This window comes from Neisseria leonii, from assembly GCF_028776105.2.
Classification (GTDB): Bacteria; Pseudomonadota; Gammaproteobacteria; order Burkholderiales; family Neisseriaceae; genus Neisseria; species Neisseria leonii.
Genome location: NZ_CP145606.1, coordinates 1 through 56,699 on the forward strand (window position 1 = coordinate 1; position 56,699 = coordinate 56,699).

General features: G+C 57.2%; 54 protein-coding genes and 1 tRNA gene (1 of these 55 running past the window's edge). 33 read left to right on the forward strand and 22 right to left on the reverse strand.

The window, feature by feature from the left end; translation table 11 throughout:
• Positions 1-31: 31 nt before the first annotated feature.
• Complete coding sequence (gene azu / locus ORY85_RS00005) at positions 32-574, reverse strand: azurin (RefSeq protein ID WP_274570761.1); 543 nt, start codon at positions 572-574, stop codon at positions 32-34.
• A gap of 111 nt (positions 575-685) precedes the next feature.
• The gene (locus ORY85_RS00010; protein WP_274570760.1) at positions 686-1,132 is read right to left on the reverse strand and encodes a DciA family protein; all 447 of its coding nucleotides are present in this window, start codon (positions 1,130-1,132) and stop codon (positions 686-688) included.
• Positions 1,133-1,257: 125 nt separating this feature from the next.
• On the opposite strand from ORY85_RS00010, the gene secA reads away from it, so the two are divergent.
• A complete protein-coding gene (gene secA, locus ORY85_RS00015; protein WP_274570759.1) occupies positions 1,258-4,014 on the forward strand; it encodes a preprotein translocase subunit SecA in 2,757 nt (918 codons plus the stop codon).
• A gap of 205 nt (positions 4,015-4,219) precedes the next feature.
• On the opposite strand, the gene ORY85_RS00020 is transcribed toward secA, so the two are convergent.
• Both ORY85_RS00020 and ORY85_RS00025 read right to left on the reverse strand, forming a co-directional pair.
• Positions 4,220-5,134 (reverse strand): bestrophin family protein, encoded by a 915-nt coding sequence (locus ORY85_RS00020; protein WP_274570758.1) that lies wholly within the window; start codon positions 5,132-5,134, stop codon positions 4,220-4,222.
• Positions 5,135-5,213: 79 nt separating this feature from the next.
• Complete coding sequence (locus ORY85_RS00025) at positions 5,214-6,149, reverse strand: serine hydrolase (RefSeq protein WP_274570757.1); 936 nt, start codon at positions 6,147-6,149, stop codon at positions 5,214-5,216.
• A gap of 246 nt (positions 6,150-6,395) precedes the next feature.
• Between ORY85_RS00025 and clpX the strand changes: the two genes are divergently transcribed.
• From clpX to ORY85_RS00040, 3 genes are all read left to right on the forward strand, one after another.
• A complete protein-coding gene (clpX, locus tag ORY85_RS00030; RefSeq protein ID WP_274570756.1) occupies positions 6,396-7,673 on the forward strand; it encodes an ATP-dependent Clp protease ATP-binding subunit ClpX in 1,278 nt (425 codons plus the stop codon).
• Between the two features lie 120 nt (positions 7,674-7,793).
• The gene (locus tag ORY85_RS00035) at positions 7,794-9,176 is read left to right on the forward strand and encodes a DUF2868 domain-containing protein (RefSeq protein WP_274570755.1); all 1,383 of its coding nucleotides are present in this window, start codon (positions 7,794-7,796) and stop codon (positions 9,174-9,176) included.
• Positions 9,173-10,504 carry a DUF3482 domain-containing protein gene (locus ORY85_RS00040; RefSeq protein WP_274570754.1) on the forward strand — a complete coding sequence of 444 codons (1,332 nt, stop codon included), beginning with the start codon at positions 9,173-9,175 and terminating at the stop codon, positions 10,502-10,504. The genes ORY85_RS00035 and ORY85_RS00040 overlap by 4 nt, the downstream gene beginning before the upstream one ends.
• 116 nt (positions 10,505-10,620) lie before the next feature.
• Here ORY85_RS00040 and ORY85_RS00045 read toward each other — a convergent pair whose 3' ends face one another.
• Complete coding sequence (locus ORY85_RS00045; protein WP_274570993.1) at positions 10,621-10,878, reverse strand: hypothetical protein; 258 nt, start codon at positions 10,876-10,878, stop codon at positions 10,621-10,623.
• 630 nt (positions 10,879-11,508) lie between these two features.
• Between ORY85_RS00045 and alr the strand changes: the two genes are divergently transcribed.
• Entirely contained in the window at positions 11,509-12,570 is a 1,062-nt protein-coding gene (alr, locus tag ORY85_RS00050; protein ID WP_274570753.1) for an alanine racemase, read from the forward strand.
• A 69-nt stretch (positions 12,571-12,639) separates the two neighbouring features.
• Here the strand turns inward: alr and cysG are convergent, their stop codons facing one another.
• On the reverse strand, positions 12,640-14,016 hold the full coding sequence (gene cysG / locus ORY85_RS00055; RefSeq protein ID WP_274570752.1) for a siroheme synthase CysG: 1,377 nt from the start codon (positions 14,014-14,016) through the stop codon (positions 12,640-12,642).
• 194 nt (positions 14,017-14,210) lie between these two features.
• Between cysG and ORY85_RS00060 the strand changes: the two genes are divergently transcribed.
• The gene (locus ORY85_RS00060) at positions 14,211-14,474 is read left to right on the forward strand and encodes an acyl-CoA-binding protein (RefSeq protein ID WP_274570751.1); all 264 of its coding nucleotides are present in this window, start codon (positions 14,211-14,213) and stop codon (positions 14,472-14,474) included.
• 565 nt (positions 14,475-15,039) lie between these two features.
• Here the strand turns inward: ORY85_RS00060 and ftsH are convergent.
• On the reverse strand, positions 15,040-17,103 hold the full coding sequence (ftsH, locus tag ORY85_RS00065) for an ATP-dependent zinc metalloprotease FtsH (protein WP_338578111.1): 2,064 nt from the start codon (positions 17,101-17,103) through the stop codon (positions 15,040-15,042).
• A 65-nt stretch (positions 17,104-17,168) separates the two neighbouring features.
• Entirely contained in the window at positions 17,169-17,789 is a 621-nt protein-coding gene (locus ORY85_RS00070; protein ID WP_274570750.1) for an RlmE family RNA methyltransferase, read from the reverse strand.
• A 141-nt stretch (positions 17,790-17,930) separates the two neighbouring features.
• On the opposite strand from ORY85_RS00070, the gene yhbY reads away from it, so the two are divergent.
• The gene (gene yhbY / locus ORY85_RS00075; protein WP_274570749.1) at positions 17,931-18,212 is read left to right on the forward strand and encodes a ribosome assembly RNA-binding protein YhbY; all 282 of its coding nucleotides are present in this window, start codon (positions 17,931-17,933) and stop codon (positions 18,210-18,212) included.
• 152 nt (positions 18,213-18,364) lie between these two features.
• On the opposite strand, the gene ORY85_RS00080 is transcribed toward yhbY, so the two are convergent.
• Both ORY85_RS00080 and ORY85_RS00085 read right to left on the reverse strand, forming a co-directional pair.
• Complete coding sequence (locus tag ORY85_RS00080; protein ID WP_274570748.1) at positions 18,365-19,663, reverse strand: hemolysin family protein; 1,299 nt, start codon at positions 19,661-19,663, stop codon at positions 18,365-18,367.
• Positions 19,664-19,733: 70 nt separating this feature from the next.
• On the reverse strand, positions 19,734-20,681 hold the full coding sequence (locus ORY85_RS00085; RefSeq protein WP_274570747.1) for a pseudouridine synthase: 948 nt from the start codon (positions 20,679-20,681) through the stop codon (positions 19,734-19,736).
• Positions 20,682-20,736: 55 nt separating this feature from the next.
• Here ORY85_RS00085 and ORY85_RS00090 point away from each other — a divergent pair, with 55 nt between their 5' ends.
• A complete protein-coding gene (locus ORY85_RS00090; RefSeq protein ID WP_274570992.1) occupies positions 20,737-21,714 on the forward strand; it encodes an asparaginase in 978 nt (325 codons plus the stop codon).
• A gap of 144 nt (positions 21,715-21,858) precedes the next feature.
• Here the strand turns inward: ORY85_RS00090 and ORY85_RS00095 are convergent, their stop codons facing one another.
• A complete protein-coding gene (locus ORY85_RS00095) occupies positions 21,859-22,272 on the reverse strand; it encodes a DUF2147 domain-containing protein (RefSeq protein WP_274570746.1) in 414 nt (137 codons plus the stop codon).
• Between the two features lie 261 nt (positions 22,273-22,533).
• Between ORY85_RS00095 and ychF the strand changes: the two genes are divergently transcribed.
• The 4 genes from ychF (at position 22,534) to argG (ending at position 27,016) form a co-directional block, all read left to right on the forward strand.
• Entirely contained in the window at positions 22,534-23,625 is a 1,092-nt protein-coding gene (ychF, locus tag ORY85_RS00100) for a redox-regulated ATPase YchF (RefSeq protein ID WP_274570745.1), read from the forward strand.
• 15 nt (positions 23,626-23,640) lie between these two features.
• Positions 23,641-24,150 carry a hypothetical protein gene (locus ORY85_RS00105; protein WP_274570744.1) on the forward strand — a complete coding sequence of 170 codons (510 nt, stop codon included), beginning with the start codon at positions 23,641-23,643 and terminating at the stop codon, positions 24,148-24,150.
• A gap of 22 nt (positions 24,151-24,172) precedes the next feature.
• Entirely contained in the window at positions 24,173-25,477 is a 1,305-nt protein-coding gene (tyrS, locus tag ORY85_RS00110) for a tyrosine--tRNA ligase (RefSeq protein ID WP_274570991.1), read from the forward strand.
• A gap of 198 nt (positions 25,478-25,675) precedes the next feature.
• On the forward strand, positions 25,676-27,016 hold the full coding sequence (argG, locus tag ORY85_RS00115; RefSeq protein WP_274570743.1) for an argininosuccinate synthase: 1,341 nt from the start codon (positions 25,676-25,678) through the stop codon (positions 27,014-27,016).
• Between the two features lie 380 nt (positions 27,017-27,396).
• Here the strand turns inward: argG and ORY85_RS00120 are convergent, their stop codons facing one another.
• Positions 27,397-27,993: a nucleoside triphosphate pyrophosphatase gene (locus ORY85_RS00120; RefSeq protein WP_274570742.1), complete on the reverse strand. Its 597-nt coding sequence runs from the start codon at positions 27,991-27,993 to the stop codon at positions 27,397-27,399.
• Positions 27,994-28,151: 158 nt separating this feature from the next.
• Between ORY85_RS00120 and ORY85_RS00125 the strand changes: the two genes are divergently transcribed.
• The 4 genes from ORY85_RS00125 (at position 28,152) to ORY85_RS00140 (ending at position 30,738) form a co-directional block, all read left to right on the forward strand.
• Positions 28,152-28,559: a YqaA family protein gene (locus ORY85_RS00125; RefSeq protein WP_274570741.1), complete on the forward strand. Its 408-nt coding sequence runs from the start codon at positions 28,152-28,154 to the stop codon at positions 28,557-28,559.
• A gap of 63 nt (positions 28,560-28,622) precedes the next feature.
• Positions 28,623-29,402 carry a 16S rRNA (adenine(1518)-N(6)/adenine(1519)-N(6))-dimethyltransferase RsmA gene (gene rsmA / locus ORY85_RS00130; protein WP_274570740.1) on the forward strand — a complete coding sequence of 260 codons (780 nt, stop codon included), beginning with the start codon at positions 28,623-28,625 and terminating at the stop codon, positions 29,400-29,402.
• Positions 29,403-29,508: 106 nt separating this feature from the next.
• The gene (locus ORY85_RS00135) at positions 29,509-29,970 is read left to right on the forward strand and encodes a hypothetical protein (RefSeq protein WP_274570739.1); all 462 of its coding nucleotides are present in this window, start codon (positions 29,509-29,511) and stop codon (positions 29,968-29,970) included.
• 36 nt (positions 29,971-30,006) lie between these two features.
• Positions 30,007-30,738 carry an amino acid ABC transporter ATP-binding protein gene (locus ORY85_RS00140; protein WP_274570738.1) on the forward strand — a complete coding sequence of 244 codons (732 nt, stop codon included), beginning with the start codon at positions 30,007-30,009 and terminating at the stop codon, positions 30,736-30,738.
• On the opposite strand, the gene ORY85_RS00145 is transcribed toward ORY85_RS00140, so the two are convergent.
• The 8 genes from ORY85_RS00145 to asd all read right to left on the reverse strand — a co-directional run bounded on the left by ORY85_RS00145 (position 30,705) and on the right by asd (position 38,396).
• The gene (locus ORY85_RS00145; protein WP_274570737.1) at positions 30,705-31,289 is read right to left on the reverse strand and encodes a hypothetical protein; all 585 of its coding nucleotides are present in this window, start codon (positions 31,287-31,289) and stop codon (positions 30,705-30,707) included. The genes ORY85_RS00140 and ORY85_RS00145 overlap by 34 nt on opposite strands.
• A 779-nt stretch (positions 31,290-32,068) precedes the next feature.
• A complete protein-coding gene (locus tag ORY85_RS00150) occupies positions 32,069-32,785 on the reverse strand; it encodes a hemagglutinin repeat-containing protein (RefSeq protein ID WP_274570736.1) in 717 nt (238 codons plus the stop codon).
• On the reverse strand, positions 32,769-33,590 hold the full coding sequence (locus ORY85_RS00155; RefSeq protein ID WP_274570735.1) for a hemagglutinin repeat-containing protein: 822 nt from the start codon (positions 33,588-33,590) through the stop codon (positions 32,769-32,771). The genes ORY85_RS00150 and ORY85_RS00155 overlap by 17 nt, the downstream gene beginning before the upstream one ends.
• A 2-nt stretch (positions 33,591-33,592) precedes the next feature.
• On the reverse strand, positions 33,593-33,802 hold the full coding sequence (locus ORY85_RS00160; RefSeq protein ID WP_274570734.1) for a hypothetical protein: 210 nt from the start codon (positions 33,800-33,802) through the stop codon (positions 33,593-33,595).
• Complete coding sequence (locus tag ORY85_RS00165; RefSeq protein ID WP_274570732.1) at positions 33,799-34,662, reverse strand: hemagglutinin repeat-containing protein; 864 nt, start codon at positions 34,660-34,662, stop codon at positions 33,799-33,801. Before ORY85_RS00165 ends, ORY85_RS00160 begins: the two co-directional genes overlap by 4 nt.
• Positions 34,605-34,832: a hypothetical protein gene (locus ORY85_RS00170; RefSeq protein ID WP_274570731.1), complete on the reverse strand. Its 228-nt coding sequence runs from the start codon at positions 34,830-34,832 to the stop codon at positions 34,605-34,607. The genes ORY85_RS00165 and ORY85_RS00170 overlap by 58 nt, the downstream gene beginning before the upstream one ends.
• Before the next feature lie 430 nt (positions 34,833-35,262).
• Positions 35,263-37,125 carry a dihydroxy-acid dehydratase gene (ilvD, locus tag ORY85_RS00175; protein WP_274570730.1) on the reverse strand — a complete coding sequence of 621 codons (1,863 nt, stop codon included), beginning with the start codon at positions 37,123-37,125 and terminating at the stop codon, positions 35,263-35,265.
• A gap of 149 nt (positions 37,126-37,274) precedes the next feature.
• Positions 37,275-38,396, reverse strand: a complete 1,122-nt coding sequence (gene asd / locus ORY85_RS00180) for an aspartate-semialdehyde dehydrogenase (RefSeq protein WP_274570729.1) — start codon at positions 38,394-38,396, stop codon at positions 37,275-37,277.
• A 376-nt stretch (positions 38,397-38,772) separates the two neighbouring features.
• On the opposite strand from asd, the gene ORY85_RS00185 reads away from it, so the two are divergent.
• The 8 genes from ORY85_RS00185 (at position 38,773) to ORY85_RS00220 (ending at position 44,751) form a co-directional block, all read left to right on the forward strand.
• A tRNA-Phe gene (locus ORY85_RS00185) sits at positions 38,773-38,848 on the forward strand.
• Between the two features lie 295 nt (positions 38,849-39,143).
• Entirely contained in the window at positions 39,144-40,787 is a 1,644-nt protein-coding gene (locus tag ORY85_RS00190; protein ID WP_405030358.1) for a GspE/PulE family protein, read from the forward strand.
• A 21-nt stretch (positions 40,788-40,808) separates the two neighbouring features.
• Entirely contained in the window at positions 40,809-42,002 is a 1,194-nt protein-coding gene (locus ORY85_RS00195; RefSeq protein WP_274570727.1) for a type II secretion system F family protein, read from the forward strand.
• Positions 42,002-42,823 carry an A24 family peptidase gene (locus tag ORY85_RS00200; protein WP_274570726.1) on the forward strand — a complete coding sequence of 274 codons (822 nt, stop codon included), beginning with the start codon at positions 42,002-42,004 and terminating at the stop codon, positions 42,821-42,823. The genes ORY85_RS00195 and ORY85_RS00200 overlap by 1 nt, the downstream gene beginning before the upstream one ends.
• Complete coding sequence (coaE, locus tag ORY85_RS00205; RefSeq protein ID WP_274570725.1) at positions 42,820-43,437, forward strand: dephospho-CoA kinase; 618 nt, start codon at positions 42,820-42,822, stop codon at positions 43,435-43,437. Before ORY85_RS00200 ends, coaE begins: the two co-directional genes overlap by 4 nt.
• A 7-nt stretch (positions 43,438-43,444) precedes the next feature.
• Positions 43,445-44,206, forward strand: coding sequence for a cell division protein ZapD (gene zapD / locus ORY85_RS00210; RefSeq protein ID WP_274570724.1), 762 nt, complete (start codon positions 43,445-43,447; stop codon positions 44,204-44,206).
• Between the two features lie 2 nt (positions 44,207-44,208).
• A complete protein-coding gene (locus ORY85_RS00215) occupies positions 44,209-44,385 on the forward strand; it encodes a DNA gyrase inhibitor YacG (RefSeq protein WP_274570723.1) in 177 nt (58 codons plus the stop codon).
• A 51-nt stretch (positions 44,386-44,436) separates the two neighbouring features.
• A complete protein-coding gene (locus tag ORY85_RS00220) occupies positions 44,437-44,751 on the forward strand; it encodes a hypothetical protein (protein ID WP_274570722.1) in 315 nt (104 codons plus the stop codon).
• 385 nt (positions 44,752-45,136) lie between these two features.
• On the opposite strand, the gene ORY85_RS00225 is transcribed toward ORY85_RS00220, so the two are convergent.
• On the reverse strand, positions 45,137-45,922 hold the full coding sequence (locus ORY85_RS00225) for an inositol monophosphatase family protein (RefSeq protein WP_274570721.1): 786 nt from the start codon (positions 45,920-45,922) through the stop codon (positions 45,137-45,139).
• Between the two features lie 125 nt (positions 45,923-46,047).
• Here ORY85_RS00225 and ORY85_RS00230 point away from each other — a divergent pair, with 125 nt between their 5' ends.
• The 8 genes from ORY85_RS00230 (at position 46,048) to clpP (ending at position 54,937) form a co-directional block, all read left to right on the forward strand.
• The gene (locus ORY85_RS00230; RefSeq protein ID WP_274570720.1) at positions 46,048-46,854 is read left to right on the forward strand and encodes an RNA methyltransferase; all 807 of its coding nucleotides are present in this window, start codon (positions 46,048-46,050) and stop codon (positions 46,852-46,854) included.
• 494 nt (positions 46,855-47,348) lie between these two features.
• Positions 47,349-48,353 carry a TAXI family TRAP transporter solute-binding subunit gene (locus tag ORY85_RS00235; protein ID WP_274570719.1) on the forward strand — a complete coding sequence of 335 codons (1,005 nt, stop codon included), beginning with the start codon at positions 47,349-47,351 and terminating at the stop codon, positions 48,351-48,353.
• A 36-nt stretch (positions 48,354-48,389) separates the two neighbouring features.
• Positions 48,390-48,839 (forward strand): DUF1850 domain-containing protein, encoded by a 450-nt coding sequence (locus ORY85_RS00240; protein WP_274570718.1) that lies wholly within the window; start codon positions 48,390-48,392, stop codon positions 48,837-48,839.
• Positions 48,836-50,827, forward strand: a complete 1,992-nt coding sequence (locus tag ORY85_RS00245) for a TRAP transporter permease (protein ID WP_274570717.1) — start codon at positions 48,836-48,838, stop codon at positions 50,825-50,827. The genes ORY85_RS00240 and ORY85_RS00245 overlap by 4 nt, the downstream gene beginning before the upstream one ends.
• 531 nt (positions 50,828-51,358) lie before the next feature.
• Positions 51,359-51,496, forward strand: coding sequence for a hypothetical protein (locus ORY85_RS00250; protein WP_274570716.1), 138 nt, complete (start codon positions 51,359-51,361; stop codon positions 51,494-51,496).
• A 217-nt stretch (positions 51,497-51,713) separates the two neighbouring features.
• The gene (locus tag ORY85_RS00255) at positions 51,714-52,559 is read left to right on the forward strand and encodes a DUF1853 family protein (RefSeq protein ID WP_274570715.1); all 846 of its coding nucleotides are present in this window, start codon (positions 51,714-51,716) and stop codon (positions 52,557-52,559) included.
• 305 nt (positions 52,560-52,864) lie between these two features.
• Positions 52,865-54,172 (forward strand): trigger factor, encoded by a 1,308-nt coding sequence (tig, locus tag ORY85_RS00260; protein ID WP_274570714.1) that lies wholly within the window; start codon positions 52,865-52,867, stop codon positions 54,170-54,172.
• 123 nt (positions 54,173-54,295) lie between these two features.
• Complete coding sequence (gene clpP, locus ORY85_RS00265) at positions 54,296-54,937, forward strand: ATP-dependent Clp endopeptidase proteolytic subunit ClpP (RefSeq protein WP_274570713.1); 642 nt, start codon at positions 54,296-54,298, stop codon at positions 54,935-54,937.
• A gap of 240 nt (positions 54,938-55,177) precedes the next feature.
• On the opposite strand, the gene ORY85_RS00270 is transcribed toward clpP, so the two are convergent.
• Positions 55,178-55,612, reverse strand: coding sequence for a hypothetical protein (locus tag ORY85_RS00270; protein ID WP_274570712.1), 435 nt, complete (start codon positions 55,610-55,612; stop codon positions 55,178-55,180).
• 253 nt (positions 55,613-55,865) lie between these two features.
• Here ORY85_RS00270 and ORY85_RS00275 point away from each other — a divergent pair, with 253 nt between their 5' ends.
• Positions 55,866-56,699, forward strand: partial view of a mechanosensitive ion channel family protein gene (locus ORY85_RS00275; protein WP_274570711.1) — the 5' portion only. 444 nt of this gene lie beyond the right edge of the window; the window shows 834 of its 1,278 coding nt (coding positions 1-834); the start codon lies at positions 55,866-55,868; its stop codon lies beyond the right edge, outside the window.

Here is a 56,699-nt window from a genome sequence, read left to right on the forward strand (position 1 = left end):
CGTCTGAAAAACGGTAAAACGGTGCGGCGGTTCAGCTGACTTTCACTACCCCGCGCATCATGCCGTAGTGGCCGGGGAAGGTGCAGTAAAACTCATAGGCACTGCCTGCCGTGAATTTGCCGGTATCGATGACGATGCTGGTTTCCTCGCCGCCGCCGATGAGCTTGGTGGCCGCGATGACGCGGCTGTCGCCGGGTTTGACATAACCGTTGTCGGCGGTGGCGCCGGCACCGTCGGCTACTACGCCGGCGGCATCTTCGGTTTTGGAAATCACGATATTGTGCCCCATGGCGGCAACGGGCATTTTGCCTTTGTGTTTCAGCGTGATTTTAAATTCGGCACAGGCGGCTTTGTCGATGGCGATTTCGTCGGTGTTGAATTTCATATTGTCATCGGATTCCACCACCACTTCGCAGACGGCCGCAGGCGCATCGGCAGCGGGTACGGCGGCCGTGTCTGCTGTGGCGGAGGCGGCAGGCGGTGCGGCGGGTTCCTGTGCGGCCGGAGCGGGAGTTTCCTGCGAGCAGGCGGTCAGTGCGAGTGCGGCGGCAATCAGAGTGAGATAGGTTTTCATGATCATTCCTCGGATTTCGATGGGTTGGAAAGGCTGTTGGTACAATCGGCATCAGTATGCACCCGAAGTCGCGGCGGATGGTTGATACAAATCAAACCGTGCGGCGGAAATTTATTTCTGGTGGCGGTCGGCCAGGCGGCGCAGCCGTTCGGCCAGCTGCGGGTGGTGCGCCAGCCGGTCGGCGGTATGGCGGAACTGCGCCGCAGTTTCGCCGCTCAATGCCAGCCGGTTGGTTTTCGGCGGCATATCGGGTTTGGGTGAGAGTTTGATGCGCACGTCGCGGATATGGCTGTTGAGCGCGTTCAGGCGCGGCAGCAGGGCGGGGGCGAGCATTTTCATGCGCGAGGCGGTGATGTTGTTGGCCGCCAGCAGCACCAGGCAGCCGTTTTCCAGGCAGGCGGTGCGCACATGGGGGCGCAGGTTGGCCGGCAGCAGGGGGGAGATTTGGGCATCCAGTTTGCGCCATTCGTTGGCGGCGGCAAGTAAGAATGCCAGATGGGCGCGCGCATCGGGGTCGTCGTTTCTGCCGACCCGTTTGCCGATAGTCGAAAAATCCATTTTCAGACGGCCTTATGCTTGAAAAAATAATCTGGCGCCGCATTTTGCGCGGCAGTACGTTTCAATGCCCGCCTGTGCTAAAATGCAGGCGTTTATGCCTTTAAAAGATACAGGCTCAGGATATTATGCTTACCAATATTGCCAAAAAACTGTTCGGCAGCCGTAACGACCGCCTGCTGAAACAATACCGCAAAACCGTTGCGCAAATCAATGCGCTGGAAGCGCAGATGCAGGCGTTGTCCGATGAGGAACTGAAAGCCAAAACCGCTGAATTCAGGCAGCGGCTGGCCGACGGCGCAACACTCGACAGCCTGCTGCCCGAGGCGTTTGCCGTCTGCCGCGAAGCATCGCGCCGGGTGTTGGGCATGCGCCATTTCGATGTACAGCTTATAGGCGGTATGGTGCTGCACCACGGAAAAATCGCCGAAATGCGCACGGGTGAGGGTAAAACGCTGGTGGCCACGCTGCCGGTTTACTTGAACGCGCTCTCGGGTAAAGGCGTGCACGTCGTTACGGTCAACGACTATCTGGCACAGCGCGATGCGGCCACCATGGAGCCGCTGTACCGCTTTTTGGGGTTGAGCGTGGGTGTGATTGTCAGCGAGCTGGAACCGTTCCACCGCCAAAGCGCGTACGGTGCCGACATTACATACGGCACCAACAACGAATTCGGTTTCGACTATCTGCGCGACAATATGGTGGCCGACCAATACGACAAAGTCCAGCGTACGCTGAATTTCGCCGTAGTCGATGAAGTCGATTCCATTTTGATCGACGAGGCGCGCACACCGCTGATTATTTCCGGCCAGGCCGACGACAATATCGGCCTGTATCAGGTGATGAACCAAGTCCCGCAGCAGTTGGTGCGGCAGGAAAAAGAAGACGGTGCGGGTGATTTCTGGGTGGACGAGAAAAACCACAGCGTGATTTTGAGCGAACAGGGGCACGAACACGCCGAAGCGGTGCTGACGCAGATGGGGCTGCTGGCCGAAGGCGATTCGCTCTATTCGGCGGGCAATATCGCGCTGATGCACCATCTGATGGCCGCCCTGCGCGCGCATTCGCTGTTCCACCGCGACCAGCATTATGTGATTCAGGACGGCGAAATCGTGATTGTGGACGAGTTTACCGGCCGTTTGATGGCCGGACGCCGCTGGTCAGACGGCCTGCATCAGGCAGTGGAAGCCAAAGAAGGTGTGGAAATCAAGCGCGAAAACCAGACTTTGGCATCGATTACGTTCCAAAACTATTTCCGCCTGTATGAAAAACTGGCGGGCATGACCGGTACGGCGGATACCGAAGCATTCGAGTTCCAAAGCATCTACGGTTTGGAAACCGTGATTATCCCCACTAACCGCCCGATTCAGCGCAAAGACTACAACGACCAGATTTTCCGCTCGGCCGAAGAAAAATACGAAGCCGTCGTCAAAGACATTAAAGCGTGTTACGCAAAAGGCCAGCCGGTATTGGTGGGGACCACCAGCATCGAAAATTCCGAATTGGTGTCGCATCTGCTCAAGCAGGAAGGTATCCCGCACAATGTACTGAATGCCAAAGAGCATCAGCGCGAGGCACTGATTGTGGCGCAGGCGGGTAAAGTGGGCGCGATTACGGTGGCCACCAATATGGCCGGACGCGGGACGGATATTGTGCTGGGCGGCAATGTGAAACACCAAAGCGCGGCAGTGGAGGCCGATGAAACCCTGAGTGCTGAAGAAAAAGCGGCGCGGATTGCCGAGCTGGAAAACGGCTGGCAGGCCGAGCATGACAGTGTGTTGGCCGCAGGCGGCCTGCACATTATCGGAACCGAGCGGCACGAAAGCCGCCGCATCGACAATCAGCTGCGCGGCCGATCCGGCCGTCAGGGTGACCCCGGTTCGAGCCGTTTTTATTTGTCGTTTGAAGATCCGCTGCTGCGCCTGTTTGCCTTGGACCGTGCGGCCGCCATTCTCAACCGTTTGACACCTGAGCGTGGCATGGCGATTGAAGCCGGTATGCTGACCCGCCGAATCGAAGCCTCGCAGCGCACAGTGGAAGGCCGCAACTTCGATATGCGCAAGCAGGTGTTGGAATACGACGATGTCGCCAACGACCAGCGCAAAGTCATCTACCATCAGCGCAACGATATTCTTACCACGCAGGAAATCAGCGCGTTGGCCGGAGAAATCCGCCGCGAAGTGGTGGAAAATCTGGTGGATGCGCATATGCCGCCGGACAGCATGGAAGAGCAGTGGGATTTGGCCGCATTGGAAAACCAGCTTGCAGGCGAGTTCCGTGTTCAGGCCGATATTCAGGGCTGGCTCAAAGCCGACAACACGTTGGATAACGAAGACGTCAAAGCGCGCCTGATGGAGCAGATCGAGCGGGAATATGCCGAAAAATACGATTTGGTGGGCGAAACCAATATGAAAGGTTTCGAGCGCAATGTGATGCTCCAAGTCATTGATACACAATGGCGCGAGCATTTGGCGGCGATGGATTATCTGCGTCAAGGGATTCATCTGCGCGGCTATGCGCAGAAAAATCCGAAGCAGGAATACAAGCGCGAGGCATTCCAGATGTTCCAAAACCTGTGGAGCGGCATCAAGTATCAAATCGCTTCGCTGCTGGTGTCGGTTCAGGTGCAGCGCAACGAAAATCCGGCCGAAGAAACCGCGCCGGCCGAAGTCGAAGGCCGCGCTTTCCAAGCCGATGCGCCGGATATGCAGGAAGTCTTGTCGCAATCGAAAAGCGGTCTGGCTGCCGGTGCGTTTGATCCCAACGGCGGCGAAGATTACAGTCAGGACGGATTGGCGCGGCGCGGCATCGTCATCCACCGCAACGATCCCTGCCCGTGCGGCAGCGGTTTGAAATACAAGCAGTGCCACGGTAAGCTGGCATAAACGCCGCCACGGATAAAAGGCCGTCTGAAAATACGCATCATGCGGTTTTCAGACGGCCTTTTTATACCGGTGCGGACGCTATCGGGAGAGAAGCGGCCGTCATCTGCCGCCGTTTGTTTCGGGCTGGTGCAGCCCGCTTGTCGGTACGTATGCGCCAAGCAGCATAAAACGGTTTGGTGCCCCCTGCATCAAAGTTTTGCGGGGATCAGCGGTAGCAGTAGAAACGGTCTGCCGTGGCGGCTTCGGGCAGCGGCTGCGCCATCAGGTTTAAGGTTTCGCGTTCGATCATGCGCACCAGTGTATCCAGCGGCAAATCGTGGTGGTCGGCACCGAAAGGGTCTTCAAGCTGGTGGCTTAATTCGTCCAGCCCCAGCAGCAGGTAGGACAGAAAACCGACCAGAAACGGCGTCCAGATGCCCATGACCGGTTCCAGACCGAACGGCAGTGCCCAGCAGAAGCAGAATACTGCCCGGTGCAGCAGTACCGAATAAGGAAAAGGCAGAGGGGTGGAAGCGATACGGTCACAGCCTGCCTGAACGTTGCCCATTTCAATCATGTGCCGCTGAATGCTGGTGTAGATGATGTCGCTGATGTCGCCTTTTTGACAGGCGGTGATCAATTTCTGCTGCATGTGTTCGAGTATGCGCTGCGGCGGGTTGGGATCCTGCCGGTATTGGAGAAAGCTGTAGCCGCCCGACCGGCCGTAGGGCAGCAGGTGTGCTTCGGAGGGCGCGGTACCGCGCAGGCGGTGGCGCAGCAGGCTGACAAACAGCAGCATATCGTTTAATAGAGCCTCACGTGCGGGCGGCGGCAGGAAGTGGCTGTCGCGGCTTAAATGGCGGGTATTGGCTACCAATGCTCCCCACAATTTGCGTCCTTCCCACCAGCGTTCGTAGCAGGCACTGTTGCGGAAGCCGAGAAAAATCGAAATGATCACGCCGAACACGGTAAAGCCGACTGCCGGTACGCCGGTTACCGGGTACAGACGGTAGTGGGAGAGCAGCCATGCAACGGTGGATAAAGCCATGACGCCCGAAACCGTGGGCAGCACGCGGGGCAGAATGGTGCCGTGCCAGGCGAACAGCAGGCGGAACCGGTTGTCTTTGTTCCGAACAATCATAATGTGTTTTGCGTATGGGCCGTCTGAAAGCGGCGGTAAAAAAACAGGCAGGTTCGGCCTGCCTGCGGTTCTGAATCCGTTAAGACGGCCTTTGGATCATCCAGCTTTCGATACTGCGCGCATCATTGACGCGCGTGGCGGAAGTGGGCGAATTGAGCAGCACAATGGTTACCGGCTGGCGGTTGACATTGGCTTTGACGACCATCGAACGGCCGGATTCGCGGATATAGCCGGTTTTCTGCATTTCGATGTCCCAGCCTTCGCGTACCAGCGCATTGGAATTGCGGTATTGCTGGAGGCTGCCGTTGGCGGTATAAACCGATGCGGTATTGGACGTACTGTTGCTGCGGATCAGGGGATACTGGCTGGCGGCGGCCACCATTTTGGCCAGATCGCCGGCAGTGGAAACATTGCGGTAGTCCAAGCCGGTCGGTTCGTAGAAGCGGCTGCTGTGCATACCCAGACTCTGTGCTTTCCGGTTCATGGCGGCGACAAATGCACCCATGCCGCCCGGATAGGTGCGGCCGAGTGCGGCGGTGGCGCGGTTTTCGCTCGACATCAGGCTCAAATGCAGCATTTGGGCACGGGTCAGCGTCGTGCCGATGCTCAGGCGGCTGCCCGTACCTTTCAGACGGTCGATTTCCGCTTCGGTAATGGTAATCGGCTCGTTCATATTCAGCCGCGCATCCAGAATCACCATGGCCGACATCACTTTGGAAATCGAAGCGACGGGCATCACGCGGTGCATATTTTTCTGATAAAGAATTTCGCCCGTGCGGTTGTTCATAATCAGCGCGGCCTGCGAAGCCAAGAGCGGGCCGGCGACGGCGGCCTGTGCTTCGACCTGTCCGCTGCGGTCGAGAAACTGGCCCAGCGCATCTTGCTGGGGTGTATTGAAGTTTTGTTCGAGAAACTGGCCCAGGACATCGACATTGGTGTCGGCCGCAGCGGGCAGGGCGGTCAAAAACACGCCCAACCCCAGGCAGGCGGCGGTCAGTTTTTTGAGGATACGCATGATTCTGTGCCTTTCGGTCGGCAAACCCGCAGCCGTCAAGGCTGTGTACCATTGGCGGGTTTGAATGGAAAACTTTTTTATTTTCAAGAAAATTCATTTTCTTGTAAAGCAAAGCCCGCAATCTTTGCAAGGGTTTTCACTGGCATCGGCAGTTTGCGGCGGCGGGAAATTGAACAGGCGGGGTGTCATCTATTATAATCGGCAGTTTTTCGGGCGGCTGCGGCACGCTGACGGCAAGGATAAAGTATGACGACGAAAGAACATATCTGCTCGCTTTGCGGCAAGCACGAAGATGAGGTGCAGCATCTGATTGAGGGGATAACCGGCCGCTATATCTGCGATGAATGCGTGGCGGCTTCCCGGGCGGTGTTGGAAGATGACGGCGAAACGGCAGAGGGTGCCGCTCCTCAGGCCGGTGAGGCTGACGGTGAGGCGGCCGGGACGGGCAGGCTGCCGACGCCGTCTGAAATCGTTGAGAATCTGAATGACCATGTTATCGGTCAGGAATATGCCAAAAAAGCTTTGGCGGTGGCGGTGTACAACCATTACAAGCGGTTGCGCCGCCCCGAAGATTCGGAAAAAGTGGAGTTGTCCAAAAGCAATATCCTGCTGATCGGGCCGACGGGGTCGGGCAAAACCCTGCTGGCGCAGTCGCTGGCGCGCAAGCTCGATGTGCCGTTTGTGATGGCCGATGCGACCACGCTGACGGAAGCGGGCTATGTGGGCGAGGATGTCGAGCAGATTATTACCAAGCTGCTGGGCAAATGCGATTTCGATGTGGAGAAAGCCCAAAAAGGTATTGTATATATCGACGAAATCGACAAAATTTCGCGCAAAAGCGACAACCCTTCGATTACCCGCGATGTGTCGGGCGAAGGGGTCCAGCAGGCATTGCTGAAACTGATTGAAGGTACGGTGGCCTCTGTGCCGCCGCAGGGCGGGCGCAAACACCCGAATCAGGATTTTATCAATGTGGATACCACCAATATCCTGTTTATCTGCGGCGGTGCGTTTGCCGGACTGGAAAAAGTGATCCGCCAGCGTACCGAAAAAGGCGGTATCGGCTTTGGTGCCAGTGTGCACAGTAAAGACGATAATGCGGACATCGGCGAGCTGTTCGGCATGGTGGAGCCGGAAGATTTGATTAAATTCGGCCTGATTCCCGAGCTAATCGGCCGCCTGCCCGTGATTGCCACTTTGGCCGAGCTGGACGAAGACGCGCTGGTCAATATTTTGACCGAGCCGAAGAACGCGCTGGTCAAACAGTATCAGGCACTGTTTGAAATGGAAGGGGCGGAGCTGGTGTTTGAAGACGATGCGCTGCGCAGTATTGCCCGTCTGGCACTGGCGCGCAAAACCGGCGCGCGCGGCCTGCGTTCGCTGGTGGAACGCGCGCTTTTGGAAACCATGTATCTTTTGCCGGGGCTGCCGCAGGTGAAAAAAGTGGTGGTGGGTGCCGATGTGGTGGAAAAAGGCGAGCAGCCGCAACTGTTTACCGCCGAAGGCAGTCTGTACCGTCCCTGATGCGGCGGTGGCCGGGCCGTCTGAAAAAGGCAGCGGGCAGAACAGCCTGCACTGCCGTTTTCAGACGGCCTTTGTTTGAGGGAGACGGCTCTGTGCGGCCGGTGTGATGAAGGGGAAAGCATGAAAGCGACAAACCGGACAGTCGGCGGCGGGGATTACCGCCTGACCGAGCTGGTGCGCCTGTTGGAGTCGCACGGGTATCTGTTCGACAGCGACCCCGCGCTCATCACGGCGCATCTGCGCAACGCTGCCGCAACGGATACGGAAAAACTGGTGCGCCGTGCCCAGATGCTCGACCGCGACGGCCGTTTGGCGGCCGCGCTGGCGCGGGTGGAAAGCAACCGCCGCCGCCTGATCGGGCTGCTGACCCTGTTGTGGTTTGTGTTGGGCGGTGCGGCCGGTTTCGGTTTGATGCAGCAGTCGGGATTGAATTTTTTCGTGCTGCTGACCGGCGTGCTGGGCATGAACAGCCTGATGTTTGTTTTGTGGCTGATGTTTGCGGCGGCGGGACGGAAAACGGCCATGCCGCTGTTGGATCCGGCTTGGCTGGTACGCGGCAGAGATGCGGTCGGTCAGGCTGTGGCGCGGCTGTACGGCGAAATGTGGCAGCGGCCGCAGGCGCAGTGGCAGGCGGGGGCTTTGGGACACCGCTTCTGGCTGGCCAGTTTGGGCGGTATGCTGGGCGCGGTGCTGCTGTTGCTCAGTGTGCGCCAATATACCTTCAACTGGGAAAGTACCCTGTTTTCAGACGGCCATTTTGCCGCGCTGGTGTTGCTGCTGGGCTGGCTGCCCGCGAAGTTGGGCTTTCCTGTGCCCGATGCGGCGGCGGTGGCGGCGAGCAGGCAGGCGGCCGATGCGGTGTCGGCGGTGCAGTGGGGCGGTCTGTTGGTGGGCAGCATGGTTTGTTACGGCCTGCTGCCGCGTGCGGCGGCGTGGCTGTTTTGCCGGATGCGGGTATCGGCCGATGTGCTGCCGGTATCGCTGCCATATTACCGGCGCATTATCGAAACGTGGCAGCGGCAGGTGGTGGATGCCGATTCGGTTCGGGAACACAGGCCGGCCGTGCAGCCGAAAGCCGTACCGGCCGACGCGCAGCGTTGGGCGGTGGTGCTCGATGCGCCGTGGCCGGATGCAGGCTGGTGGCGGTATGTATTGGGCGAAGAATGGCAGGATCAGGGCGTGGCGGCAGGACGCGGCGATACGGCCGCGCTGAAAGCGGCATTGGCACAAACGCCTGCGCAGCTGCTGATCGGCGTGCGCCTGCACAGCGTGCCCGACCGCGGCACCTTGCGCCGTATCACGGAGCTGGCCGATGCGGCGCAAGGCGGCGCGGTAGTGCAGCTGCTGGCGGAAAAACCGCAGACAGCAGGAGAGGCATCGGCGCATAACGCGTTTTCAGACGGCCTCGAAATCTATATGCAGCAATGGCGGCAGGCTTTGGACGAGCGTTCGCTGCCTTATCTGAATCCGCCTTTTTGGGCAGCAACCCGTCAGGAACAATGATGAAACCGTTGGCTTTGGCCGTTGTCGGCCACACGAATACCGGGAAAACCTCGCTGATGCGTACCCTGTTGCGCGACAGCGGCTTCGGCGAAGTCAAAAACGCGGCCGCCACCACGCGCCATGTCGAGCGCGCCGTCATCGGCGACGGCGGCACGGTGCTGGTGGAGCTGTACGACACACCCGGTCTGGAAGATGCGGGCGGTGTGCTTGACTGGTTGGAGGCGCATACTTCCGCACGGCTGGACGGCGTGGAACGGATTATGCAGTTTCTCGACAGCGAAGCGGCGGCGGGGGATTTCAATCAGGAAGCCAAAGTGCTGCGCCAGATGCTGCAAAGCGACACCGCGCTGTATGTGGTGGACGCGCGCGAACCGGTGTTGGAAAAATACAAAGACGAATTAACCGTTTTGTCGTGGTGTGCCAAACCGGTGATGCCGGTATTCAACTTTACCGGCGGCCGCGATTTGCGCGATTGGACTGAGATGCTGGCACGCCGCCTGCTGCATGTTTACAGCGGTTTCGATACGGTGGCGTTTGATTTTGAAGGCGAAATGCGCCTGTGGGACAATCTGGCTACCATGCTGCCGGACCGCAGCCTGACCGACCGCCTGATGGCGGCGCGCCGCCGCGATTGGGCGGAATTAAACCGCGAAGCGCGGCGAGATATTGCCCATTTTCTGCTCGATGTCGCGGCCTACAAACAGGAAATCGATGTCCAAGAACATGCCGAACCCGTCTTACAGCAGATGCAGCAGGCGGTACGCGAAGCGGAACGTGCTTTGCAGCAGCAGCTGTTCCGCCACTACCGCTTTTATCGGCAGGACATCGATAACGGCGAATGGGTGTTGAAGGCTTTCCGCCAAGACCCGTTTGACGGCGAACTGCTGAAACAGTACGGTATCCGCACCGGCAAAGGTGCGGCCGCCGGTGCGCTGATCGGTATGGGGGTGGACATGGCTGCCTTGGGCGGCACGCTGGGGCTGGGTACGGCCTTGGGCAGCATGATCGGCGGCGTACTGCCGAATATGCAGCAGATCGGCGACAAACTCAGCGGCCGCCAAACCCTGCACATCGATCCCGACACCATTCGGCTGCTGGCCGCGCGCGCCATGGATTTATTGGACGCGCTGCAAAAACGCGGCCATGCGGCGCAAACCCCCGTCAGCATCATCAGCGGCCGTGCACCGTGGACAGACAGACGCCTGCCGCCGCAAATCGGCGAGGCCAGGGGGCGCGCCAAATGGTCGGCACTCAATACGGGCGATGCCGAATACAGCCGGCGGGCGCGTCAGGCGGCGGCGGAAGAATTGGCCGAGAAGCTGCCTTGAAGCAGGGCGGCGGCTTGGCCGGCCGATGTCGGCCGTAAAAATGGCAGGTTTGGCAAAAGGCAAAACGAAGGGTGTTGAAATCTTCACCACAGTTGCCATACCTGAAACGGTTGGATTCAAGAATCCGGCCAGCCTGAGGGATACGGCAGGCAGTTTGCTGCGGGCTGTTCCGTTTCGTCCGTGAAAGCAAATGAAAAAATGCATCTTCCCCACTTGGACAGATGGTCAGGCCGTCTGAAAACAGGGTAAATCCGTTGAAGAGGATTTTCTTGATTTTCAGACGGCCGTGCCAGTGTCAAAGCCGCCACCGCCAAGGCCGGATTGCCCTGTGCATCACTGCCGGGCACGGAAAACGGCTGCTGCGATCCCGTCATCACGACGGGCTTGCCGCAATCTGCCAACGCCAGCGCACCGTCATAATGCGGCAGTTTTTCGCGCAACACCGCCAGCCAGTCCCGCCAATTTTCCGCCGTTACCGCCGACGAATCGATTAAAGGCGTGCAGACCCGCCATCGAAATGCAGGCCGTCTGAAAACGGCTTCAAGGCGCGGTTGAGCAAATCCGTTTTGTTGCCTGATGGCTGTTCAGGTAGGTCGGATTCCTGAATCCGATAATTTACGATTTGGGCATGTGGTTTTCAGGCAGCCGGTCGGTCGATGGAAAAAGCGCGGCAGAGACGGCAGAGGTGTTGGAATGCGGACATTTTATTGATGATTTTATTTCGGTTTGGTTCGTATGGCTTACTATTGTTGTGTTTTTGTAAATAAAGCTGTTTTATTGCAAATATCAGAATTTTTTATTGACCCGCATAAAAGCCTTGATGCATAATACGTTTCGTTGAGCAGCAAAGCAGCTGTTTGACAGTTTCTCCTCTATTTCTCCTTTGTAGACTTGGCACACATTTGAAAAAATGTGTGCATTTTTTTTGCCTGTTTTCTGCGCCGTTTTCAGACGGCCTTGCGCTATAATGGCGTGTTGCCGCCGAGTCTGTGGAGAAAATCATTATGCGCCCTTTGCAAATCGAAATCCGTTTGAACCATCTGCGTGAAAATTATCAGACTTTGAAACAAATCCACGGCGGCAAACTGCTGGCGGTGGTCAAAGCCGATGCTTACGGCCACGGGGCGGTACGCTGTGCGCAGGCGCTGGCCGGTATGGCGGACGGTTTTGCTGTGGCCTGTCTGGAAGAGGCGGTGCAGTTGCGCGAAAACGGTATTGATGCGCCGATTGTGCTGCTGGAAGGGGTGTTTGATGCGGCCGAATATGCCGAAGTGGACCGTTTGCGCCTGTGGCCGGTAGTGGGCTGCCAATGGCAGTTGGAAGCTTTGTTGAACCATGATTGGCAGCAGCCTGTCCATGTATGGCTGAAAATGGACAGCGGTATGCACCGTGCGGGTTTTTTCCCCCATCATTATGCTGCGGCTTACACGGCACTCAGGCAAAGCCGCCATGTGGCCGGTATTGTGAAGATGACCCATTTTGCCGCTGCCGATGATGAAGAGCGCGGTATGACCGAAATGCAGATGGAGGCGTTTGATCTGGCGGTGGCGGATTTGCCGGCGGGCGAGACGAGTTTGTGCAATTCTGCCGCGCTTTTGGCTTATCCGCAGGCGCGGCGCGATTGGGGACGGGCAGGGCTGGCGTTATACGGCGCGGATCCGTTTCTGGAAAACGACCCGCGTATCCGTCCGGTGATGCGTATGGTCAGCCGTGTATTCTGCGACCGCGTGTTGCAGCCGCACGAGCCGGTGGGTTACGGGGCGACTTTTTATACCAAGCGTTCGACGCGGGTGGGCGTGGTGGCCTGCGGTTATGCCGACGGTTATCCGCGCTGTGTGCCCAGCGGTACACCGGTGGCGGTGGACGGGGAAAAAAGCCGTATTATCGGCCGCGTGTCCATGGATATGCTGACGGTGGAGCTGAACGGTTCGCACGGCCATGTCGGCAGCGAAGTGGAATTGTGGGGCGATGCGGTGAGCGTCAATGAAGTGGCGGCGGCGGCGGGTACGGTGGCGTACGAGCTGTTGTGCCACGCCAAGCGCGGGCGTTTTGTTTATTCGGAATAAGCCGCCGGTACGGCAAAGGCCGTCTGAAAACCGCGTCACAGGGTTTTCAGACGGCCTTTTGCATAGGAATCAGTCCCGCTTGCCGAACCAGTCCAGCTGCCCGTGCAGCGCGGCGGTCTGTCCGATAACCATCAGGGCGGGAGCCTCGGCGCGTGCGGCCAAATCGGCCAGACGGTCGAGACGGCCGCTGATGACGCTCTGGTTGCGGCGCGTACCGTTGCTGATGATGGCGACGGGCGTGTCGGCGGCGCGGCCGTGGCGGATCAGTTGTGCGGCAATTTCGGCCGCGCGGATGGTTCCCATATACACTGCCAGCGTTTGATTGTTTTGGGCGAAATTCTGCCAAGCGACATCGCTGCCGTCGGCGCGGCAGTGGCCGGTGATAAACTGCACCGATTGGGCATAATCGCGGTGGGTCAGCGGGATACCGGCATAAGCCGTAGCCCCCAGCGCGGCGGTAATGCCCGGCACGATGCGGAACGGAATCCCCGCTTCGGCCAGCACCTGCAATTCTTCGCCGCCGCGCCCGAAAACGAACGGGTCGCCGCCTTTGAGACGCACCACGCGCCGGCCGCTGCGGGCGTGTTCCAGCAGCAGGCGGTTGGTTTCCTCCTGCCGCACCTGATGACCCTGCGCCCGTTTGCCCACGCAGATTTTTTCCGCATCTTTGCGCACCAGCCGCATCACCTCATCACTCACCAGCGCGTCATACAGCACCACATCGGCTGCCTGAATGGCGTGTAGCGCGTGCAGTGTGAGCAGCCCGGCATCGCCCGGCCCCGCGCCGACCAGACACACCGAACCCTGCGGCGGCGTATCGGCAGCCAGCCGCTGTTTCAGTTCGCGGCGGGCATCGTTCAGACGGCCTTGTGCGCAATAATCGGCAAACACCCCGTCGAACAGCTGCTCCCAAAACAGGCGGCGGCGCGCCAAATCGGGCAGGGCGGCTTTCACATCATCACGCGCTTCGGCTGCCAGCTGCGCCATTGTGCCGAACGAAAACGGCACGCATTTTTCGACGGCCTGCCGCACGCGGCGGCTCAATACCGGCGATGTGCCGTTGCTCGACACGGCGATTTGCAGCGGCGAGCGGTCGATGACGGCCGGGGTGATAAACGTGCACAGCTCCTGCCGATCTACCACATTGACCAGCCGCTTGGCGGCTTTGGCGGCCTGAGAAACGTGCCGATTGAGCGTTTCGTCATCGGTAGCGGCGATGACCAGCAGAACATCATGAACCATACCGTCTGCAAATTCGTTTGCCACCCAATTCAGACGGCCTTCGTCTGCCCATGCACGAACTTGACTATTAAGCTTTCGGGCAACCACGCGTACCGAAGCACCTGCTTCCAGCAGCGGCGCGATTTTGCGTTCGGCCACCGTGCCGCCGCCGACCACCAGCACCGGCTCGCCGCGCAAGTCGGCAAATAAAGGAAAATAATTCATTGTCCGCTGTCCGAAAACCGAGAATGCGCCATTGTAGAAGTGCGGTGTGTCGCGGCGGAAAGACTTTTCGCGGCTATCCTTATAACGCAAACTTCTAATCCGTTTTGGAATAAATACTTCACAAAACGCCTTTTACGCCGTCTGAAAACATGATAAAACCGTGTTTTACCGACTCATTCTGAAAGGAGAATGCTGTGAGCGATTTGAAACAGAAATTCGAGCAGGCGCAACAAGATGTGGTGAGCCTGGCCGAGCGTCCCGACAATGCGACCCTGCTGAAACTGTATGCTTTCTATAAACAGGCCACCGAAGGCGATGTACACGGCGACAAACCGGGTACGTTTGATTTGGTGGCCAAGAAAAAATACGCCGCGTGGAGCGAATTGCAGGGTATGTCGGCCGATGATGCGATGACGGGCTATGTGGCCGAAGTCGAGCGGCTGTTGAACGAGGAATAAAAGGACGGAAAGGAACAAAAAAGGCGGAAAGGGTTTCCGCCTTTTTTGTTTGGGCAGCCGGATTTCTGCATCCGAAAATGGCTGTGCAATACTGTTTCGTATGTGACCCAAAGTAGGTCGGATTCTTGAATCCGACGGCTATCTTGCACGGGTTATCCGCGGTGCTTTCGGGAGCGGAAACCATGAGGCCGATGCAGCATGGTTTTGGGCAGACGTTTTTGATGCGGTTGGTATGATGTCGGATTCAAGAATCCGACCTACATCCGACAGCTATTTTTGGCAGGGTGGTTGTGATGTTTTTAGCTGCGGAAACCGTGATGCCCGTTCGAGATGATTTTGGGCGGCCGTTTTTTATGTGGTCATATGATGTCGGATTCGAGAATCCGACCTACATTTGTCTAGGCGGGTTATCTGTCGGATTTCAGACGGCCTGTTTGCTGGGGTGTGGAAAATAGTCCAATGGGCAGGCCGGTAAGTCGGATTCTCGAATCCGGCAGAATGAAGCCGTCTGCTTGGACAACGTAAAAAAACAGCCTGCATCGGCAGGCTGTTTTGATTCGGACGTTCAGTCTTTGCGGTGGGCATCAGGTGCCTGGTATGTACCTTCGCCGCCAGCGGTTACGCTGTCAGGATTCAGGTGGGGATTCGGGTTGGGCTGCGGGTCGGCTTCGGGGCCGACGGTTGCACTGTCCTGTACCATGCCGCCGCTGCCGGAGGGCGTATCCTGATGGCCGGCTTCCACCGGTGCGGCAGGGCGGGGTTCGGTTTCGCTCCCTTCATCGTCTTGGCGCACATTGTGGCTGTAATCTTTCGGCGGGCTGGGCTGCTTGCCGGCCATAATTTCCAGCACTTGATCGCGGTCGATGGTTTCCCATTCCATCAGTGCTTTGCACATGGTTTCCATCTTGTCGCGGTTTTCGTCCAAGATTTTATAGGCCACGGCGTACTGCTCGTCGAGAATGCGGCGGATTTCAGCATCGACTTCCTGCTGCGTTTTCTCGGAAATATTCTGTGATCGGGTTACACTGCGGCCGAGAAAGACTTCGCCTTCGTTTTCGGCATATACCATTTGCCCCATTTTCTCACTCATGCCGAAACGGGTAACCATTTCGCGTGCGATTTGCGTGGCGCGCTCGAAATCATTTGATGCGCCGGTGGAAATGCGGCCGACAAACAGGTCTTCGGCAATGCGGCCGCCGTAAAGAATGGCGATTTGGTTCAGCATCTGGTCTTTGTACATCGAGATGCGGTCGCGTTCGGGCAGCTGCCAGGTCAGGCCTAAAGCACGGCCACGCGGCATAATGGTTACTTTATGCACGGGATCGGTAAACGGCAGGCTTTCGGCAACAATCGCATGGCCGGCTTCGTGGTAGGCGGTGGCGCGTTTTTCGTCTTCGTGCATTACCATAGAGCGGCGTTCGGGACCCATATAGATTTTGTCTTTGGCATCTTCAAAATCGCTCTGATCCACTTTGACTTTGTTGCGCCGTCCGGCAAACAGTGCGGCTTCATTGACCAGATTGGCCAAGTCCGCACCGGAAAAACCGGGCGTACCGCGCGCCAGTGAAACCAAATCCACCGATTCGTCCAGCGGCACTTTTTTGGCGTGCACTTTCAAAATCTGTTCGCGGCCGCGGATGTCGGGCAGGGGGACGACGACTTGGCGGTCGAAACGTCCCGGCCGCTGCAGGGCGGGATCGAGAACGTCGGGGCGGTTAGTGGCGGCAATCACGATGACGGTTTGGTTGCTTTCGAAGCCGTCCATTTCCACCAGCAGCTGGTTGAGGGTCTGTTCACGCTCGTCGTTGCCGCCGCCCAAGCCCGCACCGCGTTGGCGGCCGACTGCATCGATTTCGTCGATAAAGATGATGCAGGGCGCGTTTTTCTTGGCCTGCTCGAACATATCGCGTACGCGGCTGGCACCCACACCGACAAACATTTCGACAAAATCGGAACCGGAAATGCTGAAAAACGGTACACCGGCTTCGCCCGCAATCGCTTTGGCCAGCAGGGTTTTACCGGTACCGGGCGAACCGGCCAGCAGAATGCCGCGCGGTACACGCCCGCCGAGACTCTGATAGCGGTTCGGCGCTTTCAGGTAATCCACAATTTCCTGCACTTCTTCTTTGGCTTCATCACAGCCCGCCACATCGGCAAACGTTACTTTATTGGCATCCCGATCCAAGAGTTTGGCACGGCTTTTACCGAAGGAAAACGCACCGCCCTTGCCGCCGCCGGCCTGCATGCGCATAAACCAGAACCATGCGCCGATCAGCAGCATCACGGGCAGCAGGCTGAACAGCAGGCTGCGCAGCATACCGGGCGGTTCTTCGGGTGTGATTTTCACGCGCACGTTTTTATCCAGCAACGTACTCATCAGCTTGTCGTCGGCGGGCAGCGCGTTGGTGAAGAACGTGGTTTGGTCGGTGCGTTCGCCTTTGATGACGTAGCCGCTGGCAAGCGAACCTTCGATATTGACATTGGCGATTTCGCCGTTGTTTACCTGTTCGATAAATTGCGAATATTCGATCTGCTGGCTTTCTTCCTTACGCTCGCCCAAGGCGTTGTAAGCGGCCATCAGGCCGATACCCAAAGCCAGCCAAACCAATAAATGTTTAAAATTCCCCACCTGAACAGGCTCCTGATTCTTATCAAAAATTAAAGAAATAATTGTAAAGCAGACCATCTGCCTTGTCAGCGTTTATTTTTCCCCAAAAGATAAATCTCGCTGGAACGGCCGCGTGAGGCACCCGGCTTTCTGGTCTGCACGGTGGTGAAAGTTTCGCGCATGGCGGCAAGGTATTCCTGATAACCTGCACCCTGAAACACTTTCACCAGAAAACTGCCGCCGTTTTTGAGGCGGCTGCGGGCAAAATCCAGAGCCAGTTCGCACAAATAAAAACTTCTGGCCTGGTCGGTTACCGCGTTGCCCGACATATTGGGCGCCATATCGCAAATTACAAGATCCAAATCACGGTTGCCGAGTAAAGATTCAAATTCGGCCAAAACCGTCTCTTCGCGAAAGTCTCCCTGGATAAACGATACGTCGGGCAGGGGTTCCATCGGCAGAATGTCGAGAGCGAAAACTTTTCCGCTGCCGCCGGCCAGTTTGGCGGCCACCTGAGACCAGCTGCCCGGTGCACTGCCCAGATCGGCCAGAACGGTGCCTTCTTTAATCAATTGGTCTTTTTCGTTGATTTCCAGCAGTTTGTATGCGGCGCGGGCGCGGTAGCCGTCTTTTTGCGCCCGGTGGACGTAATGGTCGTTCACGTGTTCGGAAAGCCAGGCTTTGGAGGATTTGGAACGGGTTGCCATGATGGTTGTGCAGAGAATTTCAACCGCTTTATTGTACGCGATTTTGCCCGTTGCGATGGGGCTTTGTCTGTTTTTGCCGCATGACGGCGGCGGGGCTTTGGCGTAAAATGCGCTTTTATTTTTCTTTACGGCTGAATGTTTATGACGGACAAACTTTCCACCAAGCAGATTCTCGAATTGAAGGCGCGCGCGCACCATCTTCATCCTGTGGTGATGATCGGCCGGCACGGTCTGACAGAATCGGTTATTCAGGAAACCGATGCGGCGCTGACGGCGCACGAGCTGATTAAGGTCAGGGTGCTGGGCGACGACCGTGTCGAGCGTATGGCGGTGTGTGAAGCGTTGTGTGCGGCGGTTGGTGCGCAGCCGGTACAGCATATCGGCAAACTGCTGGTGCTGTGGCGTAAGAATTTGGAAGCTTAGCCGGGAATTTGGGCAGTATTGTGGCGGGTCATGCCGTCTGAAAGGCTTGTGGTTGGGATTTCGGGCATGATCCGGTTCGGGTTCGGCTGTGCGTTTTGCCGGATAAAGGCCAAATGCCCGGGCAGTGTCGGTGGCGGTATGGCAGAGGCGGGTCAGTCGGAAGTTTCGGGGTTGGTTTGACGGGTAACCAGCAGTTGGTCGATTTTGAAGTTTTCGGTATCGATGATTTCAAATTTGTAGCCGCCGTATTCGGCAAAGTCGGTACGCTTGGGGATTTTTCGCAGAGCATACATCATAAAGCCGGCAATGGTTTCGTAATTTTCCGCGTTGGGAAAAGTGTCGATATCCAGGGCGCGCATCACGTCTTCCAGCGGTGTCGTGCCGTCCACCAGCCAAGTACCGTCGGTTCGGCGGATAATCTGTGGTTCTTCTTCGGTATTGACCAGTTCTCCCATGACGATGCTCATCACATCTTTCAGTGTCACTATGCCGACGACCAAGGCGTATTCGTTGACGACGACGGCAAAATCTTCTCCCGAGTTTTTGAAAGTTTCTAAAACGTCGTAAAGGGACAGCGTATCCGGAATGAACAGCACTTTGCGCAGCATCCGCTTGTCGGTCAGGCGCAGCGACTGTTCTTGAATGAACAGGGTCAGGAGTGTGTGTGATTCGATGTAGCCGATAACACGTTCTAGGTCGCCGTCGCAGACCAGAAATTTTCTGTGCGGTTTTTCCGCCATGATGTGCATAATGTGGTCGGGAGCGGCGTTTTTGTCAAAGTAGACAATATGTTCGCGTGTGCTCATGGTGGAGGTGACGGTGCGCTGCTGCATGTCGAAAATGTTTTCAATCAAATAGTGCTCCTGCTGCTTGATGACTCCGGCCTGTGCGCCGGCATCGACAACGGCATAGATGTCTTCGGAAGTCAGCTGCTCCTTGCGGGCGGTGTCAATGTGCAGCAGTCTGAAAATCAGATTGGCCAGGCCGTCGAAAATCCAGACAAAAGGTTTGAGCAGGAAAATCAGCAGCAGCATGGGGCGTACCACGCGGACAGCCACTCGTTCGGGGCGGGTCATGGCAAAGCGTTTGGGTACCAGATCTGCCAGCAGAATGAAGCTGCCGGTAATCAGTAGAAAGGACAGCAGGGACAGCAGCGTGGCGGTCCAGCCGTCAGGGCGGTCTGCAAGGCGGTAAAGGTAGGGGCGGACGGCGGCTTCGCCGATGCTGCCGGCCAGAATGGCGACGGCGTTCAGGATAATCTGTACAACGGTAATGAAGCTGCCCGGATGCTGCTGCATATGGATGACGTCCAATGCGCGCGTATTGCCTTCTTTGGCGAGAATCTGCAATTTGATTTTGCGTGCGGAAGCCAGAGCCAGCTCGGCGCAGGAGACAAATGCACTGGCGGCAATCAGCAGTATCAGCAGGAGTGCGGCTTCAAGAATATTCATATACGGGAATAATTGTTCGCAAACAAGCGATTGTATCACAGGCCGTCTGAAAACTGTGTTGCAGCGGTTTTCAGACGGCCTGTTGTGTTCCGGTCGGCAGGGCGAGGCTGCGGCGGCTGTCGAAACGGCGGTTTTGTCCGCTGAACGGGTCGGTAAAAGCAATGCTGAGGGCGAGCAGTTGCAGCGGTTTGACGAAGTCGTCGGGGCTGTCGGGCTGCGCTTCGGGATAGAGGCGGTCGTTGAGAATCGGAATGTCCAGCGAAGCCATATGTACACGCAGCTGGTGTTTTTTGCCGCTGACCGGCATCAGGCGGTAGCGGCCGAAGCCGTTGGCGGTTTCGATCAGTTCGATGCGGGTGTGGGCGTTCGGCTCGCCTGCGACGGTTTGGGTCAGGAAAAACGCTTCGCCGCGCACCAGCCGCGAACGGATATCGCACGGGAAGGCCAAATCCGGTCGGACGGGGGCGATGGCCTGATAGGTTTTGGCAACGGCGCGTTCCTGAAACAGCCGCTGGTATGCGCTGCGGGCGGAGGGGTTGCGGCTGAACAGCATGACCCCGCCCGTGTCTTTGTCCAAACGGTGCAGCGGGCTGATGGCGGCGGTGTCGAGGTGTTGCAGGTCGGGGTGGCGGCGCAGGCGGGTGAGGACGGTTTCGTGCAGGAAGCGGCCGCCGGGTGTAACGGGCAGGAACGGCGGTTTGTCCACCGCAATCAAGTGTTCGTCGATGTGGAGAATATCGATGTCGAACGGTACGCGCGGCTCTGTGCCGCCGGTGTCGCGGTAGTAATAAATGGTTTGGCCGGGCAGAAACGGCGTGTGGCGGTTGAGCGGGCGGCCGTCTGAACCGGCAACGAAACCGCTGTCCAGCCGTGCCGCCCAAGTGTCGCGGCCGATAAAGGGAAATTTGTGGCACAGATAATCCAGCAGCAGCGGCGCAGGAGCCGGCGGGCGGTGCGGCAGATGCAGATAGCTGGGGTGGATGCCGTTGAGCGGCGGCAGCGGCGGCGTTTTTTTCATGGGCGCGATTGTACTCTGATAAAATGGCGGCGGTAAATTTTCGGGGGTTTTGATGATGAATGCGCCAAACAAACGGATTTTTGTACTCTACACGGGGGGCACCATCGGCATGACGGCGGGTGCGGACGGGCTGCGTCCCGATACGGATTTGGTGAACCGTGCCTTGCAGCCGTTTTCAGACGGCCTGCACTTCGATTGGCAGGTCTGCACGCCTTTAATCGATTCGTCGGCGGTAACGGCGGAAAATTGGCGGGACTGGCTGGCGGTGTTGCGTGCAAAACTGCCGCATTATGACGGCGTGCTGGTGCTGCACGGTACGGACACAATGGCCTATACCGCCAATATTTTCGCGCTGGCGTTGGCAGATTGCGGCAAGCCCGTCGTGATGACGGGCTCGCAGCAGCCGTTTTCCGCGCCCGGCAGTGATGCGCCCGGCAATCTGGCCTTGGCGGTGGCGGCTTTGATGCTGGCGCGGCCGCAGGTGTTGATTGCGTTTGACGGCAAATTGTGGGAAGCGGTGGGCAGCAGCAAAGTCAGCACCGAGCGTGCGGCGGGGTTTGCCAATCCGCATAAAGGCGCGGCGGCCGAATATACCGGCGGAGCTTGGCGGCAGCTGCGTGCCGTACCGCAGGTGCGGACGGTTTTACCCGAAGCAGCCGAGTGGTCGAAGGTGGCCTGTTACACGCTGACCCCCGGTTTCGGCAGCACGGAAATCGCGCGCAGTCTGGCGGCAACGCAAGCCGGTGCGGTGATTCTGCAAAGTTACGGCCACGGCAATACGCCGTCTGAAACGGAGTGGGTGGAAGCGGTGCGCGGCTATATCGCGCGCGGCGGCGTGGTGCTCAATATCAGTCAGGCAGCGGAGGGAAATGTTGCCGCTGTCTATGCGCAGGGCAGTGCGTTGCGGCAGGCCGGTGTGATCGGCGGCGGCAGGTGCAATTTGGAAACGGCCGTGGCCGTGCTGACGCTGTATGCGGCGGCGGGACGCGAAGCGGTGGCTGATGTGCTGCGGGCGTTGGCATTGATTGAGTAGGGTGGGACTGCGTGGGCGGATTCGGTTATCCGTTCCATCTGTGCAGAAATAGGGTCATGTTAAAGTACAGAGCCGAAAAGGCCGTCTGAAAACAAAATACGTTTTCAGACGGCCTGATGCATGGTTATGCGGGCATGGTGCCGCTTAGTCGGCACGCTGCCAGGTCTGCGTGCGGCCCAGTGCGGATACGCCTAAGTAACCCCGCACTTTCAGGCTTTTGCCGTCGCTGCCCAATTCGGCTTTCGCGCTGTACGTTTTACCGCTTTTCGGGTCGGTAATCTTGCCGCCTTCGTATTTGCCGTTTACTTCTTTCAGGCCGGTCAGTACGGTGCGGCCGATCAGTGCGCCGGGCTGTTTGCATTCGGTACAGTTATTGTCCACACCGTCGGCCACAGCCACGATTTTACCGCTGAATACGCCGCCGTTCTGCGTGATGTGGACAATGGCTTTCGGTTTCTTGGTTTCATCGTCGACGGTGCGCCATTTACCCTCGATTTCGGCAGCGTGCGCGCCAAATGCGGCAACGGCCAAAGCGGCAGTCAAAATCATTTTTTTCATCTTTATCTCCTTGCGTTGTGGGGAAATTTTATGTGGGAAACCGCATGTTCCGATATTCGGGCGTCGGTATGGGGACAAGATACCATGCCCGCGCCTGCGGCAAGCAAACAAATTTAGAGTTGTTGTTCTATTCGGACGGTCGGGACGGTTAGACGCTGCGATTCAGACGGCCTTGATGCCGAACAAACCTGTCATAATATAAGGCCGTCTGAATTATGCTACAATCGCGCGTTAAATTGATTTGGAAATTCAGGAAGCACCATGAGCTTGAAATGCGGCATCGTCGGCCTGCCCAACGTCGGCAAATCCACCCTGTTCAACGCCTTAACCCAATCCGGCATCGAAGCGGCCAATTATCCGTTCTGCACCATCGAACCCAACGTCGGCATTGTGGAAGTACCCGATCCGCGCATGGCCGAGTTGGCCAAAATCGTCAATCCGCAAAAAATGCAGCCGGCGATTGTGGAGTTTGTCGATATTGCCGGTCTGGTGGCGGGCGCAAGCAAAGGCGAGGGCTTGGGCAACCAGTTTCTCGCCAATATCCGCGAAACCGATGCCGTTGTGAATGTGGTGCGCTGTTTCGACGATGACAATATCGTCCATGTGGCGGGCAAAGTCGATCCGATTGCCGACATCGAAACCATCGGTACCGAACTGGCCTTGGCCGATTTGGCTTCGGTGGAAAAAGCCATTGTGCGCGAAGAAAAGCGTGCCCGCAGCGGCGACAAAGACGCACAGAAGCTGGTGGACTTGTGCAAAAAACTGCTGCCGCACCTGAACGAGGGCAAACCCGTACGCGCACTCGGTCTGGATGCCGAAGAGACGGCCATGCTGCGCCCGCTGTTCCTGCTGACGGCCAAACCCGCCATGTATGTCGGCAATGTGGCCGAAGACGGTTTTGACAACAATCCGCATCTGGAACGCCTGAAAGAACTGGCCGCCAAAGAAAATGCCCCCGTTGTGGCCGTCTGCGCCGCGCTGGAAAGCGAAATCGCCGAATTGGACGACGGAGAAAAAGCCGAATTTCTCGCCGAAATGGGCTTGGAAGAACCCGGTTTGAACCGCCTGATCCGCGCGGGCTACGACCTGCTCGGCCTGCAAACCTATTTCACCGCCGGTGTCAAAGAAGTGCGTGCGTGGACGATTAAAAAAGGCGATACCGCCCCGCAGGCTGCCGGTGTGATTCATACCGATTTCGAGCGCGGCTTTATCCGAGCGCAAGTGATTGCCTATGATGATTTCGTTGCCCTTGGTGGCGAAGCCAAAGCCAAGGAAGCGGGCAAAATGCGCGTGGAAGGCAAAGAATATGTGGTGCAGGACGGCGATGTGATGCACTTTTTGTTTAATGTTTGATATTCTGCATGAATAATGCTGAAAAATTATGTCGTCGATTTAGTGTTTAGTTATGCTGTGGTGGCATGTTTGTTCTTGTCATTGTTTTATGGACTATGTGTTTCCCGCTGTTGGTCTTGGCGTGAAATAAAATCAACATCTAAATCGATGTTGTTTTGTTCCTTTGGCTTTATGATTGGCCAAATATATTGTGCCAGGGAAAAATCATTGATTGGTGTCCGGCCGGCTTTTGAAACCGAACTCAGTTTGCGCGGTCAATTACTGATTTGCCTGTTGATAATACATATTTTTGTTTTATTTTATTTCTTGGAAAAACTTCGGCATCAGGAATATCAATATTGGGCGGTGTTTATTTTAGCCACCATGCAGATTGTTTTATGTTTTATTTTTAATAATTCTTTTCAGAATATTGAGTTTTATTTTCAACTGGTATCAAATGCCATGTATGGGATACTGCCTGCTCTTCTGATTTACGAGGCAATAAAAAATCAGCAGAAAAAGAATAAAGGTATATCGGCAAAATAGGTAAGCAAACAGAAAGAAAATGATGATTTCTTCCATTCTACAAGATCTCCAAGCGCGCGGCTTAATCGCGCAAACTACGGATTTTGACGCGCTGGAAACTTTATTGGGCGAGCAGAAAATCGCGCTGTACTGCGGTTTTGACCCCACCGCCGACAGCCTGCACATCGGCCATCTTTTGCCTGTTTTGGCTTTGCGTCGTTTCCAGCTGGCGGGGCATACGCCGGTTGCGCTGGTGGGCGGGGCAACGGGTATGATCGGCGATCCGAGCTTTAAGGCGGCCGAGCGCAGTTTGAATACAGCGGAAACGGTAGCCGGCTGGGTGGCAAAAATCCGCGGCCAGCTGGAACCGTTTTTGAGTTTTGAAGGCGAAAACGCCGCCATTATGGCAAACAATGCCGATTGGTTCGGCCAAATGAACTGCTTGGATTTCCTGCGCGACATCGGCAAGCATTTTTCAGTCAATTCCATGCTGGCGCGTGAATCGGTCAAACAACGTATCGAGCGCGATGATGTGGGCATTTCGTTTACCGAGTTTGCTTATGCCCTGCTGCAAGGCTATGATTTTGCCGAGCTCTACAAACGCCACGGCGCGGTATTGGAAATCGGCGGCTCCGACCAATGGGGTAACATCACGGCAGGTATCGACCTGACCCGCCGTCTGCACCAAAAACAGGTATTCGGCCTGACCCTGCCGCTGGTTACCAAAGCCGACGGCACCAAATTCGGCAAAACCGAAGGCGGCGCGGTGTGGCTGAGTGCGGAAAAAACTTCGCCGTATCAGTTTTACCAGTTCTGGCTGAAAGTGGCCGATGCCGATGTGTATCAATTCCTCAAATATTTCACGTTCCTGAGTGTGGAAGCCATCGACGGCATCGAGGCGGACGACCGTGCGCGTGAAGGAAAACCTCAGGCGCAGCGCATTCTGGCCGAAGAAATGACCCGCCTGATTCACGGCGAAGCCGCCTTGGAAGCGGCGCAGCGCATCACTGAGAGCCTGTTTTCCGGCGACGAAAGCGGTCTGACCGAAAACGATTACGCCCAGCTCGCGTTGGACGGTTTGCCGACATTCGGGGCCGAAGGCCGTCTGAATGTGGTGGAAGCCTTGGTTGCGGCCGGTTTGGCCAAATCGAACAAAGAAGCGCGCGAGTTTGTGAAAAACAAAGCGGTGGTCATCAACGGCGAAACGGTGGAAGCGGCCAACAATCCCGATTTTGCGCCGGAAAAACCCGATGATGCCTATCTGCTGACCGATGCGCACAAACGCTTCGGCCGCTACACCATCATCAAGCGCGGCAAGCGCAACCATGCGCTCTTGGTGTGGCGCTGAATAAACCGGCCGTCCGAAATGCCTGATGGCGGAGGAACAGGCCGCAACAGCGGTTTCCCCGCAGCCGTTCTTTACGATATGGAAAAAACGCGAATAGAGTCAGCGAATACGGCAAACGGCATTTTCAGACGGCCTAAAATACGGTTTGCCCCTTGTTATCGTCTTAATCATCGTCCGTTCACAAAATAAAGGAAAAAAATGAGCAATCACACTATTTTGCAGCACCTGCCCGCAGGCCAAAAAGTCGGCATCGCCTTTTCCGGCGGCCTGGACACCTCCGCCGCCCTGTTGTGGATGAAACTCAAAGGCGCGCAGCCTTACGCTTACACCGCCAATCTCGGCCAGCCCGACGAAGACGATTACAACGCCATTCCGCAAAAAGCCAAAACATACGGCGCGGTTGAAGCCCGTCTGATCGACTGCCGCCGCCAATTGGCGCACGAAGGCATCGCCGCTATTCAATGCGGCGCATTCCATATTTCGACCGGCGGTATGCCGTATTTCAATACCACGCCTTTGGGTCGCGCCGTAACCGGCACCATGCTGGTATCGGCGATGAAAGAAGACGATGTCCATATCTGGGGCGACGGTTCCACCTACAAAGGCAACGACATCGAACGTTTCTACCGCTACGGCTTGGTCACCAATCCTGCGCTGAAAATCTACAAACCCTGGCTCGACCAACAATTCATCGACGAACTCGGCGGCCGTCAGGAAATGAGCGAATTTCTGATTGCCAACGGCTTTGAATACAAAATGTCGGCGGAAAAAGCCTACTCCACCGATTCCAATATGCTGGGTGCGACCCACGAAGCCAAAGATTTGGAATTTCTCAACACCGGCATTCAGATTGTCAAACCGATTATGGGCGTGGCGTTTTGGGACGAAAACGTCGAAGTGAAAGCCGAAACCGTCAGCGTGCGCTTTGAAGAGGGCGTGCCGGCGGCTTTGAACGGCCGAGAATTTGCCGACCCCGTCGCTCTCTTTCTGGAAGCCAACCGCATCGGCGGCCGCCACGGCCTGGGCATGAGCGACCAAATCGAAAACCGCATCATCGAAGCCAAATCACGCGGCATTTACGAAGCCCCGGGCATGGCGCTGCTGCACATTGCCTACGAACGCCTGCTGACCGGTATCCACAACGAAGACACGATTGAGCAATACCGCATCAACGGTTTGCGTTTGGGCCGTCTGCTGTATCAGGGCCGCTGGTTCGACTCGCAAGCCCTGATGCTGCGCGAAACCGCCCAACGCTGGGTGGCGCGCGCCATCACCGGCGAAGTAACGCTGGAGCTGCGGCGCGGCAACGACTATTCGCTACTCAACACCGAATCGCCGAATCTGACCTACGCGCCGGAACGCCTGAGCATGGAAAAAGTAGAAGATGCGGCGTTTACCCCGCTCGACCGCATCGGCCAGCTGACCATGCGCAATCTGGACATTACCGACACCCGCGCCAAACTCGGCATCTACTCGCAAACCGGCCTGCTGCAACTGGGCGAAGGTTCGGTGTTGCCGCAATTGGGCAAGCAGGCGTAAAGACCGAGAGCAAGCAGCCGCGCGGATCTGCGCGGTTTTGATGGTGAAGCGGCAGAAAAATCGGTACGGTAGGCCCTGTCGGAAAAGACGGCCTGCCGTGCCGTTTTCTGTTTTGCATCATGGAGCGGAGATTCCGCTGCCGAACAGCCTGTCTGCGGTACCGTTGGCGGGCGGATTTATCCGCAGGCCGTCTGAAAAAAGGTGTGCAGAACATGTGGATTGGCGCACCATCTTTTTGAACGGAAAGAAAAAACGGCAGATGGTGAAAAAAGCGGCAGCGGCCGGTTTATCCGCACCGGCGGTGCAGAGTGATGTGGGCAGTTTGTGGAAAACGCGGTTAAGCAGCTGACGGATCGGGTGAAAAAAATGCTGCTGAATATTTAATCGGCAAACGGCGGTACGGCGATACCGGCTTCGGTCAGCAGTTGGCAGGTCTCAAAAACCGGCAAGCCCATCACGCCGGTAAAGCTGCCGTTCAAGCTGCTGACCCATACGCCCGCCGCGCCTTGTATGCCGTATGCACCTGCTTTATCCAGCGGCTCGCCGCTGCGGATGTAGCGTGCGATTTCGTCTTCGTCCAGCGTGCGGAACCGGACATGGCTGGTATGCAGCACATGGTATACCCGACCCTGATGGTGCAGGTGGACGGCGGTGTGTACCTGATGCACGGTGCCGGAGAGTGCGGTCAGCATTTCGCGCGCCTCGGCCGGATGTTGCGGTTTGCCCAAAATTTTTCCGTTCAGGGCCACACAGGTATCGGCGGTCAGCAGCGGCAGGCCGGTTTGGCACCGCGCGTATGCGGCGGCGTTTTTTTCGCGTGCCATGCGGCAGACATAGGCGGCTGCGGTTTCGTCGGGACGGGGTGTTTCGTCGATATCCGCAGCCGTGCACTCAATGCGGAACCCCAGGGATTCGAGGATTTCGCGGCGGCGGGGGCTGGCGGAGGCCAGACACAGAGTAGGGCGGTCGGCAGGCATAATCGGTCGGCGGGTTGGACATGAAAAACGGGTTGTATCACAAGAGAGGCCGCCTGAAAACTGCCGGACGGTATTGCCGCTTTGCCGCCCGTTCCCGGTCGGCCGTTCCGCCGTTTTTTCAGACGGCCTGTACGGGCGGCACAGGAAAAGGGGGTGTGATGGAAACCTTGGTTTTGGCGGCAGGGCTGTTTGTTTCGGCATTGACTTCGGCCACCATTCTGCCCGGTACATCAGAAGCCGCGCTGGCCGCGTGGGTGTACCGGCGCGACGATTGGGCATTGGCTTATGCCGTGGTATTGGCGGGTAATGTCGGCGGCAGTCTGTTGATGTATGCAGTGGGGCGGAAACTGCCGCAGAAACGCCCGTTGCCCGTGCGGGCGACGGCTTTTCTGCACCGGTGGGGCGCATGGGCATTGCTGCTGGCGTGGGTGCCGGTTATCGGCGATGCCCTGCCGGTGGCTGCCGGCTGGCTGCACCTGCGTTTTTGGCCGTGTTTTTGGGCTTTGCTCTGCGGCAAGGCACTGCGGTATATCTTTTTGGTCGCCGTTTTGCTGCAAATCCTGTGAAAAGCTGCATTTTGGGGTGTATTCGGCTACAATACGCCCGCTGCCGCCAAGTTGGATAAATAAATGAAAGAGCATAAGGCCCGCAAGCGTTTCGGGCAGAATTTTTTGCAGGATACACGCATTATTGCCGATATTGTCCAGGCCGTCCGCCCGCAGGCGGACGATATTGTCATCGAAATCGGGCCGGGTTTGGCAGCGATTACCGCACCGCTGGCGGCCAAGCTCGAACGGCTGCATGTGTGCGAAATCGACCGCGATATTGTCAAAAGACTCAAAACGCTGCCGTTTGCCGATAAATTGGTGATTCACGAAGGCGATGTGCTGCAATTCGATTTCAGAAGTGTGGCCGGCAGAAAAAAAATTGTCGGCAACCTGCCCTACAATATTTCCACGCCGCTGCTGTTCAAGCTGGCCGATGTGGCCGACGAAGTCGTCGACATGCACTTTATGCTGCAAAAAGAAGTGGTAGAGCGCATGACGGCCGTGCCGAAAAGCAACGACTACGGCCGTTTGGGCGTGATGCTGCAATATTTTTTCGAGATGGAAAGCCTGATTGACGTTCCGCCCGAGTCGTTCGATCCCGCACCCAAAGTGGATTCTGCCGTGGTGCGCATGATTCCGGTGAAACACCGCATCGGTGAGGCGCAGGATTTCGATCATTTCGCCAAACTGGTCAAAGCCGCCTTCCAGCAGCGCCGCAAAACCATACGCAATAATCTGAAAGACATCGCCGGTGACGAAGATTTGGAAGCTGTGGGCATCAGTCCGCAAGACCGTGCCGAACATATCGCGCCGGAAAAATATGTGGAATTAAGCAATTATCTGGTGAATAAGGCCGTCTGAAACCGTGGCGCAGATTTTGGAAAGCCCGCCGAATACGGTTTGAAAATGCCTATCAACGGGATTTTGTGCGCCGAATCATCAGCAAGGCCGTCTGTAAGGAAGAAGCATGGGAAAATACTTTATATTATTTTCCTCGCTGTTGTTAAATGCCTGTGCCGTCAGTCAGGGCAGCCGTATGTTTGACGGAGAAGTTTATACGCTCTACCGGTCGAAAACAGCGTTGAATCTGAGTGAAGGGACGTTTTTCTACGGCAGGAAATGGGGACCCGCTTTGTTGATTGACTATCGGCCGCAGGAAAAAATGCTGTCAAAAGACGCTTTCTTCCAGGAAGAGAAAACGAAATTGGATAAGGCAGGGTGTGAATTTCAGAGCGCGCTGCATCAAGGACAGGAATATTATTTCTGTGAAGCCAAAAACGCAGGTGCCAAAGAATACCGCTATATGCTGATGATTTTAAATCAAATGAAAAATGGCCGTGCGTATACCAAAATTTATTACATGCAGGACAAGCCTGATCAGGCAAAACGGCAACACCTGATTGGACAAATGGCAGCATTTTATCCTTAAAAATAAAAGGTATTTCGCTATCAGAATGAGTGGAAAATGATTAAATTCAAAAACGTACATAAACACTTCAAAGACCTGCACGTTATCAACGGTGTGAATCTCGAAATCAAAAAAGGCGAAGTTGTGGTGGTGTGCGGCCCGTCGGGCAGCGGCAAATCCACCTTAATCCGCACGGTAAACCAGCTGGAAACCATCGAAAGCGGCGAGATTTGGGTGGACGGTGTGAATGTGGCTGACCCAAACACCGACTTGAATGCCGTGCGTGCGGAAGTGGGCTTCGTGTTCCAACACTTCAATCTGTACCCGCACCTGACGGTGCTGGAAAACATTATCCTTTCACCGCTCAAAGTCAAGAAAATCAGCCGCGAAGCGGCCGTGGCAAAAGCAGTCGAACTGTTGAAACGCGTCGGCTTGGCGCATAAGCAGGACGCACTGCCCGGCCAGCTTTCAGGCGGCCAGCAGCAGCGCGTGGCCATTGCACGCGGTTTGGCCATGGAGCCGCGCGTGATGCTGTTTGACGAACCGACCTCCGCACTCGATCCCGAAATGGTCGGCGAGGTATTGAAAGTCATGAAAGATTTGGCACAAAGCGGCATGACCATGATGTGTGTTACCCATGAAATGGATTTTGCCCGCGAAGTGGCCGACCGCGTGATTTTTGTCGATCACGGCCGGATTGTCGAAGATGCCGATCCCGAAGCATTCTTTACCAATCCTCAAAGCGAGCGTGCCCGTCAGTTTCTGGCGCAGGTGCACCGTAAAGTCTGATTTTTCAGACGGCCTTTGATGCCGGTATCGATGCGGTCGGCCGAGGCCGCCGCGCCTTTAAGCGTGGTATCGCCCCGGCTGTACAGTTTTGGCTGAGCTTTCCCCTTACCGTTCTGTGCGCTCTGAATGGCTGAAAATATGGCATCTTGCTCTTCCTGAGCCTGCCGGCGCTGTTCGGCCAGCGTTTCGGCAACTCTATCCAGTACGCAGCCGCAGTTTTTATCAAACAGGCAGCCTAAGCCTGCGATTGCCGCACCTCCTACGGCTTTGCCGACTTGTGCCGCATTATTGTGTTCCGTTACCGCCTGCCCGATAAGGTCGTCTGAAACGATATTGCAGTAATCGCCAGTGGCCGAATCGAAGCCGCTGTCCAGCAACCCCGTAATACTGACCAATGCTGCTTTTTGGCCTTCATTAAGTTTGGACGGGTCTTTTTGATTGAACAGCCAATGGGAAATTATCGGAGCGGCTATTTCCGCACTGCCTGAGGATAGGGCTGCGGCAGCGGTGTTGCTGCCTGCCGCATAGGCAACAGCGGCATTCCAAACCATATGCGCCGCTGGGCGTACCTTGCTTGTCTTTGCCGGTTTCGGGTGAAATAACTGCCGATTTCGCGGCTGACGGCAGGGGTGGCCGCTGCCGGCAGGGAACCGCCTAAGCTGTTGCTCGGGGTTGCCACTCCCATACTGACGGTATCGGTTAGGAGTTTTAGTGTATCGTATTTGGCAAGTTCTTGTTCATGTTCTTCATTGCTGATGGATCCTGCTTCTTTTCGGACACTCAAATCGGCAATATGGCGGTAGATTTCAGATTTGCCTCCTGCACATTGCGGCTGAAGTCTTGATTCACGCGCCTTTGCAGGTCAATCTCGCGCCGGACTTTCTCTTTGTCAAATGCATTGTTCAGGCGGCCTGAATCCGCTTCGGCGGTTTCGGTTCGGGTATCGGTGTAGATGGCTGCTGCCTGTCCGCCCGTTGCGTCGTTGGCAATGACGATGTTGCGTGTGCCGATGCCGCTCTTGGTGATGCTGCTTTGGTTGTTGCTATCGCTGCCGTAGCCGATGGTGCTGCCCATGCCGTTTTTACCGGCAACGGTTTGGATGCGGCTGTCGGGGGCGGGAGCGGTTTGGCTCAGGCTTTGGCCGCTGATGCTGCCCGATGCGCCGATACCGAAGCTTTCGCCTTCAAAGCGGCTGTGGTTTTCCAGGTCGGAATGGGACAGGGTGGCCGTCTGAAAGCGGTTTCTGTCTTCCGCCTCGGCATTGGCGGTTGCGGTCACGATACCGCCTTTCAGGCCGGTGTGGTTGCGTACATCGACTTGGAAACCGTCGTTACCGGCATAAATGCCCGATTGTCTGCTTACGCTGCGGTGATCGGCATTGATTTTGCTTTGGCTGTAGTCCCCGCTGCCGCTGACACCGTAGCCGAAGGTGATTTGGCCGCCGGCCTGGAATTGACGGCTGTTGTAAGCTGCGCTGTCTTGGGCATTTTCGATGTTGAGGTTTTGGGCGGTAAGTGCCACGCCGCGGCCTCTCACCTATGCGCAGGGTGGTGTCGCCGCCGCTTTGAATCACGGTTTGGCTGTCTGTATGACCGATATGGCTGTAGCGGTGCGACAATTCGCTGCCGTTGCCGTAACCTTTGCCGTAGTTGCCGCCGACGGTAACACCGACGCTGACACCGTTGCTGAAGTCGAGTGCGGCACCGACATTCCAGCCGCGCTGGCTGTTGCTGCGTTCGCTGTGGTTTTGTTCGGCGGCAAGGAGGTTGGCGCTGTTTTCTGCGCTGAGGAAGGTGCCGCCTTTACCGGCCACGTCGGAACCGCGCACCGTGATGTCGGATCCGCTGCCTGAGGCGGTAAGGTTGACGCTGCCGCCCGCAGTAACGGTGGATCCGCCGGATTGTGTGCTGCGGATATGGCTTTCGCTTTCATTGCGTTTTTCGCCGTAGGTAATGTTGACATGGATACCTGTACCTTTGCTGTCAACGGCGTTACCGATACTCTGTGCTGCCTGATAAGCCTGCCAGCCGCTATTGGCGGCAGCCATGGCGTTGGTGCGGCTGTTGCTGCTTTGGCCGGTTTGCGCCAATGACTGCAAGGATGATTGAGCCCCTTCGACTGCGTTGATGACAGGAGAACTGATGCCCGCGGGGGGTATGGCGGCGGTAGTAATCGGAATGGTATTTACTCTCTGAGGCATCAATGCGGATGTTTTGGGCGGCAACGCCGATATTGCCGTCGGCCAAGAGTTTGCTGCCGCGTTGGGTGTAGTTTCTGTCGGCATTAATCTCAGTATGGCCGCTGCCGACACAGGTTACTGTAGCCGAATGTTCGCGGCCCAGGTCGATTTTATTGCCGATGAAGTGGTTGAATGCGCCGTTGTCCATCAGGCCTGAGGTTTTGCTGCGGCTTTGTAGCGAGCTTTCATTGTTTTGGGCCGCTTCAACAATGTTGACATCACGGAAAGCATCAATCCAAGTGTTTTGTACACCATAAACTTGAGAACCGATAATGTTGACATCGCCTGCTGCAGCCTTAACCGCCACCTTGCCACCCGCATTGACGGTAGTGCCTTTCGGTGTAATGGTATGCCGGGTTTCAGAAACATTGCTGCAGTTGCGGGTCATGCCGATAGTAGGCATGATTGGTTCGACTGTACCGGCCAAATGACCTTGCCCCCAGGCACGGACACGGTTTTGTGCACCGCTTTCATTGGCCGATTTTTGAGCATCCGCAACAAATTTCTCCATTTGCCGCACTTCCGCAGCTTTCACATTTACCGTGGCCGATACACCGCTGCGTTTGCTTTCGCCCAGCATATTCAGCAGTTCGTACTCATCGGCAGCTCCCAAGGTCACTTCTTACCTTGCAGCAACACGTCATTACCGGCAGAAATGGCAGAAGCAGCCGTATTCAGACGGCCTCCCGCCACCACAACGGCATCACCGCCAATACTGCCGGCCATCGAACCGGCAGAGATTACCCTTGTGCTGCCGACATCAATATTGCTGCCCTGTTTGGCATAGCCGATGCTGCCGACACCGTCTTTGTGCCGCCGCTTCAACCCGCACGCTTACGCTCATGAAACTCATGATCCGAATACGCATTCTCGGCCGCAGTGATGTTCACATCATGCCCGGCCCTCAGCAGCGTGAGGCCGTCTGAAACCACATGGCTGCCGCGCACATTCACATCCTGTCCGGCACGAACCACCACTTCTTTACCTTCGATGCGGCTGCCGACCGCTTCGTCATGTTGGCGGCGGTATTGGTCGAGCGAAGTCTGTTTGGAAGCAATGCCGCGTGATTTGCCGTAAACCGATTGCTCCAAATCCAGTGTTTGACGGCCTTCCGTGATATGGACGTTGCGGCCGGACAGGGTGGTGCGGCCGTTGTCGCTGACTATGCTGCCTTGGCGGATGTCCAGATTGTCTTTGGCGGCAATCAGAATATCGCCCGATGCTTTGATTTGCGTGCCCGCTTCCGAAGTCTGGGTCAGGCGGCGGCGGTTTTTATCGTCCCATCCGCCTTGTCTGCTGTAGGACGAAAGTTTGGCGGTATCCAAGTTGATGCGGCCGCCCGAGACGATTTGTGTTTGGCCGTTTGCCGCTTTGTTGTGCAGGCCGGCGGCTGTGAAATCGATGCTTTGGCCGGCTTTGAGGCTTAGGAGGCCGTCTGAAGTGTTGGTGATGTATAGTCCGGCAATGCGGCTGGTTTCGGTTCGGCCGTCTGTCCCGCTGCCGCTGTTTTCGGTGGCGGAGGCGATGCGCAGACGGTCGGCTTCGACAGTCAAGAGAGTCTCGGCAGAGACTGTGCCGCCTTCGATATCGACTCCGTTGCCGCGCAATCTGATTTTGCTGCCCTGAATCAGTCCGCTGTTTTTGATGTTGTCTGCGGACAGATCGACGATTTGACGTCCGGCCAAAGTGCCGTTGTTGATGATGTTGCCCGCGCCGTCTGCCGCCAGCTTGCCGGCACTGATAAAACCGCCGTACCTGCTGGAGCATTTTCCCTTCCGCGCGCGCCGTTCCCGGCAACCGCCGTCAGGGTGTTGTCTGTGTTGTTCAAGATGACTTTGCAGCCGGTTTTGTTCATGGCGGGTTCCTAAGGCAGCAAGACTTATCGGCCGTATTTTTCAGACGGCCCGGCAGAATCTGCCGGTATTCGGCATGGGCGGCGGGTTTCCGGGCCGGTAATCGTTTCCCCGGTTTTATGCCGGCCATTCCCGTCAATCAGTAGCGGTCATGCAGATTCAGGTCGACAGTGGTATCTGTGGTGGGGAAACCGCCGGACTTTTTCAGCGGTATCGGCAGCTTCGGGAGAAAACGCATAGCCAGGGCGGAAAGGAAGAGAAAAATCAGGATTGTATCGTGTTCATCGGTTTTTAGAAACGGGCGGCGGTTTTTGGGCGGTCTTGCCGTGCCGGATCGGGCGGTGTGCTGCGGTAAATGAAGAAAAGCTGCTGCCGGAATCGGTTTTGTCAGGGTAAGAAAAACCGGAACGGCAAGGTTCCGGTTGGGGTGGCTTATTTACGCTCGACCTGTGAAACATCGCGCACCGCGCCGGTATCGGCCGATGTGGTCATGGCGGCGTAGGCACGCAGGGCGGCGGAGACATGGCGGTCGCGGTTTTCGGGCTGCCACGCTTTGGCACCGCGTGCTTCCATTGCGGCACGGCGTGCGGCCAGTTCTTCACCGGATACGGCCAGACGGATGCTGCGGTTCGGAATATCGATTTCGACGGTGTCGCCTTCGCATACCAAGCCGATGGCGCCGCCTTCGGCCGCTTCGGGCGAAACGTGGCCGATGCTCAAACCCGATGTGCCGCCGGAGAAGCGGCCGTCTGTCAGCAGGGCGCAGGCTTTGCCCAAACCTTTGGATTTCAGGTAGCTGGTGGGGTAGAGCATTTCCTGCATACCGGGGCCGCCTTTGGGGCCTTCGTATCGGATGATGACGATGTCGCCTGCGCTGATTCGGTTGTCCAAAATGGCGGAGACGGCCGAATCTTGGCTTTCAAACACGCGGGCGCGGCCGGTGAATGTCAGAATGCTGTCGTCCACGCCGGCGGTTTTGACGACGCAGCCGCGCTCGGCGATGTTGCCGAACAGGACGGCCAGACCGCCGTCTTGCGAATAGGCGTGCTGTTTGCTGCGGATACAGCCGTTTTCGCGGTCTAAATCCAGGCTCGGCCATTGGCGGTTTTGCGAAAACGCTTCGGTGGTGCGCACGCCGCCGGGCGCGGCCTTGTAACGCGCATGCGCCGTTTCGTTGGCGGGGTCGGTAATGTCCCATTTCGCTAGCGCGTCTTTCAGCGTTTTTTCGTGGACGGTGGAAACGGCGGTGTTCAGGCAGCCTGCGCGGTCGAGTTCGGCCAGAATGCCCATCACGCCGCCGGCGCGGTGCACGTCTTCCATATGGTATTTCTGGGTGGCGGGGGCGACTTTGCACAGGCACGGCACTTGGCGGCTGATGCGGTCGATGTCGGCCATTTTGAAATCGACGCCGGCTTCGTTGGCGGCGGCCAGAAGGTGCAGGACGGTGTTGGTGGAGCCGCCCATCGCCACATCAAGACTCATGGCGTTTTCGAATGCGGCTTTGGTGGCGATGCTGCGCGGCAATACGCTCGCATCGTCCTGTTCGTAATAGCGTTTGGTGATTTCCACAATCAGACGGCCTGCTTCGAGAAACAGCTCTTTGCGGCCGGCATGGGTGGCCAGCAGCGATCCGTTGCCGGGCAGCGACAAGCCCAAAGCTTCGGTGAGACAGTTCATCGAGTTGGCGGTGAACATGCCCGAACACGAACCGCAGGTGGGGCAGGCGGAACGCTCTACTGCGGCCACGGCTTCATCGCTCACGTTGTCGTCGGCGGCATCGACCATCGCATCCACCAAATCGAGCTTGCGGGTATCGGCGATATTGGCCACGCCGATGACTTTGCCCGCCTCCATCGGCCCGCCGGACACGAATACGGTGGGAATGTTCAGACGCATGGCCGCCATCAGCATGCCCGGAGTGATTTTGTCGCAGTTGGAAATGCACACCAGCGCGTCGGCACAATGCGCGTTTACCATGTATTCCACCGAATCGGCAATCAAATCGCGGCTGGGCAGCGAATAGAGCATACCGCCGTGCCCCATCGCAATGCCGTCGTCCACGGCGATGGTGTTGAATTCTTTGGCCAGGCCGCCCGCTTTTTCGATTTCGCGCGCGACCAGCTGCCCCATATTGTGCAGATGGACATGGCCGGGAACAAACTGGGTGAACGAGTTGGCAACGGCGATAATCGGTTTGCCGAAATCGGCATCGGCCACGCCGGTGGCACGCCACAGGGCGCGCGCGCCGGCCATATTGCGGCCGTGGGTGGAGGTTTTGGAGCGGTAGGCTGGCATGGTTCGGATTCCTTATTTTTTAGATTCGTACGGTATATCAAAGCGGCTTATTCTATACCAAACACCTGATATAAAGAAGCAGACAGATAAGGCCGTCTGAAAACGGCAGAACGGTTTTCAGACGGCCTGATGTCGCGGGGCGGTCGGGGTTAGGCGTCCAAATTGCCCAAAACAATGCGCAGCATACGGCGCAGCGGTTCGGCTGCGCCCCACAAAAGCTGGTCGCCCACGGTAAACGCGCTGATGTATTCGCCGCCCATGCCCAGCTTGCGGATACGGCCGACGGGTACGCTCAGGGTGCCGGTTACTTTGGCGGGGGTCAGCCCGCGGACGCTGGCTTTTTTTTCATTGGGAATCACTTTTACCCAAGCGTTGGCTTCGGCCAGCAGTTTTTCGATTTCGGCTACCGGCAGATCTTTTTTCAGTTTCAGTGTGATGGCTTGGCTGTGGCAGCGCATCGCGCCCACGCGCACGCACAGGCCGTCGATAACGGTGGGGTTGGCACTGCGGCCGAGGATTTTGTTGGTTTCCACGCCGCCTTTCCATTCTTCTTTGGATTGGCCGTTGCCCAAATCGGCATCAATCCACGGAATCAGGCTGCCCGCCAGCGGTACGCCGAAGTTGGCGGCGGGGAAGGCATCACTGCGCAGAAAGTCCGACACTTTGCGGTCGATGTCGAGAATCGCACCGGCGGGGTCGGCGATTTCGGCTTTGACTTCGTTGTGAATCGCGCCCATGCCTTCAATCAGCTCGCGCATATTTTTCGCACCCGCACCCGATGCGGCCTGATAGGTCATGCTGGTCGCCCATTCCACTAAATCGTTTTGGAACAGGCCGCCCAAGGCCATCAGCATCAGCGAGACGGTGCAGTTGCCGCCGATGTAGTTTTTCACGCCGTTTTGCAGGGCGTGGTCAATCACATGGCGGTTCACGGGGTCCAGCACAATCACGGCATCATCGTTCATGCGCAGCGAAGAGGCGGCATCAATCCAGTAGCCGTTCCAGCCGGAATCGCGCAGGGGTTGGAAGACGGCTTTGGTGTAGTCGCCGCCTTGGCAGGTAACGATAATGTCCATTTCGGCCAATTCGGTCAGATTATTGGCATCGCGCAGGGTTTTGGCCGCCTGGCCGAAGTCGGGGGCGGTACCGCCGACGTTGGAGGTAGTAAAAAATACGGCTTCGGGAATGTGGGCAAAGTCGTTTTCTTCCTGCATACGCTGCATCAAAACCGAACCGACCATGCCGCGCCAGCCGACAAATCCTACTTTCATGATTTATGCTCCGATGATTTGAGTCTTGTGATAAAAGAAAAAACGTCCTTTTTAGTCCTATCCTGTCAAAATGTAAAGTTTTTTAGCGCAAACACCGGATATTGGGCGTAAGAGGGGAGGCGGTTTGGCGGTGCTGCCTATTCAGAACGGTTGGCGGCAGGTTTGGCACGGATCGGATAACGCCTATCCGGTTTTTCTGTCCCAATCCGCAGGCCGGTTATGCTGCCGGTATCGGTGTCCGGCCATTCCGTTTGGTACGATGCAGCAGGCGGTTTTTATTTTGTTAAAAAATAAACGTTTGACTGTTTTCGGGTCAAAATCAGACGGCCTTGTCTTGCGCGGCGGTTCGGATTCTGGTTTAATACGCCTTTCGCAAGGCCAGATAGCTCAGTTGGTAGAGCAACGGATTGAAAATCCGTGTGTCGGCGGTTCGATCCCGCCTCTGGCCACCACTAAAACCGCATCGGCGGTTTTTTTTGTTGCCTGCCGTTTTGGGCCGCATAGTCGAATACCGAACCCGCACAAGCAGACCGCTTGGGCGGGTTTTGCTGTTTGTTGCCGGCCGTTTTCTGCGGCTATTTTTTATTGCGCAGAAAATATGAATATGGCATTTTTCGGTTTCGCGGTTTTCAGACGGCCGCAAGATGCCGTCTGAAAAAGAGGGTGCTGATGAATCGGGCGGTGCGGCGGCAGGCCGTCTGTTTCGGAGCGGCGGAGCCGGAAAACGGGTTGGCGGAAGGAGGCGGTATGGCATCGGGGGCATTGCGGATTTTGGCCGGACATTTCGGTTGGGACGGAACGGTGTTGCGCCGTTGCGAAGAGTGGGCGCGGCAGGGGCTGCTGCTGCCCAAGCTGTTTGAAGAGGGTTTGTGCACGCCCGATGAGGTGGCGGCGGTGCTGGCGCAGGCGGTCGGGCGGCCGTATGTGGATTTGGCGGCATTTGCGCCCGAAGATACGGCGATGACGGCGGAACAGATGCGCCGTTTCGGCTGTGTGCCGCTGGCACGGCGGCAGGGGCGGCTGCTGGCAGGTGTGGCCGATCCGACGGATCCCGTGTTGCAGCGGTTGGCTTTTGTCTGCGCCGAACCGGTCGATCTGGCGGTGGTGCGCTACGATCTGCTGGTGCAGCGGCTGGCAGAGTCGGGTGGCGGTACAGCGGGGATTCTGGCGCAAATGCCGCAGGAGGAAGCGGGAACGGCCGCCGCTTGGGCGGAAGAAGCGGGCGACGGGCCGGTGGCGCGTTTCGTGCAGCAGGTGTTGGAAGATGCGTGGGCGGCGGGTGCGTCGGACGTGCATTTCGAGTTTTACGAGCAGGCGGCGCGGGTGCGTTTCCGCGTGGACGGTGTGTTGCGTGAAGTGGTGCAGCCGCCTCATGCGGTCAGACGGCGGCTGGTGTCGCGGATTAAGGTAATGGCGGGGCTGGACATTGCCGAACAGCGGCTGCCGCAGGACGGGCGTTTGCAGACGGTTTTGGGCGGGCGCACGGCGGATTTGCGCATCAGCACGCTGCCGACGCTTTTCGGCGAAAAAGTGGTGGTGCGGATTCTGAACGGCGATGCGCAGGCGCCGGATTTGGCGCGCTTGGGGCTGGAGCCGTGCCAATATGACTTGCTGCTGGCCGAAATCCGCCGCCCTTACGGCATGATTCTGGTCACCGGGCCGACCGGTTCGGGCAAAACGCTGTCGCTGTATGCCTGTCTGAACGAATTGAACAGCGAGCGGGTAAATATTGCGGCGGTGGAAGACCCGGCGGAAATCAATCTGGCGGGCATCAATCAGGTAAATGTGAACGAGAAGCAGGGGCTGACGTTTGCCGAGGCTCTGCGGGCGTTTCTGCGCCAGGATCCCGATGTGCTGATGGTGGGCGAAATCCGCGATTTGGAAACGGCCGATATTGCCGTCAAGGCGGCGCAGACGGGGCATTTGGTATTTTCCACGCTGCATACCAACCGCGCGGCGGCCAGTCTGACGCGGCTGCTGAATATGGGCGTGGCGCCGTTTCATATTGCCGCTTCGGTGAATCTGGTTGTGGCACAGCGGCTGGTACGCAAGCTGTGTCCGCATTGTCGTGAAGTGTGGGAGCGGCCGTCTGAAAATGTGTTGGCGGCGGCAGGGTTTACGCCGCAGGATTTGGCGCAGGATTGGCCGCTGTACCGTCCCAAAGGTTGCGCGGCCTGCCGCGGCAAGGGTTATCGGGGGCGTATCGGCATATTCGAGCTGATGCCGGTCAGTCAGGCGATGCGGCGGGCGATGATGGACGGTGCGGGCGAATTGGATTTGGCGGCATTGGCCGCACGGGAGGGTATGGTGGATTTGCGCCGTGCCGGATTGCTGAAAGTGATGGCGGGTGCGACCACGCTGGCGGAAGTCGATGCCGTGGTGGGGAGATAGGCGGTGCTCGGAAAAAACAGGTTGAAACGTTTCGATTATCAGGGGCGGCGGCCGGATACGCGGCAGACTGTGGCCGGAAGCATTGAGGCGGCCGATGAAGCAGCGGCGCGCAAGCAGTTGCTGAGAAAAGGGATTTTGCCTCAGCAGATACGTGCGCAGACGATACGGCGCGCGCGGCGGATCCGTTCTGCCGATGTGGCGGTTTTTACCCGCCAGCTGGCGGAAATGCTGCGTGCGGGGCTGCCGCTGCTGCGCGCTTTGGAAATTGTGGCGCAGGCACACGGCAATCCGGCCATGCGTACCCTGCTGGGGCGGGTGCGCGCGGACATCGGGCAGGGCAGTACGCTGTCGGCGGCTCTGGCCGCGCACCCGAAAGTGTTTGATGCGCTATACTGTCATCTGGTCGCGGCGGCGGAAACCGGCGGGGTGTTGGACGATTTGCTCGACAATCTGGCCGTGCAGCTGGAAAAAGCGCAGGTATTGAAGAAAAAGGTGCAGACCGCGCTGGTGTATCCGGCAGCGGTTTTGCTGATGGCGGTGGTATTGCTGGCGGTGATGCTGGTGTTTGTGCTGCCGTCGTTCGCGCAACTGTATCAGGGCATGGGTGCGGTGCTGCCGTGGCCGACGCGGGCGGTGATGGCCCTTTCAGACGGCCTCCGCCGCTACGGCTGGCTGATGTTGCTGCTGCCTGTGGCGGTTGTGTGGGCGGTTCGGCGGCAATACGGCCGCTCGCCCGCTTTCCGTTTGAAGGCCGATGCGCTGCTGTTGAAGCTGCCGCTGTCGGGAGCGGTATTGCGGCAGGCGGTATGGGCGCGTTGGGCGCGCACCTTGGCCGCGCTGCTGGCTGCCGGTGTACCGGTTTTGCCGGCTTTGGATGCAGTGGCCGCCGCATCGGGCAACCGTGTGTTTGAAACCGCCACGCACGCGGTGCGCGCGCAGGTGGCGCAGGGGGCGGCATTGTCGGGCGCGATGCGTGCGGCGGGGGTGTTTCCCGATTTGCTGTTGCAGATGGCGGCAGTGGGCGAAGAATCGGGTTCGCTGGAACACCTGCTGGCCAAAAGTGCGCATTTTTATGAAAACGAAGTCGATAATCTGGCGGCACGGCTGACCGCGCTGATGGAGCCGGTGCTGATGATTGTATTGGGCGGCGTGGTCGGTATGGTGCTGGCGGCGATGTATCTGCCGCTGTTCGATTTGAATAAAGTATTGGGCTGATGATGACGGTGTGGGCGGCTTTGGCCGGCTTGCTGGCCGGCAGTTTTTTGAGTGTGGCGGTTTACCGTCTGCCGCTGATGATGGCGCGGCAGTGGGACGGTTTTGCCCGCGAACGGCTGGGATGGGCGCAGGAGCAGATGCCGCGTTTCGATTTGGCATGGCCGTCTTCGCATTGCCCGCATTGCCAAGGCCGTCTGAAAACCGTGCATAATCTGCCTTTAATCGGGTTTCTGCTGCAAAAAGGGCGGTGCGCACAATGCGGGTCGGCCATCGGTCTGATGTATCCCGCCTTGGAATTGGCGGCTGCGGCGGCCTTTGCCGCTTCGGTGTCGGTATACGGTGCGGGTTATGTCGGTATGGCGGGTATGGTGCTGGCGGCGTTTTTATTGGCTTCGGCGTGGATAGACGCGCGCACGCGCCTGCTGCCCGACATATTGACGCTGCCTCTGCTGTGGCTGGGACTGCTGTTTCATGCTGGCGGCGGTTTCGTACCGCTGCAACAGGCGGTCTGGGGTGCGGCGGCGGGCTATCTGGCGTTGTGGCTGCTGAACGCGGTTTACCGCCTGCTGCGCGGACAGGACGGTATGGGCGGCGGCGATATGAAGCTGTTGGCGGCACTGGGCGCGTGGCTGGGGGTGGAAATGTTGCTGCCGGTGGTGTTTGCCGCTGCCGTGTTCGGTTTGCTGACGGCCGGTGTGTATGGGCGCGGACAGCGTGAAATCCCGTTCGGTCCGTCGCTGGCGGCGGCCGGCTGGCTGGTATTTTTGGCTTATGCACCGGTGGCGCGGACGCTGCCGCTGTGGTTGGGAGTGGGGATATGACGGCATGGGTGGGGCTGACGGGCGGTATCGGCAGCGGGAAATCTTCGGCGGCGGCGCAGTTTGCCCGCTTGGGCGTGCCGGTGGTCGATGCCGATGCCGTGAGCCGCAGCCTGACCGCCGCAGGCGGGGCGGCTTTGCCGCTGATTCGCGAACGCTTCGGCAGCGGGGTATTTTCAGACGGCCTGCTCGACCGCGCAAAACTGCGCGGGCTGGTTTTTGGTGATGCGGATAAAAAGGCCGCGCTCGAAGCCTTGATGTTCCCGCTGATTCTGGCAGAGATGCGCGCGCAGATGGCCGCGCACGCGGGGGCGGTTTACGGCGTGGCCGAGATTCCGCTGCTGGCGGAAAATCCGGCATTCAGGCAGCTGGTGGAACGGGTGGCGGTGGTGGACGTGCCGCCCGAAGTGCAGATTGTGCGCGTGCGGCAGAGAAACGGCTTATCGGAAGCGGAAGTTAAACGTATAATGGCGGCGCAAAGCGGCCGTGCCGCGCGTTTGGCGGTTGCCGACGATGTGATTGACAACAGCGGTACCGAAGCGGAACTGGCCGGTCAGGTTTTGCGCCTGCACCGTCTTTATTCCCAACTTTACGCCACGGCCGGCCCGGGCGGTTGAGGCTTTTATGATCCGATTTGAGCACCCCTTATCCGAACGCATCCGCAATTTTCTGCGTATCGAACATCTGTTCAACCGTTTCCATGATGAGAGCGGCTGTCCGCAATCAGTGTGGTCGCACCATTTGGCACTGTTTACCCTGTTTGAAATCATGGAATGTGCCGGCCGTGCCGAGTTGAAGCTGGATATTTTGCAGGAATTGGAGCGGCAAAAGCGGATTCTGCAACGTCAGGATACCGGCGAAACCGGCTGCGCCGCTTTGGAACGGATCCATTCTGTAACCGCCGATTTGCAGGCGGTGCAGCAGAAATTCGGCCAGCATCTGCGCGAAAACGAATGGCTGATGGCGATTAAGCAGCGTATGCTGGTGCCGGGCGGTACCAGCCCGCTCGATTTGCCGTCTTATTATTACTGGCAGCAGCTGCCGTATGAAGTGCGCAAAGCCGACTTGCAGGGCTGGATTGCTATGCTGCTGCCGACCTGCCGCGCGGTGCGCGTGCTGATGGACATTTTGCGTGCCAATGCGTGGAAAGTGGCCAGCGTGGCCGAAAAAGGCAATTATCATCATGCCAGCCTGGCGCAGAATATTCATTTGTTGGGTATAGACGTTGTGCCCGACTATCAGGCACTGCCCGAAGTGTCGGCCAATAAATATTTCACCCATATCCGCTTTGTGGCCGCATCGCGCGAAAGCGCGCGGGGAAAATTGGTGGAGTGCGATGTGCCGTTTGAATTGGTGATGTGCAGTTTTGATCCGGTGATGGAGTAAAGATGAGCCAAACCGTGGTGAAATGTCCGCAATGCGGCAAAAGCGTAGCGTGGCGGCCGGAAAGCCGCTACCGTCCGTTTTGCAGCGAACGCTGTAAAACCATCGACTTGGGGGCGTGGGTGGCGGAAGAATACGCCGTCGGCACAGAGAACCCTGCCGATGCGTATGCAGCAGAATAGGGCAGGCCGTCCGAACCATGGATTCAGACGGCCTGTATTGTCGGATAGCGCATGGCGGTATCCGTATTTTTCAAACCGAATGAAAGTGAGCGGGCGATGGCCGAACCTGTTGTCTATTTTGCCCACTGGTGTCCCGACACCGAACCGTTTACCGCTGAATTGAAGCGGTTGGGGGTGGATTACGAACCGCGCGACATCACGCAGAGCGGCGCGAATCTCAAAGCATTTCTGCGCCTGCGCGACAGTCATGCGGCGTTTGAGCAGGTGCGGGCAGACGGCCGTATCGGCATTCCGGTATTGGTTTGGCGGGACGAAGCGGTTTTGGATTGGCAGGCATTGGCCGACTGGCACCGGGCGGATACCTGAATGGGACTTGGGTAGGTCGGATTCTTGAGTCTGATACAGTTTGACAGGGTTGAATCAGAATAGCGGCACGGTTTGCTTGGTTGCCGTTGAATTGTCGGATACGGAGTATCCGGCCTGCGTGTGGTTGAGGCCGTCTGAAAACGGTTTGTAGGTCGGATTCTTGAATCCGACACAGTTTGACAAGGGTTGAATCAGAACGACGGTATGGTTTGCTTGGTTGCCGTTGAATTGTCGGATACGAGTATCCGACCTACGTGTGGTTGAGGCCGTCTGAAAACGGTTTGCGTAGGTCGGATTCTTGAATCCGACTTGGTTTGAGACGGAGTGAATAAAAAAAGCCGGAGACAATATCCGGCTTCATAAATTTTCAGACGGCTAACCGTTTTCAGCGGTGTGCGGCGATGATTTGCAGCATTTGTGCCAGTACTTTCGGGTTGGCAGCAACGATGTCGCCGCTGTCCAGCCAGCCTTGGTCGCCCTGCATATCGGTAACGATGGCACCGGCTTCTTTGGCAATCAGCGCGCCGGCGGCGATGTCCCAAGGTTTGAGGTTGAACTCGAAAAAACCGTCGAAGCGGCCGCAGGCCAGAGCGCACAAGTCCAGTGAGGCCGCGCCTTCGCGGCGCGCGCCGGCGGTTTTGCCCAACAGGTCGCGCAAGATGGCGAGGTAGGTATCCATCATGCTCTGATCGACGACGGGAAATCCGGTGCCGATCAGGCACTGGTTCAGGTCGATGCGGGAGGAAACGCGGATGCGGCGGTCGTTCAGCAATGCGCCCTTGCCGCGCGAGGCCAGATAGAGGTCGTTGCGTTCGGGGGCGTATACCAAGGCCTCCTGAATCTGGCCTTTGTGCAGCAGCGCCATGGAAACAGCGTATTGCGGGTGGCCGTGCAGATAGTTGGTGGTGCCGTCCAGAGGATCGATCAGCCATTCGTAATCGCTGTTTGGGTTGCCGTGGCTGCCGGATTCTTCGGCGGTGATTTTATGCTGGGGATAGGCGTCGAGCAGGGTTTCGACCAAGATGGTTTCGGCGGCGCGGTCGATGTCGGAAACAAAATCGTTAAACGCTTTGCTGTCTACTTTGACTGCGGATAAATTATTGGCGGCACGCACCATCATATCGCCTGCTTTGCGGGCGGCCTTAAAGGCGGTATTCAAAATCGGATTCATACAAATTTCCTGTTAAAACGGCCGTCTGAACCGAAGCGGCAGGACGGCAAAGCGTGGAACAATTTTTAAAGAACAATGGCGCGGTATTATACATACTGCCGCCCGATTGAGAAAGACGGTAAAACATGAGCAAACCCCTCCTGCCCGACTATCTGGGCAATATTTCCGTGGTGCTGTGCCGCACCAGCCATCCGGCCAATATCGGTTCGGCCGCGCGCGCGATGAAAACGATGGGGCTGACCGATTTGGTTTTGGTTGCCCCCAATTTGATGCAGACCCCGATGACGGTCGAACCGCCAAGCTTTGATGCGCAAAACCCCGCCGCTTTCCGCCTGCCGGAAGAGAGCTTTATTCTGGCTTCCGGTGCGGCCGATGTGCTGGAAAACGCGCGTATGGCGGCGACTTTGGACGAAGCCTTGGCCGATACGGTTATCAGTTGCGCGCTCACCAGCCGCAAGCGCGAACTGACCGCGCCGTTGCAGACGCCGCGGGAGCTGACCCCCGAAATTCTTGCCGCCGCGCAAAACGGCCGCCGTGCCGCTTTGGTATTCGGTAACGAAACGTTCGGTTTGAGCATCGAAGAAGTGCAGTCGTGCAACCGTTTGATGACGATTAACGGCAATCCCGATTATTTTTCGCTGAATCTGGCACAGGCGGTGCAGGTTGTTGCTTACGAGCTGTTCAGCCAGACAGATGTCAGCATGGATTATCTGCGCGGCGGACGGCATACCGCCACCCACGAGCAAATCGGCGGCATGATCCGCCATTTGGAAAGCCTGATGGACGACATCGGTTTTTTCAACCGCCGTAACGGCACGCGTATGATGCGCCGTCTGCACAACCTGTTTGCCCGTGCGGGTACGGAAACCGAAGACATCGACATTCTGCGCGGCTTTTTCAATACAGTATCTAAAAGGCTGCGGAAAGACTGATACCGTCCCAAGGCCGTCTGAAAACGGGCGGAGCGGGTTTCTGCAAAGTTGAACTCGGATTACTGTTTTTATTTTTATTCCGCAGATTTTCCGTCTGTTTTTTGATACCGCAAGCCTGCTGCCCCCGTTTTCAGACGGCCTTTCCGACGGCGGTTTAGGTTTGGTCATTATGCTGTCATATCGGGGCGGTAAAGTGGCAGCGTTACTGAAAAAAGGAGCCTGCGATGCCGCACCGCCGCCGCCAACACATTTTCCAAGCCGCCCGCCGCCGTTTTCAGGCGGCAGCTGAGAATCAGACAGCAAAAGAAAAAACACGGTAGGCGTTAGCCTTCCGGCCGTTTTTTGAACCGCCCCGCTTTGGCGACAGAGTGGGGCGGTTTGCTGCGCGGTATGTTTTAGAGCAACTTGCCAAACCGATATTCTTACGTTAAGTTTACGTTTTGCCCGTTTATGTTGCGCAAAAACCATTCTTATCCCGCATTCAGGAGAAATGTATGCTGAAAAAATATTCCAAATTCGCGGCACTGATGACTGCCGCCGCCATTTTGGCCGCCTGCGGCGGCAGTGCCGACAAACCCGCCGCCGAGAGCAAACCGGCGGCCGGGCAGGCAGCGGCGGCAGACAAGCTGGCTGCCCGCTTCGTGACCATCGCCACAGGCGGCGCGTCCGGTCCCTACAACATCATCGGTACTTCGCTGGCCGAAGCCTATGCCAAGGTTTACGGCGTGAACGCGAAAACCCAAAGCACCGGTGCGTCGGTGGAAAATCTGAATCTTTTGGATCAGGGCAAGGCCGAGATGGCGTTTGTGATGAGCGATGCGCTCAATGATGCGGTGAAAGGTACCGGTTCGTTCCAAAAACCGCTGGATTCGGTGGCACAAATCGCCGCGCTGTATCCGAACTATGTGCAGATTGTGGCTTCGGCCAAATCGGGTATCCGCTCGATTGAAGATCTGCGCGGCAAGCGTGTGGCCGTCGGCGCGCAGAATTCGGGTGTGGAACTGGCTTCGCGCGCGCTGCTGAACGGCTTCGGTATCACGTACAACGATTTGAAAGTAGATTTTCTCGGTTATGCCGAGGCGGCCGACGCGCTCAAATCGGGTAAATTGGACGCGGCGTTTTTGACCAGCGGCCTGCCCAATTCGTCGCTGATGGAGTTGCAGCAGGGCTTTGATCTGCAACTGGTCAGTGTACCGGCCGACAAGCTGGGCGAAATCGCCAAAACATCGCCGTTCTTCAATCCTATGCCGATTCCGGCCGGTACTTACAACAATGCCGAAGATGTGCCGACGGCGGCAATTCTGAATGCTCTGGTGGTGCGCGCCGATCTGAGCGAAGACGATGTGTACAAGCTGACGAAAACCTTCTTTGAAAGTCTCGATACGTTGAAAACCGCGCATCAGGCCGCAGGCAGCATCAGTTTGGAAGCGGCGCAGAAAGGTTTGGTGGCACCGCTGCATCCGGGCGCGAAGCGTTATTACGACGAAGCCGCGAAATAATCTGTGAGACCAAGCGCAACGGGCCGCAAAACAGGCGTGGCACTGCTTGCGCTTTTTTGCTGCGTCCTGTTTTTGCTGCGTCCGCAGCCGCGTATCGAAATCCGCACAGCCGATACAGTGTGCCTGTGGCCGCGCGACAGCATCGGGCTGAAATGGCGGCATTCGGTGGAAAAGCAGGACTGGCAGGAAATCTGGCGGCGGGAAGGCCGTCTGCTGCGGCTGGATGCGGCGTATGTGCAGACTTTCGGCGCAGGTGTGCCGGCAGACGGTGTGCCTGTGCCTGCGCCTGAGGGTTATGTCGGTATGGCGGCGGAGCGGGTGCAGCCGCAAATCGAATGGGTGGTGTCGCGCAATATGCGCGGCGTGCTGTTTTCAGACGGCCTGGAATGGCCGGTTTACCGCCATCTGCCCGACTATACTGCTGTGAATATTGCTGTATCGCTTCAGCCTGCCGTGCGGCAGTTTTTTAAGAAAGAGTGTGTATGACACAAACCCAATCCGCTGCGCCCAATGCGCAGGAAATTCTGGAAAAATACGACCGCGAATCGGTAACGCGGCATCCGCAGGGCAAAACCGTGCGCCTGATCATCAGTGTGCTGGCGATTGCCTATTCGCTGTTTCATCTGTACATCACGTTCAACCCGCTGCCCGAAATGTTGCAGCGTTCGATTCACGTCGGCGTGGGTGCGGCTCTGATTTTTCTGATTTATCCGCCCGCCAAAAAAAGCAGCCGCCAAAAAGTCGTGTGGTACGACTGGCTGTGGGCGGCCGCCGCGCTGGCCGGCTGCGGCTATCTGATTACCCAGTTTCAGGATATTGTCAGCGTGCGCGGCGGTATTCCGAATACGGCCGATATTGTGTTGGCCGTGCTGACGGTGGCGGTGGTGCTGGAAAGCGCGCGCCGCGTAACCGGCTGGATTCTGCCGCTGTTCGCGCTGGTGTTCCTTGCGTATCCCTTTATCAGCCACATGGATTTTATGCCCGACCGCCTGCTGACGCGGCCGTATGACTGGGGCGATATTTTCGGCCAGCTCTATCTGAAAACCGAAGGGCTGTATTCCACCGCCATCGGCGCGTCGGTAACGTTTATCTTCCTGTTTATCCTGTTCGGCGCATTTCTGGCACGTTCGGGCATGGGGCAGCTGTTTAACGATTTGGCGATGGCACTGGCCGGACACAAGCAGGGCGGGCCGGCCAAAGTGGCGGTAATTTCCAGCGGCTTTATGGGCAGCATCAACGGCGCGGCGGTGGCCAATGTGGTCGGCACGGGCGCGTTTACCATTCCGCTGATGAAAAAAATCGGCTACCACAAAAACTTTGCCGGCGCGGTGGAAGCCAGTGCATCGGTGGGCGGGCAGATTCTGCCGCCGATTATGGGCGCGTCGGCCTTTATCATGGCCGAAACCACGGGCGTGAAATACAGCACCATCGCGCTGGCCGCACTGCTGCCCGCACTGCTGTATTACTTGGGCGTGATTGCGCAGGTGCATTTCCGTGCGGGCAAACGCGATTTGAAAGGCGTACCCAAAGCCGACCTGCCGCGCGTCGGCGAAGTGCTGAAAGCACGCGGCCATATGCTGTTGCCGATTGTCGCGCTGGTGTGGATGCTGGCCGAGTCGGTGCCGGTGGGCTATGCGGCTGCCTATACCATCGGCATCACAGTCGTCATCAGCTGGCTGCGTCCCGAAACCCGCATGGGCATCAAAGACATCGTGGCCGCTTTGGAAGACGGAGCGAAACAGTCACTGTCGGTGATGGCCGCCTGTGCCGTGGTCGGTATTGTCATCGGCGTGGTCAATCTGACCAGCTTCGGCACAGTCATGACCTCGTCGATTCTGACTTTGGGCGCGGGTTCGCTGTTTCTGACCCTGTTTTTGACCATGCTCGCCTCGATGGTGCTGGGTATGGGGCTGCCTTCGATTCCCGCCTACATCATCACGGCAACTATGGTTGCCCCCGCACTGGCCGGATTCGGCGTGCCGATTTTGGTGGCACATATGTTCGTGTTCTATTTCGGCATTTTCGCCAACATTACCCCGCCGGTGGCCTTAGCGGCTTTTGCCGGTGCGGGCATTGCCGGCGGCGATCCGATGAAAACCGGCTGGCAGTCGCTCAAACTCGCGCTGGCGGGCTTTATCGTGCCGTTTATGTTTGTGTACAACCCGAATATGCTGATGATTGACCCGGCAGGAATCGAAATCACGGCCAAAACCTTCACGCTGCCCGCCTGGCATACCATCGCGGCGGTGTGCACCACATCGATTGTCGGCGTACTGGCACTTTCGGCGGCGGTGGAGGGTTATTTCAAAACCCATCTGGCGGCATGGGCGCGGCTGCTGACCGCCGTTGGCGCACTGTGTCTGATTGTGCCGGAAGCCACGACCGATATTGTCGGTATGGTGATTGTGGCGGTGATGGCGGTGTTCAATTGGCGGCAGGCAAAAAAGGCACCTGCCGTGCGCAGTCTGCCGTAAAGTCCGTCTGAAAACGCCCTGCGGGGCGTTTTTATTTTTGTTTTGGCGGCGGGTTGGGGAGGTTGGGCAGAAACGGATGTCTGAATCTGGCAGGTGCGCCCGTGTGATTGGGCAGCCCGGAACGGGCATACGGCCCGATGCTGTTGTGTACCGGTCTGCGGCAACCCGTGCCGGATACGGTTACCCGCCCGCTCTTTTGTTAAGATGGCTGTTTAAAACGTTCCCTAAGGTTTACGCAAGCGATGATGACTGTGACCCAAAGATACGGTGAAGTTTTGTCTGATTCCTTCGAGCCTGTAATATACCGGCCTGTAATATATCAGGCCGTCTGAAACCGGAATTAGGCAACAACGGAATCAAGAAAATAGGATCAATCATGAATAAAGTAGAATTATTGAAAGAATTCGACCGCCCGAAAGTGTTAGCTACACCCCTGAAGAAATCGCTACCGAGCGCGATTCTTACCATCAGATTGTTGCCAGCTTTGCGCTGGAAAATGCAGAGCCTACGGACTTTCACAAGGTTATTGCAATGGAAGAAATTCGCGGCGAACTCACGGATAAAGAGGGGTGGGATATTATTCTTGGCAAAAATCCCCAAGAAGCAGAACGCATTAAAGTGAAGCTGAAACGCCTGGCCGAACAGGGCTTGTCTTGGAAGGATTTGTGATGAATCAAACTGAACAGGAGATTTTTGATTCTGCAACCTCCAAAAACCTACGGACAGCCGCAAAGAATTTAAGTGATTCGCAAGATTTTTCTCTCAACGGGATAAAGCAGCTTCACGATTCAACATTTACCCCTACTTACAGGTTTACCCGAAAGTGTTCAACAAACCATGTTGAACTACCCTGAACGCCCGCAGCGTGATGACTGGAAAAAAGAGAATGAATTATGCACTCGATGCTTTGTGGTGGCGGCTCGACAGCCCGCCGGTACGCGATTTGGCCGCGCTGCTGACGGCGCCGCCGTTGTGGGACAGCGGCGTCGAATGGCCGGTGCGCGCTTTGCTGGGCCGGTCGGGTTTGCGCTTTCTGCTGTCGCTGAATGATGATCCCGCGCCCTTGACCGCTTATTTGGCGGCACACGCGCCGTTCGGCGGCCGTTTGGGCGTTTATGCCGAACGGCTGCTGGCATTTTGGCTGGACAACGCGCCGCATTGCCGGCTGCTGGCGCACAATCTGCCGGTAGAGGAAAACGGACGGCGGTTGGGTGCGTTGGATTTTGTGGCCGAGGCAGACGGCCGCTGCCTGCATATCGAGCTGGCCTGCAAGTATTACGGTGCCGAATCCGGCCGTGCGGCCGATTTGGTCGGGCTGAACGCGGCCGACCGGTTGGCCGACAAGGCTGCCAAACTGCACAAACAGCTCGCCTTGTCGCGGCAGCCGGCCGGTTTGCGTGCGCTGGCTGCGGCAGGGTTGCGGGTGGACGCGGCGGTGTCGGTGGTGCGCGGTATGGGGTTTTCTGCGGCGGGCGTGTCGGGCGCGCCGCTCTGTCCGACAGGCTGGCACGGCGGCTACCGGCGGACAGATTCGCCTACCCTGCTGCCGCACGGACGTTATTATGTGCTGCCGCGTATGGCGTTGCTGGCACCGGCCAGAGTGGGGGAGGCGGAGTTGGCCGATGCCGAAACCGCCGCGCGTGCGGGTCCGGCCATTTTGGCGAAAGTGGCGCGCCGTTCAGACGGCCTCTGGCATGAAACGGAGCGCATCATGCAGGTTGAGGCCGTCTGAAAGTCTGCTGTGCCTGTTTGGGGTTTTTGAAACTTTGAGCAGGCGAGTCGGATTCGAGAATCCGACCTACGTGAATTTTGGCGGTTTTAGTTTTGCCAAAATCCGCTTTTCCGGTTTGAAGCCCGGCACTGTTTTCAGACGGCCTTGACGGTTGGCGGGCTGTCTTGCCGGCGGGTGCGGTTTTATTTTGATGGCGGGTCGGGCTTTATGGTAGAATCCGCGTTTTATTTTGCGTTGCGGCTGCACGGCATTGGTATACCGGCCGCCGGACTTAACTGGCTATTATTCATATTTAAGGGTTTACGATGAGCGTAACAGTAGAAAAATTGGAAGGTTTGGCGCGTAAGGTCGAACTGTCTCTGCCTTGGAACGACATTAACGCAGAAGTGGACAAACGCCTGAAACAGACCGCGCGCCGCGTGCGCATCGACGGTTTCCGTCCCGGTAAAGCCCCCATCGGTATGGTGGCTTCCATGTACGGCAACAGTATTCAAAACGAAGTGATGAACGAACTGGCGCAGAAAGTCTTTTTTGATGCCGCTGTGGCCGAGGGTTGGAAAATTGCCGGTATGCCGCGACTGGAAGGCGTGGAAGGTCAGGAAGACAAAGAAAACTTCCGTTTTGCCGGTGTGTTCGAAGTTTTCCCCGAAGTGAAAATCGGCGACTTGTCCGCCCGGGAAATCAGCAAAATCACCACCGAAGTGGGCGATGCCGAGGTGGACAAAACCATTGAAATCCTGCGCCAGCAGCGTACCGTCTTCAATCATGTCGAGCGTGCCGCACAGAAAGAAGACCGTGTGATTATCGATTTTGCCGGCAAAATCGACGGCGAAGCCTTTAACGGCGGTTCGTCTGAGAACTATGCTTTCGTTTTGGGCAAAGGCCAGATGCTGCCCGAGTTTGAAGCCGGCGTGGAAGGCTTGAAAGCAGGCGAGAGCAAAGATGTGGAAGTAAACTTCCCCGAAGATTACCACGGCAAGGATGTGGCTGGTAAAACCGCCGTCTTCACCATCAGCGTGAAAAACGTTTCCGAGCCGAAGCTGCCCGAAGTCGATGCCGATTTTGCCAAAGCCTTGGGCATCGAGGGCGGCGATACCGCCAAAATGCGCGAGGAAGTGAAGAAAAACGTGGTGCGCGAAGTGAACCGCCGCGTCAATGCGCAGAACAAAGAAGCCGTGATGGAAGCCCTGTTGCAGGCGGCCGAGCTGGAAGTGCCCAATGCGCTGGTCGGCGAAGAATCCGCCCGCCTGGCCGATGAAATGAAACAGAATTTTGTCAATCAGGGCATGGCCGATGCGAAAAAACTGGATCTGCCGGCCGATATGTTCAAAGAACAGGCCGAACGCCGCGTGAAACTGGGCCTGATTCTGGCCGAACTGGTTCAGGCCAATCAGTTGGAGCCGACCAAAGAACAGGTCGATGCCGTGATTGCCGATTTTGCCGAAAGCTACGAAGATCCGCAGGAAGTGATCGAGTGGTATCACGCCGAACCGTCGCGCCTGCAAGGCCCTAATTCGCTGGCCGTGGAGCAGAATGTCGTCGATTTCGTGCTGGGCAAAGCCAAAGTGAGCGAAAAAGCCCTGTCGTTTGACGAAGTGATGGGCCAGGTTTAAAACCAGGCCGTCTGAAACGGCCGCAGCGGGCGCGAATCCGCGAGACCTTGCGGCCGGAAAAACGAAAGCACCGAAGCGGCTTGTGCGCTTGGGTGCTTTCCCACTATGGAAAGGAATGTTTTTATGCTGCCGGAAATTACCGCCAACACCTTAATCCCCACCGTTATCGAGCAGAGCGGCCGCGGCGAGCGTGCGTTTGACATTTACTCGCGCCTGCTCAAAGAGCGCATTATTTTTCTCGTCGGCCCCGTGAACGACCACACCGCCAATCTGGTGGTGGCGCAAATGCTGTTTCTGGAAAGCGAAAATCCCGACAAGGATATTTTCTTCTATATCAATTCGCCGGGCGGTTCGGTTACGGCCGGTATGTCGATTTTCGATACCATGAACTTTATCAAACCCGATGTGTCCACCCTGTGCTTGGGGCAGGCGGCCAGTATGGGTGCGTTCCTGCTGTCGGCCGGTACCAAAGGCAAACGTTTTGCCCTGCCCAACAGCCGCATTATGATTCACCAGCCGCTTATCAGCGGCGGCTTGGGCGGGCAGGCTTCGGATATTGAAATTCACGCCCGCGAGCTGATTAAAATCAAGCAGAAGCTGAACGAATTTCTGGCCAAGCATACCGGCCAGCCGCTGGAAAAAGTGGAACGCGATACCGACCGCGACAATTTTATGTCGGCCGGTGCGGCCAAAGAATACGGCCTGATCGATGATGTCATCGAAACCCGGGAAGAAGCGGCCAAAGCCGCCGCCTCTGCCGGTTAAGCCCGACCGGCTACCGCAAAGGCCGTCTGAAAACGCATAACGGGCGATTTCAGACGGCCTTTTTTTGTGAGGCTGAAACGGGAAAGGTGTGAGCCGGTTCGGGAGGTTTCGGAGTGTTGGCAAAGCTGCGTTTGACCATGACATAGCAGGCATCAAACTGATCATAACCGTCTTTTTTGGCGCAAAGCAGGGTAGACCCGATCACTTTCCGGCTTGGCCGGTCTTGTTGGAAACGTGCATTCATTTTTTCGCAAAATGCCGTATCGGTATTGGCATTTTCAAGCAGGCGGGGAGCAGTCTGTTGAGTTTTTTGTTGTAATTCAGGCGGTCGTTGATGGCGCTGCTGATGCGCGCGTCGGTTACGGTTTCATCGACGATTAAGCCGACACGGCATCCGCTGACTGACAGGCAGGCTAAGATGGCACATGCTGATTTTTTCATACCGCTGTCCTTTTGTTTTTTACTGAATACTGCGCACGGTATACATAAACCGCTATTTTTTAAATGGGGAGATATGGTATTCGTGAATGATGTTTGTCTCGAAAGCCTATGGGTAATCATCTGTGTATTTTGGGCGGAAACGGGATATTGCGGGGTCTGAATTTTTATTGCGGTCAGTCTGCGGCCGGCATCGATTGAAAACAATATCCGGTTCAGGTGCAGCTGAATATCCATGGTGGGAAACCGATACTGTTTTCGGAAATGGGGCAAATAGCCCGTTTTTGATGTATTGGCGGCAGGGCGTATGCAGCGGGCAAGATGCGGGATTGGCATCGGTTCAGAGCCATTCAGACGGCCTTTTACGCAATTTAACTGTGCGGAAAATCCGTATACCGCAGCTGTGTTAAAATGGTGTTCATAAGGGCAGGCTGAAACGGTCTGCTTTTTTTCTTTGCCCGTAGGGACGTTTGTAAAAGGAGAAATGCTGATGCACGATTATTTTATCCGCCAGTTGGCCGTGTGGGGTATCGGTCATGATACTTGGCAGGCGAATTTGATTTTGGCAGGTATGGTGGCGGTATGTGCCGTGCTGCTGCACCTGTTTCTGCATTTGGTTTTATTCCGTTTTTTGAGCAACCGCTTTGCCCGTGCCAAATCGTCTTTCCTCAAAACGTTGGCCGAGAACCGGCTGTTTACCCATCTGGCCTATACGATTCAGGGTGTGGTGCTCAACGGCCAACTGCGTTTGTGGCTGGCCGATTCTGCCTGGCGTGACGGTCTGATGACGCTGACCAACTGTCTCACGCTGATTGCCGCGCTGTTCACGCTGTTCGCGCTGCTTGATGCGGTACAGGCCTATTTTTCCCGTCATATGGCGGCGCAGCATTTTCCGTTGCGCGGGTTGGTTCAGTCGGTCAAGCTGATTGCCGCGATCGGTATCGGGATTCTGCTGGTATCGCTGCTGCTGGGGCAGTCGCCGATGGTGCTGCTGGGCAGTTTGGGTGCGATGACGGCGGTGCTGATGCTGGTGTTCAAGGATCCGATTATGGGTTTGGTGGCCGGCATCCAATTGTCGGCCAACCGTATGCTTCATGTCGGCGATTGGCTGGAAATGCCCAAATACAATGCCGACGGCGCGGTAACGGACATCGGGCTGACCACCGTCAAGGTGCAGAACTGGGACAATACCGTAACCACGATTCCCACTTACGCGCTGATTGCCGATTCGTTCAAAAACTGGCGGGCGATGAGTGAATCGGGCGGCCGCCGCATCAAGCGGCCGGTGTATATCGATGCGGCCAGCGTGCATTTTCTCTCGTCC

Excerpts from the sequence above, each read along its gene's own strand:
- azu (WP_274570761.1), bottom strand. The coding sequence starts at position 574 with ATGAAAACCTATCTCACTCTGATTGCCGCCGCACTCGCACTGACCGCC.
- ORY85_RS00010 (WP_274570760.1), bottom strand. The coding sequence starts at position 1,132 with ATGGATTTTTCGACTATCGGCAAACGGGTCGGCAGAAACGACGACCCC.
- secA (WP_274570759.1), top strand. The coding sequence starts at position 1,258 with ATGCTTACCAATATTGCCAAAAAACTGTTCGGCAGCCGTAACGACCGC.
- ORY85_RS00020 (WP_274570758.1), bottom strand. The coding sequence starts at position 5,134 with ATGATTGTTCGGAACAAAGACAACCGGTTCCGCCTGCTGTTCGCCTGG.
- ORY85_RS00025 (WP_274570757.1), bottom strand. The coding sequence starts at position 6,149 with ATGCGTATCCTCAAAAAACTGACCGCCGCCTGCCTGGGGTTGGGCGTG.
- clpX (WP_274570756.1), top strand. The coding sequence starts at position 6,396 with ATGACGACGAAAGAACATATCTGCTCGCTTTGCGGCAAGCACGAAGAT.
- ORY85_RS00035 (WP_274570755.1), top strand. The coding sequence starts at position 7,794 with ATGAAAGCGACAAACCGGACAGTCGGCGGCGGGGATTACCGCCTGACC.
- ORY85_RS00040 (WP_274570754.1), top strand. The coding sequence starts at position 9,173 with ATGATGAAACCGTTGGCTTTGGCCGTTGTCGGCCACACGAATACCGGG.
- ORY85_RS00045 (WP_274570993.1), bottom strand. The coding sequence starts at position 10,878 with ATGACGGGATCGCAGCAGCCGTTTTCCGTGCCCGGCAGTGATGCACAG.
- alr (WP_274570753.1), top strand. The coding sequence starts at position 11,509 with ATGCGCCCTTTGCAAATCGAAATCCGTTTGAACCATCTGCGTGAAAAT.
- cysG (WP_274570752.1), bottom strand. The coding sequence starts at position 14,016 with ATGAATTATTTTCCTTTATTTGCCGACTTGCGCGGCGAGCCGGTGCTG.
- ORY85_RS00070 (WP_274570750.1), bottom strand. The coding sequence starts at position 17,789 with ATGGCAACCCGTTCCAAATCCTCCAAAGCCTGGCTTTCCGAACACGTG.
- yhbY (WP_274570749.1), top strand. The coding sequence starts at position 17,931 with ATGACGGACAAACTTTCCACCAAGCAGATTCTCGAATTGAAGGCGCGC.
- ORY85_RS00080 (WP_274570748.1), bottom strand. The coding sequence starts at position 19,663 with ATGAATATTCTTGAAGCCGCACTCCTGCTGATACTGCTGATTGCCGCC.
- ORY85_RS00085 (WP_274570747.1), bottom strand. The coding sequence starts at position 20,681 with ATGAAAAAAACGCCGCCGCTGCCGCCGCTCAACGGCATCCACCCCAGC.
- ORY85_RS00090 (WP_274570992.1), top strand. The coding sequence starts at position 20,737 with ATGAATGCGCCAAACAAACGGATTTTTGTACTCTACACGGGGGGCACC.
- ORY85_RS00095 (WP_274570746.1), bottom strand. The coding sequence starts at position 22,272 with ATGAAAAAAATGATTTTGACTGCCGCTTTGGCCGTTGCCGCATTTGGC.
- ychF (WP_274570745.1), top strand. The coding sequence starts at position 22,534 with ATGAGCTTGAAATGCGGCATCGTCGGCCTGCCCAACGTCGGCAAATCC.
- ORY85_RS00105 (WP_274570744.1), top strand. The coding sequence starts at position 23,641 with ATGCTGAAAAATTATGTCGTCGATTTAGTGTTTAGTTATGCTGTGGTG.
- tyrS (WP_274570991.1), top strand. The coding sequence starts at position 24,173 with ATGATTTCTTCCATTCTACAAGATCTCCAAGCGCGCGGCTTAATCGCG.
- argG (WP_274570743.1), top strand. The coding sequence starts at position 25,676 with ATGAGCAATCACACTATTTTGCAGCACCTGCCCGCAGGCCAAAAAGTC.
- ORY85_RS00120 (WP_274570742.1), bottom strand. The coding sequence starts at position 27,993 with ATGCCTGCCGACCGCCCTACTCTGTGTCTGGCCTCCGCCAGCCCCCGC.
- ORY85_RS00125 (WP_274570741.1), top strand. The coding sequence starts at position 28,152 with ATGGAAACCTTGGTTTTGGCGGCAGGGCTGTTTGTTTCGGCATTGACT.
- rsmA (WP_274570740.1), top strand. The coding sequence starts at position 28,623 with ATGAAAGAGCATAAGGCCCGCAAGCGTTTCGGGCAGAATTTTTTGCAG.
- ORY85_RS00135 (WP_274570739.1), top strand. The coding sequence starts at position 29,509 with ATGGGAAAATACTTTATATTATTTTCCTCGCTGTTGTTAAATGCCTGT.
- ORY85_RS00140 (WP_274570738.1), top strand. The coding sequence starts at position 30,007 with ATGATTAAATTCAAAAACGTACATAAACACTTCAAAGACCTGCACGTT.
- ORY85_RS00145 (WP_274570737.1), bottom strand. The coding sequence starts at position 31,289 with ATGGTTTGGAATGCCGCTGTTGCCTATGCGGCAGGCAGCAACACCGCT.
- ORY85_RS00150 (WP_274570736.1), bottom strand. The coding sequence starts at position 32,785 with ATGGCTGCCGCCAATAGCGGCTGGCAGGCTTATCAGGCAGCACAGAGT.
- ORY85_RS00170 (WP_274570731.1), bottom strand. The coding sequence starts at position 34,832 with ATGAACAAAACCGGCTGCAAAGTCATCTTGAACAACACAGACAACACC.
- ilvD (WP_274570730.1), bottom strand. The coding sequence starts at position 37,125 with ATGCCAGCCTACCGCTCCAAAACCTCCACCCACGGCCGCAATATGGCC.
- asd (WP_274570729.1), bottom strand. The coding sequence starts at position 38,396 with ATGAAAGTAGGATTTGTCGGCTGGCGCGGCATGGTCGGTTCGGTTTTG.
- ORY85_RS00190 (WP_405030358.1), top strand. The coding sequence starts at position 39,144 with ATGGCATCGGGGGCATTGCGGATTTTGGCCGGACATTTCGGTTGGGAC.
- ORY85_RS00200 (WP_274570726.1), top strand. The coding sequence starts at position 42,002 with ATGATGACGGTGTGGGCGGCTTTGGCCGGCTTGCTGGCCGGCAGTTTT.
- coaE (WP_274570725.1), top strand. The coding sequence starts at position 42,820 with ATGACGGCATGGGTGGGGCTGACGGGCGGTATCGGCAGCGGGAAATCT.
- zapD (WP_274570724.1), top strand. The coding sequence starts at position 43,445 with ATGATCCGATTTGAGCACCCCTTATCCGAACGCATCCGCAATTTTCTG.
- ORY85_RS00215 (WP_274570723.1), top strand. The coding sequence starts at position 44,209 with ATGAGCCAAACCGTGGTGAAATGTCCGCAATGCGGCAAAAGCGTAGCG.
- ORY85_RS00220 (WP_274570722.1), top strand. The coding sequence starts at position 44,437 with ATGGCGGTATCCGTATTTTTCAAACCGAATGAAAGTGAGCGGGCGATG.
- ORY85_RS00225 (WP_274570721.1), bottom strand. The coding sequence starts at position 45,922 with ATGAATCCGATTTTGAATACCGCCTTTAAGGCCGCCCGCAAAGCAGGC.
- ORY85_RS00230 (WP_274570720.1), top strand. The coding sequence starts at position 46,048 with ATGAGCAAACCCCTCCTGCCCGACTATCTGGGCAATATTTCCGTGGTG.
- ORY85_RS00235 (WP_274570719.1), top strand. The coding sequence starts at position 47,349 with ATGCTGAAAAAATATTCCAAATTCGCGGCACTGATGACTGCCGCCGCC.
- ORY85_RS00245 (WP_274570717.1), top strand. The coding sequence starts at position 48,836 with ATGACACAAACCCAATCCGCTGCGCCCAATGCGCAGGAAATTCTGGAA.
- ORY85_RS00250 (WP_274570716.1), top strand. The coding sequence starts at position 51,359 with ATGGAAGAAATTCGCGGCGAACTCACGGATAAAGAGGGGTGGGATATT.
- ORY85_RS00255 (WP_274570715.1), top strand. The coding sequence starts at position 51,714 with ATGAATTATGCACTCGATGCTTTGTGGTGGCGGCTCGACAGCCCGCCG.
- tig (WP_274570714.1), top strand. The coding sequence starts at position 52,865 with ATGAGCGTAACAGTAGAAAAATTGGAAGGTTTGGCGCGTAAGGTCGAA.
- clpP (WP_274570713.1), top strand. The coding sequence starts at position 54,296 with ATGCTGCCGGAAATTACCGCCAACACCTTAATCCCCACCGTTATCGAG.
- ORY85_RS00270 (WP_274570712.1), bottom strand. The coding sequence starts at position 55,612 with ATGGATATTCAGCTGCACCTGAACCGGATATTGTTTTCAATCGATGCC.